Origin of the sequence: Pseudoduganella sp. UC29_106, assembly GCF_044055365.1 — a bacterium.
Classification (GTDB): Bacteria; Pseudomonadota; Gammaproteobacteria; order Burkholderiales; family Burkholderiaceae_D; genus Rugamonas.
The window spans coordinates 1-53764 of the sequence record NZ_CP171976.1; the positions used below are offsets into that span (position 1 = coordinate 1).

The following is a 53764-nucleotide window of genomic DNA, read 5'->3' on the forward strand; positions in this document are numbered from 1 at the left end:
GCGGGGTGTCGATCCGGACGGCGCCGCCTTGGGCGACGTCCGCTAGCTTCCTGATTTATCGCTATCAGAAGCAGATTCGTTTAATTTTGCCCTTTCGCCAGCAGCGACAAGCGCTTTGCCACCTCAAGGAAACGATCCTTTCCAATTTCGGACAGTTGCGCCCAGCCTGTCGCAAGCATGTGTGCGAACTCTGGATCAGTTTTCACAAGTTCAGCAAACCCGCTATCGTTCATATCGAAAGTGTCTGTCGAAGGGGCCGGATCGTAACACTCTGGTGCAATTGAAAATAAAATTGTCGCCAGATCAACGTGATTCAAATACCCTTCAGCTACGTCAACCATAATGTCTTCAAGTTCCGGTGAGCGTTCGATATCCACGCCCTGGGTCGCCAGGTACGTTAAAGCAGTTACCAGAGCTGTCCGTTTATTGGCATCGTTGAACACGTGGCCGCGAGCGAGCGCGACGGCATACAAGGCAGAAATTTCATAGATGTCATCAAGGCCATCATATTCAGTAGCATTTGCTACGCGGCCCAGTGCGCCCTCCAATGGCCCTTGTCCATAGCCACCATGCAATCCTGGCTCAGTAGCCAAAATCGCATCGTGAATTGCGATGACAACTTGAGCGTCTATCATCGCTTCGCCAAAGCTTTAATCACATCTGCGTGTGTTGTCATAACCCGCTTAGCTGCTGCCATAACTATCGGCGACCGTCTTTGCCAGTTAGGTCCATCTGTACGGGGCGGACCCTTTCGCGCTGCTCTTTCAGCGACAATCCGTATGTTTTTTTCATGATCGTTTCCTCACTTACGGCCGCGCAAATCGCACCGCAATGTTTTGTATTATACGGCCGCGACGCAGCTGCTCGATGTCGCCCGCTGCAGATCCTGGGCGGCGCGATCGGCGCCGACCTGGCCAACTCCCTACCTGATTGTGAAAATGCGTTGTGGCGCCCTGTAAGCGGCGCTGGCCACCTGGCCCGGCGTCGGTCCAGTGCAGCTGCCGTCGATCGGCGGCCGTGCGCCTTGGGCGAGTCCACCAGTTTTTGCAAGGATATGACGATTTGTGTTTCCGGCTGCTGCGAGCCTGGCCGGGCTGCAGCCGCGCAGCCGTCTATTTGTTCAACGGGGGCGACGTGCCATCCTGAGTGTTGATCTGCGTAATCCATCGCCAAAATTTCGTCTTGGCTTTATGAATTAAGTCGAGCATTACAATGAGCGGATTGAAGTAGCTGATGACGGGTCCGATGAGCCGGTCCAATACCAATGCGCCGAAAATGGCAACTAGCACCTTAACGTTTACAGCGGAATTCAGATCTGCGTTGTTCAAGAGTGAGTGAATCAGTTCCATCCGTTACTGCCTTTCGTTTAATTCTGGCATCCGGCCAGTTCGGCGATTTTCCTTGGTCATCAGATAGTGTTCCTTGCACGATGAATAGCTTGTGCCGCAAAGGCCACCTGGGCCGGCGCAGAAGCGCATGGATCAACCCTCCTCTTCTTCATCGATGGGTAACCGCCGTCCCGCGTTCAACTCGGCAATCAGGTGGTTCTTTTCGCGGTTCAACAGTGTCCAGATTTGGGCGTCGCAGTCCACCAACTGCTGCTCGATGTGCTCAATGCTTTCCTCGATCTGCGCCTTGTCGGCATCGGTCAGCAAAACGGAATCGCCGTCATCATCAAACTCTGTAGTCATCATTACCTCGTCAGTTTTGCCCTACGTCAAAATACGGGAGTCAAATGCCGCCACGGCTAATTGGGGATCGGATCATTCGGCAACCACATCAAGGCGCCATCCTGCGCATTGCCAGCGATGGTTGTCCAGGTCTTCCCATCCTCATCAACGGCAATACAGCCTGGTTGCCAGTGCTCAGGATTGCGCAGTTCATTGACCCAGCTTTGTACTTCGCCATCCAACAACACGACTACACCTCCCCGCCCCTGATAGCCCCATTGTTTTCGCCAGCGCTGTGCGACGGCCAGGCTGTCGATGACTTCCGGATAAACAAAGTCTTGATCAGGCGTAAATTCATAGTGCCGCGGATCGCCTTCAAACACTATGTACCCCTCGATGTTCTTGTCTCGTAGCATTTTAACTATGCGACGCGCATTTGCGATTACAAACTCGGCAATTACCTCAGGGCTTGCCCGTTTGGCACTATTGCTGTTTGAAGCGCCATCGCTCTGAACATTAAGACCATTTCCTCCTTCGAGCCGACCTTACGCCCGTAGATTTTGTTCCTCATCGTCGTTACCTCATCGATCGAGTTCAGCGGCCATGCGGGCCGCATCGGGGAGTCATTTGCCGTATCAGTCCGGCTTGAAATTCGGATTGTTGAAGTCCGATTCGTTCATTGCAATCTGCGCCGCCTCTGACTGGGCGGCGCGGCGGGCCAAGTGGCGTTTCTGGCTTTCCGATGGGATGCGGACTACCTGCACCACATCGCGCGATGGATGAAGATCGGCGCTTACCAAAGAGCCCTTTTCCACCATCAGATCCAGAGCGACTTTCAAGGCTTTGCGAAAATCGGTCAAGCGGCCCTTGGGGGCCGATCCGCACAAGTGCTTGAGCGTTTCAACGCCGTAATCGTAAGGAGCGGCATGGGTCGAATAGAATCCGTGCAGCCAGCGTGCCAACGAGTTCTTTTGTATTTCTTGCGCTCTTCCCAGTCAATTTGCGTCCAGCCGGACTTGTAAAGCTTGAGCAATTCTTCGCTGAGGATCAGCACATAGGTTTCGGTCTTCTCGTCGTAGAAGCTTTTTCTTGATGAGAGTGTCCATCAGAACTTTGCCCTCATTCACCCAGCGGATCTCGATCGGACCTCCCATCAGGCGTGCAATCGCTTCGCGCAGCTGGTTGTGCTGCGTGCCGCCGTGCGGCAATCCAAGCTCGGTCAGTACGCTGTTGACGGTGAATCGAACATAAGTGTTCAGGGGCTGCTTGCGGGCCAGGTGCACAAGGACCTGCCACACGTCCAGGTCATCTTGGTTGAACTGCTCACCGCGCCGACGAATCTCAAGCCCGTCATTAGAAGCAATGAGGGTCAGCTTCTTGTATGTGTCTCGCTTTTTGCTGATCGAGAAAAGAGCACTACGCAAGACCACGTTTGGCACGCCGCGCACGCGATCAGGCCAGTCCTCAAGAAACAACTCCATCTGCTTCGTCGGCGGCGTCTTCGGCTTCCGGGTTTTAGGCGGCTGGTCGGTCATCGCTCTCTCCAGTTTTTGCAGGCGCCCGCAGTTTGCAGTGCGCGTCGTACAGTCGTTTGCAGTGTCGATAAACCAGCTGTTTAGACATACCGGTTTCCTCGGCAATCAGGACCTGCAATCGACCTGGCGCGACAAGATACTTGCGCGCCACGTCAACGTTCTCAGGCTTCATATTGCGCAGCTGAGCCAATGCGGCTTTGAACTCCCTCTCGGAGAGGGAGCCCATTGCGCGTTTCAGTGACAGCGCTTCAGTCACGGCGCACGATCCTTTGAATTTGCAAATCGGCGCATGGGTACGGGACCAGCATGCCGTCATCAGTGCCGCGGCCAAAGTGAACCCATGCCATCGCAGTATCGGAGTGCACCATTTCATCAGCCAGCGTTGCCGGGCCGTGCTTTTTCAGATCGCGGTCGAAGTTCGCGGCGGCTACCGAATCCGGACGGATGACCACACACACATCGTAGGCGCTGACGACAATAGGCGACTTTCCCTTTTCGGCCGGGTCAGCTGCTTCAACCTTGGCGGCCGCTGCCTCCGGCGTTTTAGGCGCACCGTTGTGCTGCGTCGGGAATGGCCACGCTACACCGGTCTTTTCGCCGGTCGTCGCATCGTTCGCCGCTGGCGGATGCGCGTCGGTAGCATCCTTCTTTGGCGCTTCCTTCGATGCCTTTGGGCCTTTGCCCTGCTTGGCCTTTTCTTCCGCGTGGGCTTCACGTACCGCATCACGTTTGACCTTGCCGGTTCGCTGCCCTTCTTCGATTATCTCCTTGGCCTTGTCCGGGTTCGTCTTTTCGACTTCGGCCAGCGTGCGTGCCGTATCCATCGTGGCCGCGCCGTTCTGTGCCAGCGCCTGCACTTCGGGCGATGCTTCCAGCACCTTGAGGTATACGCTTCACGGTTGCATCGCTCATGCCGAAGCGGCGCGCTACTGCTGCGGCATTCTCGCACTCGCCCAGGTCGATCAGTTCACGGAAGGCTTTGGCGGTGTCGTACTGCGACATATCCTGACGCTGCAGGTTTTCCGTAATCTGCATGACGCGGATTTTGCCAATGTTCGACTCTTCGGTGATGATGCAATCCAGATACTCGATTTCACCAATGCCAGCGGCCAGCCAGCGGCCTTCCCCAAATACCAGCATGTAATCATCCGGAATGTCCGGGTGCGGGCGCACTTTAATTGCCTGCTGCTGGCCTTCGCTTTTCATCGTAGCTGCCAGCGCGGCCAGCGTTTCCGGCGTGTGCTTGTCTTGACTGCGCGGCTGGTTCGGGTCCAGGTGGATTTGCGAACGGAGCAAGCGAACGATCAGAGGGGTTTCGGTCAGTGCGCGTGCATTTGCGATAGAGCGGCGCTGGATCATTTCATCACCTCGGCCAGGATGTGTTCGCAGGCTTCGCGCATGTGCGGGCTGCGCTTACCTTCGTACAACTTGTTTTCAATATCGGAGCGGAGATAAATCACCATCGGCGTAGTCTTCATGTTTGCTTGTTTGAGCTGGTCCAGCATATTGTTGTTCAAGGCGGAGCGCTTCTGCACCTTGTTGGGCAAGATGCCAATATTCTTCAGGCGCGGATTGCCATAAATCGATTTCACGTCGCGCTCAATCTCGGCCACGCTGGCAATGCCGTCCATGCCGAACGCGTCCATCGTGGTAGGCGTCACGAAACTGTCAGCGGCCACCAGTGCGGCGGTGTAGCGCAGTTCAGCGGTCGGCGGCGTGTCGATCACGATCAGGTCATAGTTCACGGCCAGCTTGCGCAGGTTGTTACGGACAATGTGATACAGCTCGCGGGCGGCGGCTTTGTCCTCGGCCTGCACATACGAATCAACCTTCTTCAGCTGCTTGTCGGCGGCGATGAGGTGGATGTTCGGGCTGATTTCGATGGGCTTTTTGTTGGCTGGGAGTTCTTCTTTGAAGAGCATGGAACCGGTAAGCGCGTTGCGTGGCACTTCGGAAGTAAGAGTGTTCGTCGTATTGCCCTGTGCGTCCAACTCAACCGCGAGAACCTTCATCTTGTGCACATCGGCAGCGAACCAAGTAGTGTTCAGCGCCGTGGTGGTTTTGCCGATGCCGCCCTTTTCGCAGAAAATTGCCAGGATGCGACTGAGAAATTTGTCGGACAGAGGTTTGACGAAAATAGGAGTTGCCATTGTTTGTTGCTCCAGTAGGATTATTTAAGGTCTGGGTTTAGCACGCTAAATACAACTCAAGACGAAAAATCGACTTGCGCCATAGTAACGGTACGTGTGTACAAAGTAAACACTTGCGCCGTATTTTTAGTGCATGTACTTTTGTTTTTTTTGCTCCATCAGTTCCGGCAGGTCCGCCAGCGTCTTGCGGATCTGCTTCGCGGCCTTGATGGTGTTGCTGTTGAGCGGGCGGACCCACTGGCCGTCACGGTTGGGGCTCCAGCGGAAGCCACTCTGCCCCAGCAGCTGGCGCACCGTCAGAATCGGCTTTTCAGGAAACTTGAACATCACGCGCTGCGCTTGGGCGTCCTCCGAATACTGGTAGCCGTTTTCTACTACGGTCGTCGTCACACGACTGGCGTTCAATTCCAGTTCTGCGATGCGTGCCTGGATGCGCTCGATGTTCTGCTCCATGTGGCGCAGTTCCTGCGACGAGTAGCCCAGCTGCTGGCCGGGGCCGCGCAGGAACAGTTCTTCCACGCCTTCTGCGGAGTAACCGAAGCGGATCAATCCGGCGCGGTCTTCGTTCGCCAGAAATTGATTCGTGCGCACCATGTTGTCGTGCAGGGAAACGAGAGAGGCCAAGCGCGCCGTCAGCTTGTCCAGCGCTTGCGGATCGGTGCCCGAAATGCGAATGCTGCCGCTGCGCTTTACCGCCTCAATCGTGGGGTCAGGTACTTCATAGCGCCCCCTGCCTTGGCCCTGCGCCTTGGCGGGTGGCGCGGTGGCTTGCTCACGTTCTGCCGCTGCCGCCTCGATAGCGGCTTCCAGTGCCTGTTTGTCAAATTCCGCCTTGCGCGACTTGTAGGTGTTACGCATGATGCCTCTCCTTAGTTAGCTTCAAAAATGTGGCCAATGACCACGGAATAATCCCGCTTACGCGAGTCCCAGCAATACGCGAGCCTTGCAAGCGGCCACGCGCTGTAACAACGAAATCCATTCGGACAGGTATTGGTCACGGCGTGCCTCGTCAGGGAAATCCCCCCAGAAAAACGGGTCGGTTCGCCCTGCCTCGTAAGCACAGACAGCAGGAAGACCGCGCTCTGATGTGTACAGCCACGCGCTTGCCCCTAAATCCGTCCAAAACTGCCATTTGCCTTGAGCCACATTGCCTCCAAATAGGTTGTTGGTTTTACAAGCCACCGGACCCCAAGATGCCCGCCTGATCGTAGGTGTTGAAGAAGTCGATCAAGAGGCTGTGAATCCGGTGTTACCGCCGTATCCCCTGAGTGCCGCGCCTGTGGTTCGAGCGACGACCGGGGAAAGGGAGCCGGGCAAGGAAAAGGGCGTATAAAAAGCGAGCGCAGCGAGCGGCTTTATGCCGCCCCTTGCCGGGCGAGCGGCCCGGTCTAAAGTCCGAACCCTAAGCGCGAGCAATCGGGGGATGGTGACAACGGGCGACAGCTGGGGAGACTTCGACACGGCGCGCAGCGCCGAAGCCCTGCGCGCCTTGGGCGCGCTCACTTCAGCAGTTGCCAAGCGGAGCGCTGGAGCGCAGCGGAACGGACAAGCCGAGCGTTAGCGAGGGAACGATTGAAGCCCGCCGGGGTTTGGGGTGGCGGGGCGAGACACGCGCACCTGGGCGGCGTGGCTCGATGCGAAGCACGAAAGCGCGGTTTTGCCCTTCGGGGCAAAATGGCCCTCACATACCCCATACAGGCGCTTGCGAATTGGAATGCGAAATGACACCTTATACGTCGAAAAATCGGTGTGACGCGTGACGAAAATGAGTTCGCTGTCGAGCTGAATTGATAAGTTAACGAGCAGTTTGACGCTATACAAACAGTTAACAAAGAGGGAAATTTGATGGTGCTGGGCGGTGCACACTGGTGCTGTTTGAGAGTGAAACGGTGCACACTGGTGCCCACGAGTGCGCTGCGGTGCGTGTTTACCGTTGCATACAACGCATTTGGCGCTATAATTGTCAACAGAAAAAAGAAGGGGCTGCACTGCGCTAACAGTACAACCCCTTGGAGCATTAGCAGAAGATGACCAAGATAGCTAGAACAACGGCTTTCTTAACATCAATGCAAAGCTCAAACTTCTTACCAAACTTCAACGTTAGCTTCATATCTAGTTTTGAACCTCCTTTCAGGGGATCTTGCTAGAACGAAACGGCCCCCGTTTAAAACTTTCCAGGGTTCATAAAACGGGAGCCGTGTTCGGTTCCGACACCCCCGGCAATATTCTAACTGTAACAACCTTGCCCACGCGATACTTTTTAGCGTCCGGCTGTCATTTTTCATTCTGTACGGAACAAATTTTTCACCTGTGCAGAACAGGGCATGGGTAACACCCATGCCCTGTGATGGTTCTGTTTGTGCACCTGCGGCGTGTACTGAATCCGGCTGCTGACCGATCTGCAAGTGATCGAGCGGCGCGGGCAACGCAGTCCCGCTCCGAAGATCACGCAGCCCTTCCCTAGCGACGCCTTGGCGGAGCCACTTGAGGCCGCCGCACTGATGCTGCGGCGGCCACCTATATCCCCCGGCGGCGCTACGCCGCCCACTGTAAGAACCGCTAAGCGAGGCCAGCAGCCGAGCGTGCGCGTCAGGATGCGCGCCGCAATAGCGGCGCCAATTCAGAGCCGCGCCGGCGCGGCCTGCTGCTGGATGCGCACCCGCTGCAGGTCCTGGGCGGCGCGATCGGCGCCGACCTGGCCAACTCCCCTACCGGTTTGTGAAATCCACTGTGGCGCCGCCAGTGCGGCGCTGGCCACCTGGCCGGCGCCAGTCTTCGGCAGCTGCCCATCGATGGGCGGCCGTGCCGCCCCTGGGCGTGCACGTCCACCAGCTGCAGCCGAATCTGCTGTTTGTCATTTCGACCGCGGCGAGCCTGGCCGGGCTCGCCGCGCAGCTGCGCCGCCGGCGGCGGCCAGCTGCTCGATGCGCCCGCCGTGCTGGTGCACGGCGACGCGATCGGCCGAAATGAGCGGAAAAAAATGCGCCCGGTGGGCGCATTTTTGATTGCGGGAAGCGTTTAGCCTCGGATAGTCAGCAAGGCGGTGCTAACCATCGTGCCGGATTCTTTGAATGTGCCAGCGGGCAGAACTTCCCAGCTGCCGCCGTTCGACAACGCCAGCGGCTTTAATTCGTCGTTCTGGCGTGGCCCGTTCGCGCAGATGGCAACCAGACGGCCGCCCGGCGCAAGCATGGTTTGCGCGTGCCGGATATGCTGAATATCCTGGGCGTTGACGAAAGGCGGATTCATAACGATCACGTCAAACGACTCATCTTTGCAATCCATGAAATCACGCTGCAGCACTTCCACGCTTTGGCCTTCGGTCAGTGTCGAAGCGGTCAAGACTGATTCCAGACTTTTGACCAAACCGGCGTTAATTTCCACGGCGCAGATTTTCATATCTACGCCAGTGCGCAGCATTGCACGGATCAGGGAGCCCGTTCCGGCGCTTGGCTCCAGCACTCGCGCGCCGTCCGCTACTTCCGCCAGTTCGGCTACGCGGTCAGCCAGGTCGTCAGGGGTTGGGAAAAGCTGCGGAGCGGAGACTACTTGTACACCGGCTTTAAGCAAATTTTTCAATTCGTCGATTTCAGCGCTGGCCGGATTCTCGGCAACCGGGGCGGGCGCGCTGCGCAATACCGGCTCAGGCTTCGGAATTGCAGCCGCTGGCGCGCTCGCCGGCGGCGGGTCTTTGCGCTTGTCGTCGGTGAGGAATACCGTGTAGTAGTTGTGTTTCTGCTTGCCGGTCATGAGTTCTTCAGGCAGGAACGTGCCCAGCGCACGGCGCACACGATGCGCGCCTTTGTCCTGGTCCGTGCTGATTTTCAAATAGCCCTTGTAATCCTTGGGCATCGCGTCCCATTGTGCCTTTGTGATGTGCATTGCACCGTCACGCGGATAATTCGTGATCGGAGCAACCGCCGTTGCTTTCTTCACAGCTGCGGCCACGTCGCCCGATGGCGCTTTGTAATCCTTGATTTCCTCGACCTGGCGCACCGGCACATATCGCGCGTTTGTGGTCACGCTGATGGCTTTGCCGTCGCGCTTAGTCACGCGGATAATGGTTGCCCATTCGCCGCGCACCAGCACTTGCCCGCCCGGCTGCAGGTCGAATTTCTCAGCGACTAAGCCGCCCTGCTCCTGCAGCATGGCCCGCTCGTAAGCAATACGGTTGTCAAAATGCGCAATCCAGCGGTCAGCGTGCGCAATGGTGCGCGGATAGCGCGATTTCGCAATTTCCACCACTTCGGCCAAAGTGCGCGGCGCGTACAGCGTCGGGTAACTGTCCGTGAGCGCGCCGTATGCGGTTTGATTGCCGTTGTGGTCTTCGCGGTCGCCTTCCTTGCGCGGCAAGTGCAGCCAGCACATATTTGCAATTTTCAAGGCGCGTTCATGCGTGAGCCCTTCCTCGCTCCACAGCTTCAGCCATTGCGCCGCCTCGTCGCGGTTGCGCTCCTGCTTGCGCTTATCAGCCTCAAGCCCTTTTATGCGACGTGCGCGCACGTCCGGGCGCTCTTTGTGTTGTGCATGGGCCAGCGCTGCCGCTGCGCGGCGCGTCCAATACTCGGAGGTTTCCCACAGATTCACGGCGCGGCGCATACCGTTCTCGATGCGCTCCGCGTCCTTACGGGCGCGGCGTTCGCTGTGGTGTCCTACAAGGATCGGCTGCCCCAGCGGGATATGGTCGGAAATGGCGCTTACAGCGCGGCGGGCCGCTTGCGCTTCGGATGCGCGGCTTTCGCTGTAGTTGTCAAATCGGTCTGCGCGTTCTTCGGCGCGATCCGCAAGGCTCTTGTCTTCGTCGCCCACTTCACCGCAGAGGGCCACCAGCAAATCATGGCGCTGAGGCGTCCACGCTGGCGCGAAAAACAATTCCTGCTTCGGCGCATACTTAAAGCCTGCTGCGGCCACGCGCTCGTAAGTCTCCTTATCGAGTCGCGTCAGGCTGTACAAGCGCAGTTTGTTATCTTCGGGCGAATAGGTTGCGGTGAGGTGTTGCATTGCTCTTTCCCTTTCTGTGGAAATTGACGTTAAAAAATCAGACCGGACCCCAAGATGACCGCCTGATCGTAGGTGTTGAAGAAGTCGATCAAGCGGCTGCGGTTTGGTGTAACCGCCGTATCCCCTGAGTGCCGCGCCTGTGGTTCGAGCGGGGACCGGGGATAAGAGAGACAGGCAAGGAAAGGGCGTATAAAAAAGCGAGTGCAGCGAGCGGCTTTATGCCGCCCCTTGCCGGGCGAGCGGCCCGGTCTACAGTCCGAACCCTAAGCGCGCAGCAATCGGGGGATGGTGACGACAAGACAGCGGCTGGGGAGACTACGACACGGCGCGCAGCGACGAATGCCCAGCGCGCCCCTGGGCGCGCTCACTTCATGGGGTTCATCGTGGGTTTGTCGAACGGGCGCGGCCGTCCGCCGCCGCCCGCTGGAGCATGGCGGCGCCGCGGTGCCATCGCCCGCGCTGCAGCGGGCACTGCACCCGGCGCGCGCCATGCCGCTGTTTTGTATATTGGGCGAGCCCGGCGCAGTGCGCGACGCGCCGCTCTCGCGCCGGGCCGCAGCTGGTTTGTGAACATGACGCGCCGGACGGCCGCAGCGTCCGGCGCGGATCTGATTACGCGGCCAACGCCAGCGAAATAACCGCCCGCTTCGTGCGCTGGTCAAGCGCGTTGTCGTCGGAGCGCAGCGCGTCCGCCATATCGACAAAACGCTGCCTGTCCGAAGGCGAGCGCAATACGCGAAAATCCGCGTCAACCGCATTGTTGACCCGCGCCCACTGGTTCCACGCAAAGCTGCGGCCCAGTCCGACAGTGGTTGTCGTGCTGGGGAACCGGTCGGCGTTATTGACCAGTTCGTCCCACGTCGCGCCAAACTCCACTTCGTCAAACCGGCTGTGTTTGCCGGTGAGCGCACGGCGCTCCAGCTGCAGCGCAGCTTCCATGAGTTCGGGATGATGGGCGGCGAGCCAATAAAGCTCCCACTGCTTCGATGCGGGGCAGAAGAAGCACGCGCTTTTGATGGGCACAAGGTCCGCGCCGAGAACCTGGGCGATGGCCGACACACAATCGCCACGCGTCCAGCCGATGATCTGTAGGGGGTACACATAGTCAAAATCGGCGTCGCCCGTCGGCAGGTCCTTGGAGCGTCGCAGATCCGCTTTCCCACAGTCGTAGCCGATTAGCTTAGTTACGCGCTTGCCTGTGCGCTGATATTCCGTCCAGATGGGGTGCGGAGCGCTGCGATTCTTCCCGCTGCGCACTCCTTTCAAATACTGATCTTGCGGAACCTGCTTCCACTTGATCGAACAGCTTTTCATGCCGAAGGCCAGGCTGGGCAAAGTCTGTTTTTCCAGCAGTTGCCGTAAAGGTCCGTATAGCCGGTCGTCGGCAGCGGAACCTTTTTGCAAATCTGGATCAGAGGCCAGCCCCAAGATGCAAGCACTTGATTCATGCGGTGGACGTGTTCAATGGTTTCCGGCTTTTCCCCGCCAGTGTCGGCAAAAGTGATGACGTCCGGACGAATGCCAGCAAGGTACAGCGCAACCAGTAGCGCGGAGGAATCGACACCAGAGCCGAAAACAGACGACAAGGGACCGGCCGCGCAAGGCGAGGCGCAGCGCGGCAATCATTGACCTGGAGAGAATGGACGGCTTACGCATAATCGGGGGCTCTTTTTCTAGTCGGAAGGCCCGCAGGCGGGCCATGACAATTAGCAGGTAGTGGTCGGATGTGGTTCCCACACGGCATTTGCGCGCTCCACCTCGGCCAGCATTGCGCGCAGTTCGGCGGCGGTGTAGAAACCGCTCACGAAGATGGCGTACTGGCCACTGTCACGGATGAAACTGCAATCCAACTCGTTGCCGAAGTTGGGATAGGCATCCTGAAAATCGCGGCTAGTCGGCGCAGCCTTGTACGGCAGGCGCTCGCGATAGACCGGCTCCATGTCCACATCCAACAATTCCGGATCGCCACCCATAGCGCGTTCAATCAGGTTGGTCAGCTCGGCTTCACTACGGCGCGGCATATCCGCGCTGGCGTTCAGCCGGTCGCACTCCTTGCGTGCGGCCTCGATGCTCAGACCATCCTTAATTTCGGTGTGCGGGCCAATCGGGTATCCAGCCGGCGACACCTTGCCGTCGATCACTGCGAACTTGGCCACGATGCCGGGACGCACGGTGTTGGTTTGGAAGATGTTGAAGCGCTTGGACATTTTGATACTCCTGTGTGATAGGTTTGAATAGCAAGGCGGATTTGTGTTTTGACGAAGCGGCGCGGCAAGGCTGGCGCGCCGCGAGGATCTGATTGCGCGCCTGGCGCGTGAAGTACCGCGCCGCATTCGGCGCGGTACTTGATCGGTCAGGCGCTCAGTGCATCAAGCACCCTCCGGATCAGGCCGGGGCGCGGGTGAGGCACCGGCAGCGCATAGTCGAATCGCAGTGCGATGAACAGGCTTACATACTCATTCGTGTCGGGGTCTGGTGCGAAGAAATGCAGAATTCGCGCCTTGATTTCCTTAATGGCTTCGCTGTCGGTCGGCACTTCCCGCGTACAGCTTTCCAGCCGTACCACTCCCCGAATGGTTCCGACACCTCGTATTGAATGCAGCCGGGATAATCCTTGACGATGCCAGCGCCGACTTGCTCCAGATCGGCCATGATCGAAGCCCAGCGGCACAGCTGCTGCGCATGTTCGATCTGGCCATCCATATCATGTAGGACGCTCACGCGGGCAAGGCCCAGCATGAAATAGGCCGCGTGCGTTTCGGAGTCGTGCGACGGCAGCGGCATTTTGCGCAGGCCGATCATTGCGCCACCTCGTGTTCCGATTTGTCGAAAACGTAGGTGTCACGGCCTTTCTGGACTTGCTCTTTCCAGCCCTTCGGCGTGCGGCCTTGAGGATCGGCGCTTACTTGGACCGTGCCATGCACTTTGCCAAGTTCGCTACCGATTGTTGCCATCTGCTCATAAACTTCATTCGGCAGGCATTCGACCGTCGCACGCTTGATGCAGCGGGTAATTTCGATCTGGACGCCGCCGCTGGCGGTGATGTGAGCGGGATATGCCGTGATATCAAAAACTGCCATGTGTTGCCCTCCTTTGGTTTGAAAATCTGACCGGACCCCAAGATGACCGCCTGATCGTAGGTGTTGAAGAAGTCGATCAAGTGGCTGCGGTTTGGTGTAACCGCCGTATCCCCTGAGTGCCGCGCCTGTGGTTCGAGCGACGACCGGGGAAAAGGGAGCCGGGCAAGGGCCGGGGCGTATAAAAAAGAGAGCGCAGCGAACGGCTTTATGCCGCCCCCTTGCCGGGTGAACGGCCCGGTCTAAAGTCCGAACCCTAAGCGCGCAGCAATCGGGGGATGGTGACGGCAAGACAGCGGCTGGGGAGACTACGACACGGCGCGCAGCGACGAACCCCAGCGCGCCACTGGGCGGCGCTCACTTCGGCAGTTGATCTTGTTCTTTATCGCGCTAAAGCGCTCAGTGCATGGGCTTTGTACGTTAAGCATCGGGCGCGGCCGTGCCGCCGCCCGCTGGAGCATGGCGGCGCCGCGGTGCGTTCGCCCGCCCTCTGCGGGCACTGCACCTGGCGCTTGCCATGCCGCCGTTTTGTGATTTAGGGCGAGCCCGGCGTAGTGCGCGAAAGCGCAGCCCTCGCGCCGGGCAACAGCTGGTTTGTGAATATGACGAGCCGGACGGCCATAGCGTCCGGTTCGGATCTGGTTGCGAGCCGGGGTTGATGATCGAGCGCCGCAGGCGCACGACTGGCGCCAGCGCTTACGGCGCTGGCCTGGCCCGGCACAACGCGCAGCAGCGCGTGTGCCGGGCCGCGTTTTGCACGCGTTACTGGGCGGCGCGATGCCGCCCCTTGTCAAACACAGCCCTTAGATCAGCCCGTGCTCAGCGAACGAGAACGTACTTACGCCAGCGACAATGATGTGATCCAACACGCGCACATCGATCAGCTCCAACGCTTGCTTCAGTTGTCGCGTAATCAACTTGTCGGCTTCGGACGGATCAGGTTTCCCAGAGGGATGGTTATGTACCAGAAGGCAACCTGCGGCATGGTTCGTTAACGCCCCCAACACTACCTCACGAGGATAAACGCTGGTATGCGACAAGGTGCCACGGAACATTTCTTCATAGGCGATGATCCGGTTTTGTGCATCCACCCAGACAACCGAAAATACTTCGTGATGCAGCTGCGCTAGCTTCACGGTGAGATAGCTTTTCATCGGCATCGGGCGAACTGGCTGCAACGTCGGCCTTACGCATCCGGCGCGCAAGAATGTCCAACGCTTCGGCTATCACTCCGTCCTCACGTTCCTTGTTCGCGTTGATGCTGGTCACGGTTGCCGTGTTTGGATTGCTACGCATAAGACTCATCCTCCTTTGGTTTTAAAAATCAGACCGGACCCCAAGATGACCGCCTGATCGTAGGTGTTGAAGAGGTCGATCAAGCGGCTGCGGTTTGGTGTAACCGCCGTATCCCCTGAGTGCCGCGCCTGTGGTTCGAGCGGGGACCGGGGATAAGAGAGACAGGCAAGGAAAGGGCGTATAAAAAGCGAGTGCAGCGAGCGGCTTTATGCCGCCCCTTGCCGGGCGAGCGGCCCCGGTCTACAGTCCGAACCCTAAGCGCGCAGCAATCGGGGGATGGTGACGACAAGACAGCGGCTGGGGAGACTACGACACGGCGCGCAGCGACGAATGCCCAGCGCGCCCCTGGGCGCGCTCACCTCAAGGGGTTCAGTGTGGGTTTGTCGATCGGGCGCGGCCGTGCCGCCGCCCGCTGGAGCATGGCGGCGCCGCGGTGCCATCGCCCGCGCTGTAGCGGGCACTGCACCTGGCGCACGCCATGCCGCAGTTTGTGTTCTTGGCGAGCCCGGCGATGTGCGCGAAGCGCCACTCTCGCGCCGGGCCGCAGCTGGTTTGTGGATACTGCGAGCCGGGCGGCCGTCAGCGCCCGGCGAGAATCTGATTGTTCCGCCCTCTCCTTCTCGACGACCTGGCGAGCCGGAACGGTGAGCAATGGTCGGATCTGATCTGTTCCGCCGCGCCGAGTCCAGCAGGACCGGCGCGGCCAAATTTGCAGAGGGGCTGGGCGGCAGCGCCGCCCAGGTGCAGCTTAGTGCATCAGCTTCACTCGCGCCGGGAGGTAGGCGAGCAATACGCGCTGCTCAACGGTCAGCGCGTCCGGGTGGACGACTGCCATTTTGTGAAGATCATGTTGCCGTACACATCGGCAAGCTGCCGGACGCGGGAGGTCAGAACATACCGGCTCGTCGGTCGCGTCCATTTCGCGGTAGTGGTTGATCGCGTTTTCAATCAGTCGGATGGTGAGGGTATCAGGCAGTCCAATCATTTGCTCTCTCCTTGTGCGATGGGGCGCGGCCCCATCGCGTCATTGGGTTTTAGGCGCAGGCTTTCATCAGGTCTGGAACCCAACGCTTGTCGGCCATGTGCTGCTCTGCCGTTTCGCAGAGAGGGATTTTTCTTGAGGTCGGACAACGGGGCGACCATTTCAGCCGATACGTGCGAGGCGACCAGCGAAATCGTGTGCTGCTTCGATACCTGTGCGAAGTAGTTGTCTTTGGTCGGCTTCCACCAGTCGGCCATGTTCAGCGATACGGCGTTTGCGACTTCGGCAAATTCCTTATCTTTGCTCTCGCTATACTGAGCCGTTCCCTGCACGGTATCGAGGCTGCAAGCCGTGCAGTACGCCAGCAGTTCCAGTACTACCGATTGCTCCTGCTGGAACAGCCAGCCCATCAGGTCACTTACGCGGGTCGGCATGAGGTCAGCCCAGTACTGGTGACGCTCGTTCATCAGTGCCAGCGCTGGCGACTCCTTCACGCAATCGCCGTGCTGCTTCAAGTGTGGCTTGGTGAGGCTGATGACTGCCGCCGACTTTGCGCGATTGCCGTACTCCCCAAACACCTGAATTGCCAGCGTGTGGGTCAGAACGACGAGCGCAATACCGGGGCGCACCATCAGTTCCGCTTGCAGCCCTGCGGTGCGGTGCGCGGTGAGTTGGTGAACCAACTTGTCCGAGTACAGAGCCTTTGCCTTTGGCTCGGACTCGTTGCCTTCGCCAGTTTTGGCGGCTCCGATGGCTTGGGCCTTTTTCAGTTCCTTCTTGTCCTCCGGACGAATCAAGCCCTCAAACACGGCCAGCTACCGTCGCGGTCAATACTGACGACCGCGCCCAGCAGAGGCTTAACCGCATCGTCATAGCCGTACTGCGTCATAGCCTCCTGCTGCGCTTCCAGCGCTTCGATTTCCTTCTCAAGCGAATCCAACTCCGCCTGTTCTTCGTCGGTGAATTCGTCGGCTTCACTGTCATACATGGCGTCCACCTTCGTCTGCAGGTCGGTCACTTTTGCATCCAGTTCGTCATAGACCTTTTGCTGCTCGTCAGTGAATGGCAACGCCGTTGCATGTGCCTCTTCAAAATCGGAGTCGTACTGGTTGTAGCTGGTCAAGTAGTCCACCCATGCGAACTTTGCTTTCAAGTCCGGGGTCTGTTTTTCCAGCTTCTTCACGGCCAAACTTTCCAGCAGGGCGGCATCATTCATAAAGCCATCGTCATTATCGGAAAACAGATCGCGGGTGACTGCGCCCCCTGCGGCCTCGTAGTCGGCCACGCCAACGAAGCGCGCAATAGGGCTGTTCTTGGTGTCGATGGCTTGCGTGGTGATGAGGCGGCGAATGTTGGCATGGGTGCGCTGGTTCCAGCCGCTGAGCGAATCCCATACCTGCTCTTGCGTTGCGTGGTCATCAGTCAGCGCCAGTGCCATCAGCTGATCCAGCGTGGCCTTGTCGTCCTCGTACAGCGCAAACAGTCGCGGTGCCACATTCGCCAGCTTTAAGCGGCGGTTGATAGTGATATCGTCCACGCCCCACGCCGTAGCGATTTCTTCCACAGAGCGACCGGCATCCTTCATCGCCTGGAACGCACGGTACTGGTCCGCTGGCGGCAGCGGTTCGCGCTCACTGTTCTCAACGAGGCTCTTTTGAATCGCTTCCTCAACGCTGCAGATCAGCACACGGATTTCAAAGGTTTCCGGGTCGATCTGGCCAGTTGCAATCAGCCATTCGATGGCGTCCGTGCGGCGGCCACCGGCGCAAATTTCTACCTTATCGATAAATTTCTTGTTCTTCTTCTGCTGGAAGCCCACCAGATTTTGCATAAGCCCTTCGGCCTTGATGAGCGGAGCCAGCGAACGAATGCCCTTCTGGTACTTCTCCGATTCCTTCTCGCGCTTACTGCGCACGTTGAACTGGTTGGAACGCACGATATTTTTGAAACGCAGCGTTACGACTTGGCCCACTGGATAAACGGTTGCTTGGCTCATTGCTCTTACTCCTATGTGTGGTTAAAAAACTGACCGGACCCCAAGATGACCGCCTGATCGTAGGTGTTGAAGAAGTCGATCAAGCGGCTGCGGTTTGGTGTAACCGCCGTATCCCCTGAGTGCCGCGCCTGTGGTTCGAGCGACGACCGGGGGAAAGGGAGCCGGGCAAGGGCCGGGGGCGTATAAAAGAGAGCGCAGCGAACGGCTTTATGCCGCCCCCTTGCCGGGTGAACGGCCCGGTCTAAAGTCCGAACCCTAAGCGCGCAGCAATCGGGGGATGGTGACGACAAGACAGCGGCTGGGGAGACTACGACACGGCGCGCAGCGACGAACCACAGCGCGCCCTGGGCGCGCTCAGACAGGACTTTGCCAAGCGGAGCGCCGGAGCGCAGCGGAGGGGACAAGCCGAGCATGAGCGAGGGAACGATCGAAGCCCGCCGGGGTTTGGGGTGGCGGGGCGAGACACGCGCACCTGGGCGACGTGGCTCGATGCGAAGCACGAAAGCGCGGTTTCGCTGTGGGCGAAATGGCCCTGCCCTACCCCATCAACACGACCACAAATCGACGCGAAATTTACCGTAAGAACAGGCTGGAATTACCGTGACGCAATACGTAAAATACGCTCATCAGGACTACGCCAAACGCCCGAATGAACAGACTGACGACAACCTAACCCTTGAACTTAACCTGGCCGGTGGCAAAGGCAAACCGGGCCGACCGCGCAACCCGAAAGGTGCCGTGTCGGCTGCTGATCGACAGAAAGCAGTGCGGCAGCGCAAAGCGCTTGCTGGACTTGTCAATTTGCGCGCCAACGTCCCGGCAGATGTGAAAGACGCACTCGCGGCGCACTGTGCCGAACATGCCGCTGATCCACATGAAATCGTGGCACAAGCACTGCGCAAATTCTTGAACGTGGGGCGAGGATCGCTTTAGCGCGCTAAAACCGGACGGGCAATAAAAACGGCTAGGGTTAGAAACCCTAGCCGTGTATTTCAGTCGAGGCATTCGGTCTTAAAGAAAACCGTACTCCTCTTGAGCAAATGCTCGCGTCCAGTCCTTGTAGCCAAGTTGGACAACCATGTCCCACATCGCCTTGTCGCCTTGCTTGGCGCGAGAGTTTAAATAAACTTCGCGTTCAGCATCTTCAGCAGACAGACCACGATTGCAGAACAGTTGAATCAACTCATCGGCGTCCAGCGGAGCTTCACGTTTCTTTTCGTCGGCGGTATACCAACGGAAATACTCAGCGCTACCCCACAGCATACGAGGATCATCCAAGTCCGGGCAGTCAAAACGGGCAATGTCCGATTCGTACAGCGCCTTACCTTGCAACACCAGATCATCGTAATCAAACACGCGCGCTACGACCGTTTCTACTTCGATTTCTTCAACGATCATGGATCGGCTGAGAGATTCGAGGCAGTACGGATCAGTACCGAAAACTGCGAGTTCATCTACCATCGTTCCAATTGCGTGCATGTTAGTTCTCCTTTAGAAAAAGAGACCTCGTGCGTCGCCCCAGAGGGACAACGCATGGCGAAGTCCCAATGGGTATTGAAAAGATGGATGCAGAGTAACATGACTTTTGGCAACAGGCAACGACATACCATAGCGCGGCCTTTTACCCCCCATTGGCGGCGCGTAAGCCGCCGCCCTATTCTGCGCTCGATGCACCGCGAAAAATCGCCTGTAGGGCGTTTGGAGCGGGCGTACGGCTTTTCCTGCTCTACCTCACAAACCGCGCACAGCGGTTTGTCACTTCAGCCGCGGCGAGCCTGGCCGGGCTCCGCCGCGCAGCTGCGCCGCCGGCGGCGGCCAGCTGCTCGATGCGCACCCGCTGCAGGTCCTTGGCGGCGCGATCGGCGCCGACCTGGCCAACTCCCCTACCCGGTTTGTAAAAGCTGTTGCGCCACCAGCGCCGCGCTGGCCACCTGGCCGGCGCCGGCCGCGGCTGCTGCGCATCGATGGGCGGCGCCGCCGCCCTGGTCGAGTGCAACGCTTCATCATGCGCCAACTTCTATTCCTCGGAGCGCGCGCCCGTCGGCGCTTGCTCGCCAGCAGAATTTGCTGCGCAAATCCAGCTGGTTCATGTGCCGGAAATAGAAACGCCCAAGTCAGAGACTTGGGCGCCGGTACTACTCGCGCTACAGAGCGCTTACTTCGGAGTCTTCACAATAGTTTGTGAATTCACCAACTGCTTCAAGGTATCTCGTGGCAGCGGCGTAATCATCGAAACCAGATTGGCTTCGTAAGTACGCCAGGTGCCGTGAACGGCCGTTACGTCCTTCAGCTTCAATTCCGTGTCAGGGAGGAAGAATTCGCCCTCCTTGGCCGACATTGCTGCGGTCACTTCTTCCAACTTCAGCAATGTCATCGGAACCAGGAACCGTTTAGAGAAGATGCCTTGACCCATCCTCAATACGGCGCGTTGATCCTTCACGGTCGTTCCGTCGGCTTCAAAGATTGTACGAATCCCATCCACCGAAATGTTGCCTTTGATTTTCGCTACTGCAGTACGCTTACTCATCTGTACTCCTTTAAAAAGGTTTTCAAAAGAGATAGCAGCTACCGCACCCTGGCTGGGTAGCGGCAGAACCACTATCCCAGCCATGCGACCATCGCAAAGCTGCCTTGAGTATATCTGGAAGGCAAGAAAAAAGCTCGCATGAGCGAGCTTTTGATTTAGGGTGCCGCGAACGTTAATGCAACGTGGTCGGGGCTGCGCCGACCGGGCGGTAGATTGTGACGTTACCCAAGCTTTCTTGCAGAGCAGTGATGAGCGCCTGCATATCCAGGGAAGCCACAACATCTCCTTCGTTCAGGATGGGGCCGTGCCCGACCGGTTCTTCTTGGCCGGGTTCGGTGAAAAACACGAATGGCACGAAAAAGCCCTGCATTTTATTAATCCGAATGTGAAGTTCGCCGGGCGTGGATTGCAGCTCTTTCAGCTTCTCGAACGTGGTAGCTTGGGCGTATTTAGAATTCATGGTCTGGGTCCGTGACAGAGTTAGGAATGCGGAAAGCATATTCAATCGTGGCCGGGTGCAACATATCAATCTTACTGCTGGTGTCCATCACGCGCAGGTATTCCGCTGCAGCGGCAGTCTCGATTTCGGTTGGTGCCAAGGTGCGATAGCGGTCAAAGGCTGAGGCGGGCGTGGCCTTAGGGTCGAGAACAGTGATGATGCTCTGGCTGCCGCGAATGCGCGACCGCGCATCCAAAAGACGTACATCGCGTTTGCGCACGATGTAGGTAGCGTTGATATCGAATTCGTCAAGTTTCATGTGCAAAAGGATTTAGCGCGCTAAAGGGTTACTGGTTGCCGATAAATTCAAAGGTAATCATGCGGTTCTCGCGGTCGATGACAAGCACCGTGTCATCGCCTCCAACGATCAGCAGGGCGTCTTCGATGGTTTGCAGCGAACCGTCTTTGTCCTGGCCCAGTAGCGGGCGAGTCAGGATGCGGCGCGTATCGTTCGGGTTTGCCGGGCTCAGCACCAGTTTGTATTGGGCAGTCTCCAACAGATATTGCGCGGCTTGCTGTACGGTTGTGACATTTGGCGGGAACTGCATCACCACGCGCAGGCGCAATGGGTCCAGCGGCTGCCGGGCCGCGATGCGGACTTTCGGGATGGAACGGGCTTCCTCGCCGTTTGCGTGAGCTACAGGGAAGGCGATGAGCGCCGCCACTAGCACGCAGATATTTTTCAAAACAATCATCATGGTTTTGTCAGAATTCGATATAACTCAGCGATGCCGCTAGGGCGATTGCCGCAGTAATTGAAAAGGTGACGGCCAGTGGAAAGCGCCGTGCGGTACGTTCATGCTTCCATCGAAATGCCGGTGCACAAGCGATCAGCAACATCAGGCAATACGGTCCGACGATCCCGTTTAACATCTGGGCATTCCCTTGCGCCGACAGCACAATCACCCACGCGCTGACGAAACTGCAAAGAGGGAAAGTAACTGCAAGCCGTGCTTCGTTCTTGCTCATCTGAAAAACAACTTCATCGGACTGCTTAGCCTGGCTGTACAGCAAATACGCCGACAGGAGAACCGCAACAGGCATGACGTAATAGGCGGCGAGAAGGCTCCCGATCAGCATAGGCAGACTAATGACCAGATGGGGGAGTGCGCCATAACGAACAACCTTGGGCAGCTGCTGGTAGCGGTCAAGCACTTTGTTACTGACGGCGCGTATAGTGGCTTTCATCGATCTTTTCCCAGGGGGTTACGTAAATGTCTTCCTCAACGAAGATTTTGACCGGCGTGCCAGCGCGGATTCGTACCGTGGGCACAATGTTCAAAAACTTCTCCGCAAAGCTGCGGCCGGCGTCACGGCTACGCGATGTAAATTCACGTGCGAAAGCGTCACGAGAGGAATTCGGTTCCGCACCGTAGTTGCTAAACGATGGGCCAAGACCGATGATTGCGTAGGCCGCCACGCCCATAAATTGAGCCAAGAAATGTCGGTCCACTTGATCTTTCAGCGCCGCCACACCAGCAGCATCCATGCCAGCCGTGCGTTTAAAGTCAATGCGCTTACCGTCTGGGCGAATGGCCCACAAGGGGACTGATCCCATGCGATTTTGGATGTTCTCATTCGCGCCAGTTGCACGCATCGATTTGCCAACAATCTTGGTGCCAGCAGGGAATAGCACGAAGGTCATCGAAGGATCGTAGACAGGGCGTTGCAGTAAGGCCCACCAGTTGCCCGCGTAGTCGCTCACCATATCCATATCCAGCACGGCCGAAAATAATCGAGCCCGTAGGCAAGACTTCTTCGCCTGGGCGCGGGCCTGCGCCGCTTGGGTCACGTTGTTCTCGGTTGGAGGCAACTTCACCGAATGAACCGTTCGCATCTTGATCGCCGTTATCTCGCACAACCGCAGACGATCCAGACGTGATCGGTACAGCACCAGTTGCCTTGAATTTCGCCAGATCGATTCCGGCAGCGGCAGCGCGTTCATACAGTTCACGTTTCCGGGCTTCGAGTGCAGCTGGCGCCGTAGTGAGCTTGGCGATCCGCTTGTCCACTTCGGCCAGTTCTCCAGCGTTTGTAAGTTCCTTTGCGCCCTGTTCCTGTTCTGGCTTCGCGCCAGATCGGCCCAGGTGGCCCGCTCCAGCCATCAGCACGCGCTTACGCTCAGCGATTCGGAAATCTTGTTCTGCGGCCTGTACGGCATCTGGGGCTACGCCATCAGTAGCGGCGCCAGGTGCGCCACTTTCAGCCATTACGTCAGCCAGCAATCCTTTGCGTTTTTTCTGGGCTCGCTCCGCCTCAGCGTCCGCCGCGTTGTTGGATGCTGATTGTTCTTGCGCCTTTGCGAAATCGGACAGGCTAGATTCTGGGCGCGCTTCAGCTGCAGCGGCTTCCACCTTGGCCTGTTCGGCTTCGCGTTTCGCTTGGCGAGAGGTGCGTCCACTGGCGCTGATGTACGCTTGCAAGATCAAACCGACGACAACCACGCCGACAAGGACAAGGGCTACAATTTGCGCCTTCTTCTTGTGCGTCGTTTGGCTGCTGCCGGAATCTTCTTGTGCGTCCTTTTGCAGTTCGTCAGCCATCTTACTTGCTCCGGCGAGTTACAGTGATTTCAGAGTCGCCCGCGCGCAGTTTGAACTTGGGATACACACCAGCGATGCGGTATTCGCGCTTAGCTGCGTCATACACCTTTTCCAGCACCTCCGTGGTGCCATCGATTTCGGCCTGCACGGAGAGAATGCCCCGATTGTCGGATTTCAGGCGAATATAGGTAAAACGGCCATCATCCTGAACAGAATCAATGCCGCTGGTCGCAAACCAGCCAGAACCCTCATCCCAGTCATAGGCGGAATAGATCGTTGATCGGTAGGACTTAACTGCCATTTGCGTTTGTCGCTGTGCCTCGGCCAGAGCTTGCTGCTTTTCCTGTTGTGCATTGACCAGCTGCTGCTGGAGCGCGTTCACTTGGACCGTTGCTGCCGCGTCTTTGGCCTCCCATGCCGCCCGGTTGCCAAGCGAGTTGTTGGCCTTGACCTGAGAACAGTGGCTGGCCAGCTTCGCTACCCGAACCACCCTGAATTCATAAGTGTTGCCGCTTGCACCAACCACGGTAAGTGTGGTTTCCGCGCCCTCCGGTTCCTTGGTTTTTGGTTTGATGAACACATGGTTTTTGATGAGATTCTGTTCCCAGAGGTCTTCACTTCCCCACACCATGTCCAGCCCTTCTTCCGGCAGGATGATGTGGCTCTGCTTATACATCTGTGCTTCGATAACCAGAATCTCGCCAGGCGTCCAGTGGAACACGTTGCAGCGCGTTTGCGCCAAGATGCCCGATGACTCGGTGGGTGCAGCTTTGGCAGCTGCTGCCTGGGCGGTCGAAGTCAACAGCGCCGAAAGGGCAAAAACGATGGCAGTTTTATGAGCGATTGGCATGTTTGTCATTTATCAGAATTTAATGTTCTTGCAGTCAGCATCGGAAACAGGGGTCGGGTCGTCGCGTTTCGATTCACGAATGACGCCAATACCCATCGGGTTGTAGCGGAGTTCGTCATTGCGTTTGACGACTTCTTTCATCGGGCGGAAGGTCCACAGCAGCGTGATAATCTTGTTGGAGCAACCCATAATCTTGTTTTGAGAATCGCGGGTTTGTTCCGTGGCAAACACAAGCGTCGAATACTGCTGCTCCTTACGCGTATGGGGAGAGGGTCTTTATCGACCATTTGCTGCTCTCGGTAGTGCATGATGATTCGTTTGCAGTCTTTGCAATCGATGAGGGCGGTTGCAACGTCTGCTGCCCGCTCCCTTTCCATAAAGTCCTGCTGCAGATCCGGCTGCATCATCAGGCGTGCGAATCCGTAGTCGGTGAGGATGGATTCCTTACGCTTCGAGTATCGGCGTTCGACATACTCAGCCAGGCGGGCTTCAAGATTGGCTTCAAAGAAGTTGACGGGCTTTTCGTCGTCCGCAATCTCAACCGCAGTAGTCCCATTTGGGCTCAACTTCACATAGGCGACGCGGACGTTTTCAGCAAAGCGCTTGTCGGCAACATGCCAGCCATTCGCACAGAACGCGGCCATTGCAATTGCCGCAACCGCAACAATGAACCAGCGGTTGCGGTCAGCGCGGATCTCGCTAATTGTCGAAGACATGCGCCCCTTGAGGCGCTCTTGTTCCATAGTGGAACCGATGAGGCCACCTGGTTCGATGGCGCGTTTTTTGAAAATTTTCTTGAACATACGAGACAGCTTTAGTGAATTAGATGATGGCAGAAGTAATTTTCGCGGCAGCGCGGGAGGCGGCAAGGATCGAAGAGCCCATACCACCACCACCTGCGCCGGCTACGATGCTTGCCGCAAATTTGCCGGAGCTAAACAACGCGAGGATGCCGATGAACATAAAGGTAATCAGGCCCATCATTTCGAAAATGCTGCTGAACTGCGGTAGCTCGATGGTCTGCTGAGCCCCGGCCGTGAAAGGAATGCCGATGCCGAGGTAAAGAGCAATCGCGCAAGCGACCATAACCACATTGATCCTCGCGATTACGTAGTAAACGATCCAGCCCAAAAAGAACCGGAGCCATCCGTCAAACATGAAGGAAATGGGCTTGAGCAACAACGTCGGGACAAACATCAATCCGATGAGCTTTGCAAGCGTGAAGCCCCAGAAGCCCCACATGATGCTCACGTAAGAAATAACGCTGAGTAGTAACATGGCCAATGAGAGAGTCCAGACGGTCAGCGCCTGGATTGTTGCTTTCACCGGATTGAGAATATCAAGCACTGAGAAGGACATTGCGCGCACCACATTGCCAATAAACTTCGGTGCGAAAAACGCGTCCTTGGTGCCGATCATGCCCTGCTGAAGTCCGCTGGCCATTTGCTCAGCATATTCCCAAAGTGCATCGGTTAGCGGGTCATAGGAAGCACGCATGACCTGTACCATCAATACCAATAGCACGGCCGTGTGAATGTCGAGCACGTTGGCGCCGCCCATCGCGTACTTGGCCAGCACGAGTATCAACAACGAGAATGCCAAAAGATAAAAAACCAAATCAACGCCCAACGCAAAATCGGGGTTTGGATTCCGGCAGTGGTGAGTGCGTGGATCTTGGCGACAAAGTCGTTAAACCCGGTTAATACCGGACCGGTCTTCGACGGATCAGGAGGGGCCGCGACGGCGTACTGTGGCAACACCGCGAACATAGCTGCCAGCAGAAAAGTACGCATATTTCCGAAAGTTTTCATCGACGCAAAAAAAATAGTTACCCCACAGAATTATAGTATTTTTTATCGACTTTATTCAATAAAAATTTCAATAAACTATGGGGCGTAGTTTTAGCGCGCTAAAGTCAGCGCGTCATCTTTACAATTGGAGCCTCGGACTCTGCTTTAACTTTTGCCAACCGGTCTAGCTCCCGCTTCCGGTCCTCTTCTCTCGGTTAGCAGACGGGTACGCTGCTCTTCCATGTTTTGCAAAAGGGTCGTCTGCGTTTTGATCGAGTCTTCGCCCTGGGCGTAAGCAATGCTGTTTTGCGCAGCTAGTACATGAAGTGCGCCCACCGTGTTGTTCTCTTTCAGCTGGGACATTTCCTTGGTGACGGCGTTGGCCTGCTCGGCGCGTCGCTCAGCGTTGGCGCGGGTGAGGGCCACCTGGCGCATGTTGTCCTGAACACGGTCATACTGCATCCGATCCCTGCTTGCCTCCAGCGTCATTGCTGAGTCTTGGCTTAAGCCTACGCGCAGAGCATTGCTTTTCGTTTCAGCTGCTGATCGCGGCACGCCACCAATCGACGTGCTTACAATGTCGTCGGAGAGGCGGTAATAGCTTCCTGCATTCGGGTCAGCAGTTACTGACTTGCTCATCAGGGAACGGCCGTAGTCTCGGACGTTGCTCAGCAGCTGCTGCTGCAGGCGCTGCTTCACTTCATCCCGTACTTGACCTTTCAGCTGCTGCAGGTTTTGTAGCTGCAGCCGGTAGTCTTTCAGCTGCTGCAGGGTTTGCATGTTCAGTTGGCCCAGCTGCTCGATCTGGTTCAGTTCCTGCAAAATAGCCTCTGCCAAATTGGCATAGTCGAACACAGGCAAACCTGCATTAGCCGATCCGACCGCGAACGCCAACGAAATGCTGAGTGCCGTCATCTTCAAGCGTTTATTCATTTGCCTCTCTCCTAATTAGTCAAAGTTAGTCGTGAAAGAATGTCGTCCTCTGGCTCGCGAGAGAGGACAGGGGTTAATTGCTCAATGGCAAGCTGCAAACCTTTGTCAAAGCCGTGCTCTTTCACAAGTCGATCACGCAATGCGGCTTCTTGTGGGTGCGAGGTATTGGCCACGCGCTGCGCCGGCTCCACGTCAATAACGACTACCTTACTTGTCCCGATTTCAGGCTGAATGAGATACGCCTCCTTCTGCGGAACCAGATCACGGATTGCTTGTAGCTGGCCATCGCTGAGGAATGGGAAGGCTTTTTTGTAAAGCTTCTCGTCCAGCTCCGGATCGGAGAAGAAGAAGAAGGTAGTAGCTGCACTGCGCAAGACGGCCCAGTCGCTCAGCGCACACAACTCAGACACCGATTGCGTCCATAGCTGAACCGTACCGAACCACTTGCCCCAGGTCCGGACCCAAGTTACGACTTTCTCTGGCATACCTGGCAGAGACAACGGCAAATGCGCCTCATCTATGTCCAGAGTTTTGGGCAAATGACGGATGGCGGGATCTTCGAAATGCCTGCGTAATCCGATAGAGGATATCGGCCTGGATTGGACGCAACAGGCGCAGCTGGTCTTTGACGTTCTGCAGATTGAACACGCCCACGCGCTTTGTCAGATGGCCGATCGCGTCATTCTGATTGTCAAATACATGCGCGAACCAACCGGCGCCGCTGCCACGGTTTTTTGGACTCTCACGTATCCAGCGGGCAAACTTCGTCTGCAGCGTCGGCGGCATATGCGCAACCAGCGCCGACATGGTTTGCAGTTCTTTAGGCAGCGCTAAAGTGGCGTCGATTGCCTCGTCCAACCCTTTCTGTTCATGGTCGTCTATCTGGCGCTGCGATTCCGTGTCATTCGCTTCCAGCATCAGCTTCAGCACTTCGATCAAGTGAATCTTGAACGACACATCATCCTGGCCGCGGGCGCTAAAAAATAGATTCGCACCCGACTGGTCATCCTTTGCAGCACGCATGATGCCGCCATCCTCTCCGAACAGGCCAGCAATAGGTTCACTTCCAGGGTCGATATCAAGCGCTCGGTAGAGGCCGCCATATTTCAGCGTATGCGTTGCCAGCGTGTTTTTTGTAAAAGTCTTACCTTTACGAATTGGCCCAACTCCGATGACCATAGCCCGACCGTTAATGAAAGGGCTGTAGTGGAACGGCGTGCCGTCCTTCGATTGGAAGATATATGCTGCTTCCTCATCCGCATATCGGGGACCACAACCTGGCCTTCCGATGATTGGTAAATCAGAGAGCCCGCCGCAAACTGGCTGGAGGTAAGGTGTAATGTACGGAAAGGCTTATGGCCGTTACCTGGCTGCATAGAAGCGAAGGCATCAGGCGCCTGTAGGCTTTCCCAAGTAACGTTAATGTGCGCGTTTCCTAACGCGGCTTTGAGCGCAGTTGCGGTATCTTGAATAGCCTTCGGATCACGCCCAAATACACACACCAGACTTGATCCAATGCCCCAGACGTCGGACACGCTTTCCGCAATTCCGAGTTCGGAAATCTTCTTTCTGATGCTTTCTTTGAGATTGGCGTTTTTTACTTCCTCGGACTGCTGTTTGCCAGTAATCACCGAGAAAAGATCAACCCTCGCGCGGTCCAGTTCGCGATTCTTCGCGCCGAAGAACAACTCTGTTGATGCTTCGGTTCGCGGCTTCCACCGGGTCATAATCAAATAATTGCCTGGGAGTCGTACCGGCGCTTTGCTTTGCGCCGCCCAAAGTCCCGGCTGCATAAGGCCGCGTTTTCGTGAAAATCGCCGCACTGAGGCGAGCTTTGCATAAACGTTTGTGACTCCGGAAATCTTCAGTAGATCTATTTGGCCAATGGTGACGGGCACGACGTCCCCTGGGGACAGCGCGGCATCCATATCCTCTTCAGGCACAGCCTCCGTCAAGCCTTCTTCGTGCGATTGTGGATCGAGGCTCGCGATGAACTTCATATGAGCCCATTGCTCCTGCGTGGTGAGCTGCTTGACCTTGAACAGCCCACCCCACTTCGCCAACACCTCGGAAATGCCGTCCTGCAACAGCTTCGCCTGGCGGGCCAACTCCGAACGGTCCAGAAGGAAATTCTTTTCCCAGCTGAGCGCGTTTTGCAAAATGGTGCGGCTGCGCTGGGAGAACATCGCCATGCCGCCATGCCGCAGCAAGCCCAGCATATCCAAATCATTCAAATTCTCTGACGGATCGATTTCAAAGTAGTGAACAATTCGCGACCGATTCAGGTTTTTGGAATTCAGGTAGGATTCGCGTTGCTGGGAGAGGGCGTCAGAACGCGGATCATCCCGGCGGCGCACTTGAACCGAGCTACCGTCGGAATGTTCAAAATATTCAGTAATGGTGACTGACCGTGGCAGAGCACCGATGATTGATTGCGAAATCGCGCACAAACCTGCGTGATCGGCAGCCGTAAGCCCATCCGGGTCGCGGCCAGATAATTCAATCGCCCCGATCAGAGTTGAATATTTTGTAAGAATCAGAAAATTATTGTAGGGCTCGATCGCCGCAAAATTGGCCGAGGTAGGTCCTGCATTCTTCAAGGGAAACTCCAACTGGAACAGGGGAGGGGGGTGAGCAGGCTTTAGCGCGCTAAAGCCGCCTTATCAGTGGTTAGCCAACCAACGTCGAGCAGAACGTGCCAATGTTCAGGATTGCAAAGCCAGCGACAACGATACGGGCCAAATTGGCCATGATGCCTTCCTTCGGCATGAAGGCCCACGCAATCCAGATGAGCAAGGCGCTGATGACAACTGCGGCCGTTGCAAAAGGCCCAGTCATAAAGTCGAGGTAGTTCTGCCCCCAAGTAGTGAGCTTCTGGAAGAGGGTGCCGCCCCCCGTAGGAAGGATCGGCCCCGCTGCAGCACTCAGCATCACGCTTCCACCTGCGATAACGCCGGCCACCGACCTTACTAAACCACCAATATGAAATTTCATCTTTCTTCCTTATCAATAAAAACAACTTGCCGAACAACATGCTCCCCGCCAATCCAACGGTCCTTGTGCCCTGGCATCAAGAGCCTCAGCCACCCATCTAATGCCTTCGGATCATCCTCGTGAATACTGTGCATAGTGAGGAAATAGACGAGTGCGAACAGAATCCCGATGTACCAAAGAACAGCTACGCCGAGAATGAGGGACATAGCTGCCCCTCCGTAGAACCATTTAGAGGGGATGCCTAGTTTCAGATCCTCGTCGTTAATGGTCGAAACGTGCCGAAGTGCATCTTTATCCAGGCGCTCGTTGCTCTCTTCGATCTCGTTGTCCAAAATAAAATCCTCTTTCAAAAACGGTCACATTTTTCAGCAGAGCAATAGTGTATCCCAGAAGCACTATTTCTTACATGGATTCTATCAGAATCAAACTTTTTTGCATAATTTCTTAGTGAAATAACTATCGAGATAAGTTAGACTTTGCGGACTTCAACCTGTATAAAAGCAAGTTCATGCCCAAACGCCGAAAAGTTGTAATCGATGAAACAGAGAACATGAGCAGGAACAACACGAAAATCGTCCGTTCCTGGTCCACTACACAATTCCATTCCGAAGAGCTAGAACGCATAGGACGGAAGATCAAGACCGCTAGTGGCGCACACTGCGACAAGTCGAAGATCCTAAATGCCTTTATCGAACTGCTAATTGAAAGCGAAAGTAATCTGAGAGTTGCCGAAATATTTGATAACACGACACTAAAAAACGAACTGATTCATGCAATAAAAAAGGCGTCCCAAGGACGCCTTTAGCACGCTAAAGATGTACGGCCTTACCCAACGGAGAGGCCGTATTTTTTTGCGATGTTGAACAATCGCGGTGGCCGCTGACTGGCGATGTACGCCTGCTTATGCTCGCCCTTGATGTAGTCCCAAGTGAACAAGGGATTCAGCTGTCCGTCTTGAAATTCATGCACGGATACGATGCGTTTCCCATGCTTGGGTGTGTGTTCGCACTGGATAACCATGTCGAAATTGTCATCAATCTCATGCTTGATCGCGTCGTAAGGAATGCGAGTGTCGTTGGACAAAAGCATGTTGATTAGCCTGGTGCGAGCATGGTCGGCGCTATTCGCGTGCAACGAGGAAATGACCCCCTTGTGACCCGTATTCAAGGCCAGCATCAACGCTGTAGACGCCTTGGGCTCCCGCACCTCACCAACAATCACAGTTGCCAATTCCTGACGCAGCGTATTCACCAGCAGGTCTTCCATCGTGATAGGCCGCTCGCCGGGCTTCAAGGCCCGCCGCGGCGCCTCCATACCGACAAGATTTGGCTTGTCGATTTTCAACTCAGCAGTATCCTCGATGACGCCGATACGATGCTCATCAGGAATCAGATTAGCAATGGCATTCAGGATCGTCGTCTTGCCGCTGCCAGTTGCACCACTGACAAGAATGTTATATTGACAAGCCGCCGCCAATTCAAAGAAACGGAGCATTTCTCCGTTTAAGGCTCCCTTATCCAACAAATCGCGCACGGTATACCGCACCTTGGGGAAGATACGGATTGTCATATTGGAGCCGCGATGAGCTGTCGGGGCCAGAACAGCATTTACCCGCGAGCCATCAGCCAGCCTGGCGTCAGCGATTGGCGCGGTCTCCGCATCGATATGCTGCCCTAAGTTGCCGATTACTTGCGTAATTGCTCGGACGAGCGTTTTTTCATCTGCAAACTTGGCCTCGGTCACTTCCCACATACCGTTTTTTCGGATCATTACATGATCGAATCGGTTAATCGCAATCGATGTAACAGCCGGGTCTTGAAAAAAATGCGCAATAGGCCGCAAGTAATACTGAGCCAACGACTCAGCTGTATCCACCATTGCCGGCGCCACCACGGACGGATTTTGTAAATCTGCGCTCATCAAACCTCCGCATTCGATTGTCTGTTATCCGCTTGCTGCGTAGCCGACAGCTTAGGATTGGACCGCATACGCGGTCTTTCCGAAGTCTGAGAACCGGCCGCCTCGGCGCTCAGCCCGGCCAGATCCGCTCTGGGCGTAGACGTCGCGGCGGAATGAACGGAATCGGTCTTAGCGTCCGAATCCGCTTCCTTCTCTCGCTTCTCCCATGAGCAAACAGACTGGTCCACGGTAAGCCAGCTCGAAAACATTACTTTCGGCAGTGCTTTAGGCTGGAATAAAACGCCAACCCTCTGCTGCAGCTGGAGGAATACATTGGCGCTCAAGAATGGCACTTCAACCCGATCAATTGCCCTTGTGTCGTCCCATGTTTCACCCCCCAGTCGATTTACCTTTACCTTCTCATTTCGTGCCTGAGTAATCCACTTTGTACCTGTCATTTTTTCGGCCCACTCGGCTGTGTACTCGTCTGCGGCACGATAAATGAGTTTGACCTGGCAGTTCACCTTGACGCTGTTTTCAAGTGCCTGGGCATTAATAGTCTGGTCTTCGATATTGAGGAAGTCGGTCAACGCTTGCGTAGCCAAAATCATGTTGGTCCGCATTTCACGACTTGTTGCCAGCCCGTCGGCAATTTCCTTAGAAATAAGAAAACGAGTCTCATCAACCATCAAGGTAATTTGCGACGTTCGCTGATTCACCAAGCGCTTAGCTTCTTGAAGTATTTCAGAAATATATGTGCGCGTGGCCCTTTGCACTACACCATCAGTCAGAGAACCTTTCACATAAATGACAGCGTTATTCATAATCGATTGCTCAATGGAATGCCCTTTCACCTTCTTGGGATTGGCCGTGAATGTGGAAATCTGCGCCCATTCCTTCAGGCCGTCGCGCAACGAAGAAAGGTCAGCATCACCCAGGATCGCTTGCACACCTTCCAGCATGGCCTTAATCGTCCCATCCGTGCGCTCCAAGACCTGATCAATGATAGAGCGCTCTTTCGCCTTGTACACATCAGCATTAGTACCTGATGCTTCCAGCTTATAGGCCGAAATCATCCGCGCGCGGCGATCACGAATTGAGCCACCGCGGAATGGGTCCCAATTCCCCTTGCCATCAGGATTCAAATCAAGATAAACGAAAGGAACACCGGCACGCTTGGCCTCGTTTTGCAGAATATAGGGAATGCGCTTATCTTCCTTGGGATCAACATACGCCGTGCAGTTACCAAATCGAATGGACTGAGTGAGTATCACGCCAGCCTCAACACCTTTACCGAAGCCAGTAGGCCCGATAAAGGCCATATGCGTTTCCTCAAACGCGTTACGCTCTACATAGATCGGCTGATTCTGTTCATCCAGGCCAATGAAGTAAAAGCCATCCTTAAAATACTTTTCTGGATCGAATTCCTTGGGCTCATATTTGCTATGTTCTTCGCGAACGTCAGAGGCTTGATCGACGTGCTGATTAACCCGAAACCTTCTTTTGAGATTGGACAAATATGGCTCACCGTAGCGATGCCAACAGAAATTTACTGTGACGCCAGCGATGATCGCCGCAACGGGCAGCGTCCAATATATCTTGAAGGCATCCCACGCCCATTCTTTGAAAAGATTGGAAACCCGCAAACGGTCATCGCCAGCAATCGCGCCGAAAAACAAATACACCGATATTGGAGCGACAACACCACCAAGCCCAAGCAATAACAGTGACGCGAAACGCAATTTCACCAATAGTCGATCGGTGAGTTTGTGATTATCTTTCTCGTCCAACTCCAAAGGGTAAAAGTGAATCACGCAAAGCAAAAATAAAACGCATGAAAGAATGATCCACCAAGTAGGATCTGACCACTCAAGAACGTGCTGCAGGAATCGGTACGCTTTTGCCTTAAAGTTTTCTGTCACAATCAGGTTCCTTTAGAAGAATTCTTCTGCTTTATGCTCTCCAGTTGTTTAAGCGAGCTGGTCACGTCCCGCTCCAGCGCCCGCGCAACAACTCCGGAAGGGTCATAAACCACACCCAACTTTTTAGCCGCCTCACGAACCTCATCAATCTTATCGTGCAGGTCGCGGGGGATTTTTACGCTAAATGATAGCTGACTTTGCTTTTCACGAATTGCCAATTTCGGCCTCCTTAATCAACATACTTAATTTCTTTCCCTTATCCGGTAGCCGGCGCACAAAGCCTAGACCCTTCGGTATCTCAGGCATATCGCCAACACCGCTTCTGGTCCACTCGGCCTTGATAAGCTGAGCAAATTTTTTTATTTGCTCACGAACGCCTGCAAAGGCCGGGCTGCGCCAAAGCGAGTCAATCAAATTTCGCAACTCATCAGCCCTGTGGCGCCGAATGGCCATGACGACCATATTTCGCAATTCGTCATATCTGGCGCCGGTATATCGCCAGGTCCAAGAGGGTTTCGCATTACCGCTGCGAATATGGCGAACCAACTCATAGCCAGAAATTGTAATTCGGTCCTCGATCGGGTCAAGCCATTTCTCGTTACCGGCGTAAGGAGATTGCCATTTCCCTTCTGTTACTAGCAAAACCCAAGTTAGATGCGTGGTGTTCTCCTGGGATAGAAATAGCAAACGAGAGGAAGCATTACCGCGTTGGCGCTCTCTATGCGCCGTCACCTTATTCGCAAAGCACGAGTAGTTCAGGTCCATCTTCGCAGCAAAGTAGGGCGCCTTGTCTATGGAGATCGTGCCCAGGATGTAGCGGCTATGGTTCGAGCGAACGAGGTCCGAAAGTCTCTGCATGAACACGGTTTTTTTCGTAAAAACAAAGGGGTCAACGAGGTTTTTTCGCATGAGCAGTGAAACCAAATATATAAGAATAAGGACTTTGTGAACCGGAATTTATTAAGATTCCAATGTATTTTACAACTTGTATTACAATGCGGCAACGCCAGGGGGCTTTGTCACCCTCACTTATGTGTAACGTAACTGGGGGCGCCAACCCCCGACCGTTATGCGCACAGGCAGCGGATGCTGCCGTAACTCAGGTCGCCAACCTGAGCTACACCGATGAAGCGTGGTGCTTTTAACGAAGCTCGCCATGCTACGACGAGCGCTGGGAGGTGTAATCCCTCCCTTCGACTCAATCCGGATTATTGGATTTGAATATTGGGCGACACGGAAACGGACACCCTGGTAACAGGTGTGATCCTGCCGTAAGCGAAGTGGTGAAAATCCACCATTGGGGATGCTCGGAAGGGTATAACCAATGCCGAACGTGTGGGCTGCTGAGGGCACAGTAATGTGTCAGGGATTTGAGGGGAAACCTGGAAAATCCGGCACCATTCGGCGCAAGCTAAATGGGTCGCTGTATAGCTCAAGCATGTAGTTGTAACCCCGTCGATAGGCGAGGGTGCATTTCGGTAAGTAACACGAGGGATTGCCGCGGCTTCAGTCCGTTGGTAAATCAGAAGGTGGAAGTTTGGCAGACGAGTAAGGGAGCGTTTTTGGAATCTTTAGCCCCTGAAATCGAATCTCGTAAGAGATAGAAAGCCGAAAGGCTAGTTTGTGAAATGAGCCTGATCTCGTTGTGTTTCGACGTTTGCGGCTAACGTGGGAATCTCCGACTGTCTAGCTGGGTGGCACCAGCTGTAGTAGATAAGGGAGAGGGAGACTAGCTGAGTAGTGTTTGAAAGTATTGGCTGACTGATTTCAGGTCAATATGAGTAACGAAAGGCTGGATCGGTGGTATTTGTGCGCTTAACCGGGCTTGGCGGCCCGGGACGCGTTGTTTGGCGTAGTGCCTCACCGTGACTGGTGATGAGTGGGGGCTTGGCGGCCCCCACACTAAACAAAAAGGGTAGCGAGTAATCGAAACCCTAGCCCACCAAGTAGCATTAGGTGGATTTGCAATAAAGAGGCTGCTTGTAGCGAGTATGCCGCAGTAGGAAGGAGGTCTATGTGCGAGATCGCCGTGGCCCAACCTACTCGGTTGTGGCCACATTAAATACTCATCACCCTACCCAACCGGGTAGTTAAGTTGGGACTTATATTCCGACTGACTGTGAGAAATCACAGGTAGTACCGTGGCCGGTAGCCTGGCAACCAACGCCAGATCCCTTTCGGGTCGAATGTGGGTGATGCTACTTTTTTGAAATTTTATTTTTAACTTAACTTTGAATGGAAATTACATGAACTCAGATGACTTTAAAGATGAGCTGAAAGAAGGAAAGTTGTATAAATTTGATGGCGTCAATCTCGTTGAACTTGAGAAAGATGATTCTGTCATCAAGCTCCCGATAACGAAGGAGGCTGATCAGGCAGTTAAGAAAGTTAGGAACGACGTAGCAAAGGTTCTTAACATTCGGTCTGAGCTTTCTATCGTTGCTTCGGCTCTGCTGATTGAGGGAGCAAAGAGCGATAAGGTTGTGGAAATTGTCCGCAGTTATGGGGCGAAAATCTATCAATCTTAAAACTCGTCGCACCGCTGTAACCCGTTCATGGTGGGTCATAGTCCCTCTGGGGCTATGACTGGAGTAAAGCCATGAATGGGGCTTCAAAAACTGGCTGCAGTTTTTACCGCAGTTAGAGTATCACTGACCGCCTCTCAAGCATTTGCTTGAGAGGCCGGTCTTTCACGTTAATATAGATTCCTGCAAATAGTCCAAATCTAGAATGGATTATTTACAGGGTTTTAGCACGCTAAAATCGTATCGCAGTGAGTCGCAGAAAGATTACAAAGTTGTTGACTGATGGCAATGAAGTGTGTTCTAGTATCGCCGTGGTCTATCGATAACCTTGCTACTGGCGGGGGTCGAAAGACCACCCCGGTAGCTCCTTAATTTAATGGAGTGAATCATGATTAACGCAACTACCACCGCAAACTTCGCGCTGTTCAACCGCAAGGCGAAAGACACGGACGAGGAAGGTAAGGAATACCCGCTCATGACTGGTGCAATTAGCACTGACGATTGGGAAGTAAGCGTGTTTGCTTACAAACGCGTTTCCAAGCAGGGCCGCACCTTCCTCAGCCTGACAATTCGCAATGATGGCGATGAGCAAACCTTCACCGGTATGCTTTTCAAGGACGAGAAAAAAACTGATGCGTACTATGGCTTCATCGAAGAGCAATTCTTAGATGTAGTGGACGGCGCAATGTTTATACGAAGAGCGACTGGCAGCTGTCCGTTCGTGCGAAAGTCACTGAGTCGCAAAATCCAAACTCTGAAGTGAAGTTCTATATTTCGGGCAGCGTTTATCCTAGTAATTCTCGCGCATCGGCTAATTCGGCTGCACGCGGAACTTCTGAGGAAAAAGTCGCGTTCTGATTTTTTCAAATCCGGGGCCTATGTAGGCAAAGCCTCACAAAAGCCGGAGTCCTTATGGACTTCGGCTTTTTCATATTTGCAACCGCTCGATGCGCACCTGCTGCGGAGCCTCGGCGGGCGCGATCGGCGCCGACCTGGCCAACTCCCCTACCTGTTTGTGAAAATGCCCTGTGGTGCCGCCTGCGCGGCGCTGGCCACCTGGCCCGCGCCGGCATGTGGCCGTCGATCAGCACGCCGCCTTGGGCGGCGTCCACCAGCTGCAGGGCGAGGACAGTTTGGGATTACGGCCGCGGCGCCAATCGGCTCCGGATCTTCCAGCAGCGCCGCCGGCGGCGGCCAGCTGCTCGATGCGCGCTCGCTGCAGGTCCTGGGCGGCGCGATCGGCGCCGACCTGGCGAACTCCCCCGCCTGTTTGTGAAAATGCCTTGTGGCGGCGCCTGCGCGGCGCTGGCCACCCGGCCCGCGCCGGCATGTGGCCGTCGATCAGCACGCCGCCCTGGGCGGCGTCCACCAGCTGCAGGGCGAGGACAGTTTGGGATTACGGCCGCGGCGCCAACCGGCTCCGGATCTTCCAGCAGCGCCGCCGGCGGCGGCCAGCTGCTCGATGCGCGCTCGCTGCAGGTCCTGGGCGGCGCGATCGGCGCCGACCTGGCGAACTCCCCCGCCTGTTTGTGAAAATGCCTTGTGGCGGCGCCTGCGCGGCGCTGGCCACCTGGCCAGCGCCGGCATATGGCCGTCGATCAGCACGCCGCCCTGGGCGGCGTCCACCAGCTGCAGGGCGAGGACGGTTTAACCGGGCTCCGCTGTGCTCTACAATTCAACCAATCAACTTCGGAGCGCTTTATGAAATTTCCTTTCTCGGCCCTTATGCTTGCAGCCAATCTTGCGTTCACTTATACGGCAATCGCGGCGCCCGATCCTGACGCCAACTGGCATGTAACGGGGACTGGGCAACTCACGTGCGGACAGTGGACTCTCGCGCGGGAGCGCAAGCAAGAAGCGCAGACTAATCTTTTTGTGCAGTGGGTAGTAGGCTGGACCGTTGCATATAACTATTACGAGACGGAGAACGGGAAGCGCAGATATGTGAGGCAACCAGATTTTGATACGGTTACTGCCTTCCTCGACACATATTGTCGTGCTCATCCGTTGACCATTGTAGCGATGTCAGCCGCAGAGATAGTTGAGCAACTTGGCGGAGCTTCCGCTCTCCATAACACTCGGAAACCCGGCCAACATTAGCCACGGATGGGAGGTAGGCCAGAAACTTGCGCGTGCGCCTGCGCACCGACCGAATACAGGGCGCTCGTGCATGCTCTGTAGCGATGCTCACAATTGACACCCTACGCCCCCAGTTATTAGATCAGCGCCGCCAACCGCCTGAGGATCAGTCACGCTACGTCGCGGAAGTGAAATATGACGGCTGGCGAGTTACTGCTGGTTTTGGTGAGGGTCGCAGCCAATTGCGAACGAAGGAAGGAAACGATTGTACGCGCCGATTTCAGGAGGTCAGCGACGCTCTTGCCGCATTGCGTTGGGGGGCAACCATTACGGACGGCGAAATGGTCGTCCTCGATGAAATGGGCGCAGTAACTTTGATGCGTTGCAGGCCCGAGCGCAGCACGGGCGACGCAAGACCGGCGACCCGACCGTGATCTATTGCATTTTCGACTTGCTAGTAGAGCGGGGCAAGGATATCACTGGCCTACCTCTGACAGATCGAAAGGCACGGCTAGCGCGATTGTTGGCGGCGCAAACCGTGCCGTTCACCCTATATGTCGAGCATGTCAGTACGAGTGATGTTGCACGACCGATTTCATGGCTCTACGACTGGGCGCTGAAGATTGGATTAGAAGGCGTAGTAGGGAAACTGGCTGACTCGCCGTACTTGCCTGGCGAACGCAGTCCGAACTGGTTTAAGCTGAAGCGACCTGGCGCCGTGCCTGCAAACCGCTTCAAGAGGACGCGATGACTTCTTACCGGATCTGAATACGAGCGCACCCGCTGCAGATCTGGGCGCCGCGGTGGTCCCCTACCTGGCAGAACCCTCGACCGGTTTGTAAATACGCTCAGCCCTTCCCTTCGCCGCTCTGCTAGAATAACTGTACATACATACAGTATTCGATTATGCACGTCCAGCTAACCAGACTATTCCAGAACGGCACACCACTGGCAAACGGAACGCGGGGGATTCCGGCGATTGACGGCGATCTCAACTTGTCGGAACAAGCGTGCCCGATCTGGCAACGCTTCGGCAAGCAAGCAAGTCTCAGCAGGGACGGATTAAGGGGGCATCTTGTGCCGCAGCTATTCGATGCCGAAGTTGTTGAACTGGTCGAAAATCATTTGCTGCTTTCCGGATTTGAAATTGATCCCAGCAACAACACATCAACCGCTCAACTCTGGTCATTGGTCTTACCGCCTGGCCCGATTATCTGCTTGCGGCTCTTCGATGATGAGGGTCGACCACTGCCAAGGCATCGCCTCGCCATGCTGCAACCTGACGTCGAAGGCGAACTGCGAATGACTCGAAAAATATGATCGTCTGCTGCAGCGAACAGTGATGATGGCGGACATACGGCCGATAAATGCCGGTCAAGAGCCGCCTCTACCTCTACGCGACGCAAGGCTTTTATGGCTCAGCGATAAAGCCCTTACGGTTACGGGCATGGTGGTGGCTGAAATGGGGCGCAGAACGGCCGCTCAAACGTGGTATATCGAGTTTGTAAATGCGCAGCGCTGTCCTCCAGTGCGCGCCGATGCCGATGTACAAGGCGCAGGCTTGGCCGGCGTCATTGACACCGATCTGACCAACTCCCCTGCCCGTTTGTAAGAATGCCTTGATGCTCCGGATGCGCAGCGCTGGCCAGCTGGCCGGCGCCGATCCCCTCTGTTGGCTATCCCTACGATTATGCCGCCTCGGCCTCGGCGCGGCCTGGTCGCTGGTAGTGGATAGATTCAACGATCTTTTTGGCTACTGGATGCCAGAGCGGGCGACGATCACTCGCGCGAGCGATTATGCCCTGGAGTCCGGTGGCCAACAGCTCACCCGGCCGATGGGAACTAGCGTCTTTATGCGTTACCACCAGCCGGAGGCCGAAACCGGCGCATCCATCAATGGCACGCTCAACGAATACTGGGATCGTGTCGCACTGAATCTCGATCCAAGTATTCATGCTTTGGTCGAATCGCGTTGCCGACATAAGCGCTTCGGCCAGCACATTTGCCGCGTCCTCGCCGTAGTCGTGGCGCTTGATGGGGAACCACGTAAGCATTTCGTCGTCTTCATCGGTGTCCAAACCAATGCTTCCAAATAGAGCCGCAGCGCGGTTAAGATTGAAAGCGTCATCTTGATTAAAAGCCATCTGTTCTTCCTTATCTGGCATGCGGCCAGCAACTTGGTTTAACGTTCAAATAGTATATTTCAAGAACATGCACTAACAGAGATGAATTCCACTTTTAAAAATTCAAGTAAGCCGTTAGAGTACCGATTCTCGACTATATGGAGAATACCATGACAGACCTGTCCAAAATGTCCCTCAAAGAACTGCGTGAGCTGAAATCGAATACAGAAAATGAAATTGCTGCGCGTATGAAATCGGAAGTCGAGAACGCACGTTCTCAAATTCATCAAATCGCCGCCAACCTGGGCGTAAGTGTGCAGGATCTGATCGGGGGCAGCCTGAAGGTGAAACCAGCTGGGAAGTCCGTTCCGGCCAAGTACCGCAACCCCAGCAATTCGACGCAAGTATGGACAGGCCGTGGCCGTCAACCTCAGTGGGTTAAGGACGCCTTGGAGAGCGGTAAGGCTCTTCAGGACTTGGAAATCAAGAGCTAAGCGCCTCAGTCGTCCCCTGGGCGCCGCGCCTCTTGTGCAGTGCCCAGACCCTCTTTACCGTTGCTAATGCGCAGTTTAATTCCTTCGCCGTTTTTGTTATCGATTTCCCCAATAGCCTCTTCTCGATAATTCTTTCATGCAGTTCAAGGTTTGGCGCCCTACCCTTATACCTTTCCTCCTTCAAGGCTTCAATGATTCCCTGTCGCTGTCTTTCCCGGCGACTGAGATAATCATCGCGAGCAACTTGTAACGCCACTTTCAACAACATTTCTTGCACCGATTCCAATACGATTTTTGGAATACCCTCATGTTCAGCCGCCAACTCCGACAAATCGACAATCCCCGGAATTGATAAGCGAGCACCTTTATCGCGAATTGTAAAAATAAGCTGCTCAGCTTCGGCCAGCGGCAATCGGCTGATGCGGTCGATGCTCTCAGCAATAAGCACCTCGCCTGGTTGCAGATCATTAATCATCCGAAGCAATTCCGGACGGTTTGCGTGCGCGCCCGATGCCTTCTCTCGATATACAGCTGCCACATAAAAGCCCGCAGCCTTGGCCTCGGCAATCAGCACTTCTTGTCTTGTCAAATCCTGCTCTGCCGTGCTGACTCGCAAATAGATTCGTGCAACTCGCATGGGAATGTTTTCGTGACGCGGTACGTTAATGGAAATATCAATTGTTGCCGCATAGAAACAAAAAGACGGCTCAGATAAGTATACCCAAAAGAGCCCGAGCAAAACCGGGGAGGCTCGATAAAAAAGGCGACTCAAACGAGCCGCCTTTTGTGAGCCTACCTAAATGAGCCAATTACCTAATTGCAACTATTTCACGTTGCAATGAGGCAATGTTTGTCCGATGCCGTTGAGTAGCGTCCGCATTGTTTTCGCGCTCGGCTTTCGTGAGGGCTTGCTGTTCAGCAACCAGCTCGTCCTTCAATATCTGAAGCCTATCCGCGTCCCTTCGTTTTTGCTCGACCGGGTCTACTTTCGGAAAATTCCTCGGCGCCACTGTCGCCCCTGGAGCCTTCGCAACGTCGCGACGGACTTTAGGAAGCGGCTCCCCTGGATCAGTCGCAGGGGAAACTTTAGGAGTAGACGGGAAATTGGTAAACGTGACTTGTCCCGTAACTGGATCAACGCGCCGGTAGACCTCCGCGACTGCCATCGAACTTACTGTCAGCAGTGCCACAGTGACCAGCTGATATTTAGAAAAACAACTCATCGTGAAATCGACGTAACCGCTCTTTTCGCTTACCAGTCGCGCGGGCATCGCGCTTGATCATTCGCACAAAAAGATAAACCAGCAAAATTAAGGATGCGGTAGCAAACATAGAACACCTCCACTTTTAGCGCGCTAAAGCCCTCCACCGCATCCGCTCGCGATCACTTGGCGCGAGTGGTAAAGGACCAGTTTTTCGTCACAGTCTTGCCATTTACCGCGCCGGAGAATTGAACGTTGTAAGTGGTCGAGGGCTTGAAGGCCGCATTGCCGACCAAGAACGCGGTATTCGCGGCGAGGTATTTATTCGGGTCGTTATCCTTCGTAAGCAGGCGTGCCGGTACTGCCGTGCCGCCAGCTTCGGTAATGGTAAACGAAGTCACTGACATGGTGCTGCCTTCAACCGACACGATGCTTACCGGATAACCAGTCTTGGTCGCGAAGTCTGCGAATGCAACATCAGGAACCGGGTTAGGAACTTCCAGCGACATATTCAAGCCTACGCCCTGCTGCTTGTCCGACGGGTAAACACCTATGAAGTCTCCAGCGTTGGCTTGGCCGGTCGTCTTAAAGCCGAATTCCATAACGATCGTCTGATTAGCATCCGTGCCAACGGCGACGCCAATATCGCGCGGATATTGGAACATCAGACCACTACGGTGATACACGCTACCGATCAGGTCTTGCAGCCCCACCAGTGCACCATTACCGAGGCCGAACGCGGCGCTTTCGCCTACGTACTGACCGGCGTAACCAGCAAAGCGTGCGCGATCTGCTTCCTGTACGCCAGTAAAGCCGGGGCGCAATGCATCCTCGATGTGGAACATTGGACGGCCGGACTTCGGATCGATGGCGTACACATCCACATCCTTGTTCAGCCCCTGATACTTCAAATGGTTCTGTGCTGCCGTGTCCAGGTTCGTACTTTGCGCCAGCAGGCCCAAGCCCACCGCTGCACGGAAGTTATTGTAGGACGTGACGAACGAAGCTTCTTGCGAGCCTGCGGCATACGTCATTGCTGGAACCGACGTCTGCAGATCGGACGATTGCACAGGCGGCGGGGTCACTACTGGAGGCGGCGTTACGGGAGTCGTCGCCGTCGATCCGCCACCGCCTCCACCGCAAGCAGCCAGAACGGACGAAACCAGCACAGCTACCAAAGTCTTCGATTGCATAAATCACCCTTCAAATGTTGAAAATTGGAAACCCATAAATTCAGTGTACACCTATTTTGTGGAGTGCGTCCACTTAATTGTGAGTTTCTGTAACTTGCTTCAAAACAACGTCTAACGCCTCGTGCTTCAGCAGTACATCAAGCACTTCGCCTGCGGTTTGAACCTTCAAACTGGCCACCAGATCAGTCAAAAATTGCCGCGTTTCTGGCTTCACCCAGGTGCGAAGTTCCACCTTTCCCTGCTCCTGCTTCTTGGCCCTATTCTTTACTTGGGAACGACGCTCTTGCTCTGCTCGCGGAACGCCGGAGCTTGGCCGGCCAGCTTTCCGTCCGCCTTCTTCATCGATTGGCATGATTGCCTCCTAGTAAAGTAGATAATTATATTGCATTGAAGAAATTTCAGATTGGCGCGAGAAACTTCCTAACATACCCATTTTTGAAACCGTCGATATAGTTCCCAGTCGCGTAGCAGGAGGCCGCCCGCTTGAGGCGCATTTGCATAGGTAACGCCCCCTGCCCCGGATCGGCATCGAAACAGTCCATGAAGATCGTTTGCGCATATGTCATGTTTGCGCATGTATCAAACAGCTTATCGAACGTCACGCCCTTACTTTTAAAATGTTGGGAATGCACCTGTAATACGCCGCCCGCGAACCGATAGCCCCTCTTTTCCAATTCTTTTGCCGTCGCTATGGCCTCTTCCTTGGTCTTTGGCTGTCGCTGCAACTTGTCCCTACTGCTCAGGGCAATTGCATACGGATTAAAGCTTGACTCATTACGCGCCAAGCGCGCCAGGGTCACGTAATGGACTTCTGGCGCGCATCGCTGAGCTAATTCGATAAATTCAGCGGAAATCATGTTCGTGTTTCTTATTCGCAATTGCCGACTGGTGGATCAACCGAATCGGTATAGTACTTACCAACAACTACTGTACTGGCGTTGCACGAGGGGGGCGAATAAGTGGTCTGCCAGACAGTCCATATATACACACTCGATTGCGTATAGCCACAGGTAACACGCGGTTCAGGGCAACTAGCCGTAGGCGGAGGAACCGTGGGAGCTTTACATCCCAAAGAATTCTTAGGTCCATCCTCGTACGCTGGCGCCCCTGTCGGGCCGGATGGGCAAGTCTGGTGCGTTATCCAGTCAATAGTGCCGGTTTGCGGCGCCGGGCAAGCTTCCGAGTTTGCGGTGTACTTGTCCGTGCACGTTACTACCGGCGGCGGCGGAGTCACCGGCGGAGTCGGTGGTGGCGTAGCCGGCGGCGTACAGGTTGGGTAGTCAGTTGCTCCGTTGGCGCAACCTGGCGGTGGCGGAACAACCGGCGGCGGTGGTGGTGGTGGTGGTGGTGGTGGTGGTGGCGGCGGCGGTGGCGGCGGTGGTGGCGGAGCCTCGCAATCGTTGCTAATCAACGACCAGCTGGTATAGGTGACGTTGCCCCATTTGTCGGTAATCTTCGAGCGTTCATATTCTTTGCTCCCTGACCAGCCAGCCGGGCAAGAGCCGCTTTTGTATTCGTAGCTTACTGGCGGAGTAGTTGCGCTGGCCGCAGTGCTACCGACCCAATAGGCCGCCACGACAACCGCGGGCGTGCTGCCCAGCGGATTCGGCATGGTCACACCGTCGTTTTTCTGCAGAATGCTCGGATTGTCAGGCGTGTTGGACCAGCCGCTGCCGCTCTTGATCGAGTCGGCAATGCGCCTGGCCATGCCCACGTCCGGCTGGCCATTCGCCGTGCGGATCTGAGGCGGGAACACACGAATACCGATTACGCACTTCGGCGCAGTACAGCCAGCAGGCTGATTGGAAAGCTGAATTTGAATGGTGCCGCCATACAGGTTGCCATCTCGAGAAGCCAGCAGGCAGATAGCCTCCTGTCACCAGCTGGGCTACTGTCGGTGCCATCGGCGTGGTAAAGCCGCTAATCGCAGTGCCGGCCACCAGCTGCTGCTGATTGAGCTTCGCGTATTGAATAGCTCCCTTCAGCGTATTGTCGATCGGCGCTGCGCGAGAGCGCGCGTCCTGGGTTTGGTCATAGTCCTTTTTGATGTAGACCGCTCCGGCGCCGACTGCTAAAAGAGCGCCGATTGTAAGCATGGCGTTGAGAGTTATGAGGCCGCGTTGTTTTTGTAATTTCATTTACGATCCTATTTTGGAACAAAAATCAAAGCGCCAACCCGCGCGGGTTGCGCTGGATTGACAACAAACTGAGTCGCATTATTTCCAATACTGGCCGGATTGGCTATCGATGAGCATAAACCCGCATCGCCAATTTCATTAGCAATGGCGCACGCCCTTTTGCTATCCGGATTACCTTTCGCATCCTTGAGACTCGACGTTGTAAAGACATAGCCGGTAACTGATCCGTCAGGCGAAGGGTATACAATTTTAGTTGTCAGCCCTGTTCCGTAGGCTGAAACTGCGTTAATACCTGACGTGCTCAAGAATCCTAAATTTACCAATTCATTTAAGCTCGGTGCGTACTGATCGTTCACATACATAATCTCCTTATTCGACACAAGAGAACTTTTATTAGCCTTCGCATATTGCGCCAACGCACCAGCCACAACCCGCAGCGGATAACTATCGTTATTCATGCGCTGCTCATTGCGTACTTGATTCATAAATTTGAGCGCTATCGCTGCCGCTCCAAATGCGAGAGCAACGCCGAGAATAGCAATACCAATGAAGCCGCCCTGCCTGTGAGGTTTTTTAAAATTTCTCATGTCTGTTTAGGAAGGTAGGCCCAAGAGCAAACAATTGCTGCACCTGGCACTGGACTCTGCATGGTTTGAAAACCACGGCCATTCAATTGATTAGGGTCGGCCTGGCTCGTCCTCAGACCGCTACCCTGCATCGCGTCAACTACCGCTGCAGCGACCGCATACGAGGGCACGCCGGATACTGTGACGTTGGAGTTGCCACATGCCAGCCCGATCAGGTCCCCTGCCGTATTCTTGCGAACGAAGTAAACCAGCTGGCCGCCCATTGGCAACGTGCTAGAAACAAACTGCCCCAAGTAGCCCTTGCTCTTGAGCGTGGCTTCTGCGACCTGGCCTGACGCAGTGATAGAACTCGCTTCACCATTAAGATAGCTCTGCATAGCTTCGCTACCTACAAGCAGCTTCTCAGCCTGCTTGAAAGCTAAATTCTTGGTACGGATACCTTTTGATACCTCCACAACCAGAATGAGAAGCATCAGGGAAAGCGCAACCCCGACTACCAGATCAATCGTGCCAAAGCCTTGCTGTCTATTATTCATATGCTTGAAATGGTCGAAGGGCCGCAATGCGGCCCTTCTGCTCGATATCAGAATCAGCTATTTTTGAATTTCTCAACCAACAAAGTGACGAAAGCAGCGGATTTGCATTGATCGTTCAGGCTATTCGCATCGATCACGCCGCCAGCAGCCTTAACCATAGTGCCGGCCACAGTGATGCGATCAGCGTCACTAGCCAGCTGATTCGCAACATGCGGGCACGAAGAGGTAGGAATCAGAGTATCCGTGTAAGTCATCGTGTCGCCGGTTACGTTCGTCTGCGTTACGCCAAAAGTGGCCGTGCCGCCGAACTGGTTATTGATGACGTTACCGCCTGGCAAATACTTAGGATCGATAATGTTGCTGTTGGGGTTCGTTACAGTTGCATTGTTCAATCCCGTAAAGCTCGGTGCACCGCTATAGATTGCTGCAGCTGCCTTCATATGGGACGAAATTGCGGAAGCCTCCTGCCAGCCCTTAATGAACGGCAGTGCTACGCGATTGAGGAAGAAGATAAACGCCATTGCGCCCAATACCACACCACCCCAGATGATGATATCGGTAATCATCACTGCACCAGCTTGGTACTTCTTGTTTTTGCCGTAGTAATGCGATTTGATTTGATTCACAGTTTTCATGTTTGTCCTTACCTTATTCAATGAGTAAAACCAGCGAGAGAGAAAATCTGAATAATTGCTACGCCGCCGCTTGCGAATAATAACATTAAGCAGACACCAAGGGCCAGTTGCAACATACTTTCAATCTTTGGCCCTAGGTTAACAATATCTTTTGTGACAGTGCGAAGTGCAATATCTGCAATTTCACGTATTTGCGTATGCCAATCGCCCCAACGCGTATAGTCGGCCATTAAATCGCCCAATTCGTCATTGAAAAGCCCAGTCGAAATAATGGCTCGTCCAACGTCGCCACCATCCTCCGATAGCAGAGCCAGCATATTCTTTATGTGATTGCGAATATAAGGATTGCTATGTTCCTGAATCCTCAGTAACGATGCACGCGGGGGGGTATTTGCCAGCATCAGAAATGAAAGATTCACAAGGAAAATGGCGCACTGAAAGTCCCGGTATTTAGAGTACAAAACAGTCCGGTCGGCAATTTTTCGGCCAGCACCAGTCCAGCGCGAAAGGCTCAAATACCACGCAGAAACTAAGCCGGAGCCAAAAACGAAAATCGCCACCAGAAGTGCTGAAAGCTGGCTCGCCGTACCGGCAGCAATTCGGGTGATTGTCGGCCACTTGTCCCTAGGCAAAGTATCGGCAATGGTCGGGAAAAAGAAGTTGTCGCAAAAGACCAAAAGCCCTGCGAACATCACTGCTGGAAGCCAGATTTTGGAAATGGCGGACCAAACAGCCTCAGTCATTTCATTGATCTTGATTACCGAGTCAGACAGGAAGCGAAGGCCCAGCGATAGCCGGTGCGTTTCCTCAGCTGATGCCAAGAGCGCATATTCAGTGGTCGGCACAGTTCCCCGCATCGCCTTGGAGATACTGCCAGCTGCGCTATCCGTCAGTTGGTCGTGCCAGTGTTTGTAAATCGTCGCCAAAGGGCTATTACGGCGCTTGTGCGTGCGATATACAGCCTTGAACTCTTCCAGAGGGGGCGAACCATGATCGAGCGCGAAGGCCAGCGCAGCATAAATTCCGGCGCGGCGACGGTGAAAGACCAGCCGAGCCCAGAAAAACGAAAGCGAAAATGCCATATCTATGCCGCCTTCAGTTTTTGCGCAGTGGTCCGGAATCGGAACGTGCGGAGATAGCCCAGCTGCTTTTCTACGTCGCGCACGTCCAGCACACCCAGGGCGACGTGGTAGAGCGCGTTTGCCAGAATCGGCTTGCCCGTTACGTCATCTTCCGTAATCAAGGAATTGCACAGACCCAGCCAATAGTCTTTCGCTTCCAGATCCAGGTTGTTGCGCATCAGGCGCATGTACTCTTCATCAGGCTCAACGATTTCGAGAACGGCTTGACCGCCCTTCCTGCCACGGATGCAATATGGCGAAGCGTCTTCATTGGTGCAGCCAGCCGGATTGCGCAAGCGCATATTGGCGAGCGGCACACCCAGCCTATCCAGATCGCGAATAAGGTCAGCGCCCAAATCCGCGGCCGTGGCCGGACGGCTGCATTTATCGCACAGCTTAGGTAGCAGTCGCTGGTAGGCGAATCCCGCCACCATGTCAGGGTCACACATGGTTTGACGCGGAATCCGGATTTCAGTACCACACAGACGGTCGATACACTTATTGGCGCCGTTGACGTGCAGCGAGGTAAAGACCTTCGGCCCGGTCTGGCTAAGCACGCTCACCATGCCGCCCATTGTGTAATCGCGGATCTCACCGATGAGGACGCGGTGCGCGCCCATACGCAGTGTGCGCTTCACCGCGTTTTCATAGCCGATCAGGCCGACAGGAACACGCGTGACGCCATACTGACGATACTCAACAGGATCTTCAAAGGTGAGCACGTACTGCTTGCGCTCCTCCTTCGGCACGTACATCAGAGAGTAAAGTGTCGTCGTCTTGCCCTGCCCCATTGGGCCAGTGATGTACACACCGCCCTTCGGGTTATCCGCAACGCGGCGCAGCGCTGCAGCAGACGAAGGCGTAAAGCCGAGGTCTTCAAGCGAAGGAACAGTACCCGCCTGGCCTTGCGGCTGAATACGCATAGTCACATCGTAGCCCCCATCGTTTTCTGGCAGGCTTTGATATCGAAGGCGGTAATGCCGGCCTGCTATCTCGATATCAATAATGCAGCTCTGGTCCAGCTGGCGGCTAAAGGTGTTTTTGTCCGGCTCGAACGAGGTCTTATCAGCTAGGTTTGTGAAAGCGTTAGAACACAGATCATTGCCCAGAGAGGCGGAAATCGACGCGTAGTGGTAAACCTCGTTGTCGATCAGGTGAACGATGCCGCAATTCTCCGTCCGAACGTGAAAACGAATCTCGGTCGCACGGTTATTGATCGCAGCGGCCAACAAACTTTGAAAATAGGCAGTGGTCGAAGACTTCTTTTGATCCAGTTCGTAGGAGGTGGATGCGCTGGTCTTGCCGACGTACTTGTTCCGGATGAACGCTCCGGTTTGTAGCGTAATGGTCAGTCGATAACCCAGCCCCTCCAGTCGGCCTTTTAGCGCGCTAAACTCCGCCGTCCCCTCAAACTCTTCGTTACAACCACGTGCGCTGCGCCTGCCTCTTCGGCTGCGGCACTTTCAAACTCCGCGACAACGTGCGCCTGGTGTTGACTGCGAATAGGGATCATGGCGCCGTTGTCGCCAGTCAGCAAATACGGATAGCTCCGCGTAACCTTGCGCTTTGGTGCGGCCTGCCGTAGCCGTTCGACCAGTTGGCTAATGATCTTTTTTCATTCTTGGCTCTGCAGTTCAAATTTGAGGGGCTTGCTGCATTTCTTCGATTTGCTGTCTGCTTTCGGATTCGATTTCTTGTCCTTCGGTTCGAGGCAAACAGTGTCCTTGCCGATTTCGGTCACAACCTTGTCCAGCACTTCAGCGCCCACGTCCACGATGCGAGGAACGCCGTTCACCGACAGAACAGCTTTGCGCTTGCCGTCGCGCTCAGAAAAACGCACCAGTTCCAGTTCCTTTGGTTGACGCACCTTTGTCTTGCTGGCGGCACGCAATGCGGCGGTGTCAAGTGGCATACCCGTCGCATCAACTACCGGAATTGGCTTCGCTTCGGTCTGAGCCGCCCCGCACGCGGCGCGTATGCACCATTTGCGGAATTAGGTTGACCCGGCTGCGTTGGTTGGCCCGGTTGGGAACCCGCTGCCGCAGGCTGCCCGTTAGTCTGCTTGGTAGCATCGGAAACGGTCAGCATTTCATCGGCAGCGGGCTTCGGAGGAGCCGTATAGCCGCGCTGAGCGTCGAGGATGGATGGACCGGCAGGCGCCGCCTGATTTTGTGCCTGCGCCATTTGCAACAACGAACCGGCTACAACAAAGGCAATAAATTTAAATCGCATAGAATTTCCCAGTGAATTCAACCTTGACGTCGCCACGCTCTTTATAGGTCAAAGTAATTTTCTGAATGGTCATCAGATCGGGCAATTTCTTTACCTGATCCAAAGCCGCATATGGCACGGTGAACGAATAAGAACCGACCATTAATTTGTCTTTAGGATTGGCATTGGGCGGCGCTCCAGGGACAAGTGGCTGCTGCTCGTTGATGGTGGGCTGCAGCTTTTCGTCCGACAGTTGCTGAAACCAGCTCACAATGGCTTGGCCAAATTGGTTACGCGTACCAAGAACTAGCTTCTTCTCGTCGGCTTTTTTTGTGAAAGAGACAGCGCGGGAAATCGTGTCAATCGAATTGAACGATATGCTTGTGTCGTTCTCGGGAACCTTGAAGGCTTCAAAGAAACCGCGAGTGGTAGCGCCCTGGTTGCGCTTCCAAGTCGCAATGCAGTCGGTGCCGTTCACACGATGGTTTGCAGCTTCCAGCCTGCAATCTCGGCTGGCATCTTCTCCACGAACGGTAAGAAGCCATCCGTCACGATCGAAGGGAACTCACGCGCCTGAACAATTGTGTTCATGGCGGCAATGACCTGATCGTGATAGATCGCGGCTTGGTCGGGAGGCGGTGCTTTCTTCTGCGGTTGAAATACATCCAACAGATCACCGGAATAGTAAGTACCGATGACAAGTACGGCGAGCCCTACGGCAACGGCGATTTTGTTCTTAGGCGATTGCAGGCGCTTGAGCGCGTGAATCTCGTCTGCCGCACTGGTGATGCGGTCCAGTGGGAACCGCTGAACAGTCGAAAAATGTTCGACCATGCCGCCATAAATCTTCTGCTGGATTTCCTCTTTAGGACGACTATCAAGGTATTTGCGAACAGTCTCAGCCACGATGGCCGGCGAGCCCCACTACGTCATGGCCTTCAACGGGCAAGTGATCGCGAATGACAACGCAGCACGCCAGATCCGCTGAGAACTGGTGCACGAAAATTCCGTTCCCCCCTCCAGCTTTTCCGACAGGACAGCAGCCGCGGAGCGAAGTTTCTCCGTCCGCTTGAACGTGCCAAAGCCAGCACGCACGTTGCCATCCCACTTGACTTCGCAATAAGCGTTGCGGAACTCTCAGCAGCAAGGCGGCGAATCTCCTCCTTGTTGTCGCTGATGACTGTCCGCCAATCCAAGCCGAATACAATGTTCTCGACAATGTGCGCCATTTACGACCCTTCGAGAACCGGCGTCATCATAATGACCGTTTCCGTGTAGTCGGTATCCCCGACTTCGGAGCCCATCGTCTGTTTTGCAAACAGCCCTTGATCTGTAGCCTTGGACACCTTGCGCTTGAATCCCGAGAGGATCAGCGTGCCGCCGGATTGAATGACGGACTTGTTCAGGAAGTTGAGACCGCCCAGCAGAGGCTTGTCGATATCGCCTTGCTTAGTGGCTTGAATCAGGTTCTTCAGCTTAGTGTCATCGATGCCAAAGCGGACCATGACACGGCCGCCTGGAAGGACTTTGGGAATCACTTGGATCAGCTGACCGTAAGTAACGTAACCGGGGATTTGCGAAAACAGCACCTGGCCGTTGGTGCCACTGGTCGGCGTGATCGTGGTCTGCTGAACATAGGTCTGCTCGTCGGTATTTGCCAGCGTGCTTGCCTCGTTGTTGATTGCCATCAGCGCATACGGCTTGACGTCAACAATTTTGCTTGCGGTCGAAATAGCGGAGAAGATTGCCGCCGTGCCGTTCATCCGGTCAGTGCCGCCGACAGGATTGAGAATGTTCAGACCGATGAGGCCGGCGCCAGGCTGCACAAGGTTGGTCGAGTACCAAACGTGAAATTGTATTTCCGGCCTTCACCCAGATTCTTGTAGACCAGATTCCAATCCACACCGGACTGGCCCACGGAAGTAGTAGCAACCGTGATTTCCAGAACGCGGAACAGCACCTGCTGCGTGTTACTGTGGTTGGAGCTATCAATGAAATCAGCGACTTCCTTATGGCACGCTTTCGAGCATGTAACGTAGAAGCCCAGTCCCTTGTTCTCGACTACGTTCTTGTCGCCCGCAATAGACTTGAGAGTGTTCAGCGCATCCTTCCAGGAATCGTCGTCATTCGCAATAGTTACATCCAACTTGCTGTTGAAGCTGCCGGAACTACCGTGTTTTGCCCGCCTTGTGCGCCGACAGTCGATTGCGAGGTCTTACCCAGCTCCATCGCACCCTTAGTGGTGCTAGCCGTGTTATAGAACGGATACAGGCGGCGGAATACGGAATCGATATGTAGCACGCCGCCTTCCATGTCGTAGTCCAAACCGAATTGCGCCATTGCTGTCTCAATCAATTCCGCCCCAGGTCATCGGTGGAATAGAAGACAGGCTAATCGTCTTGACCGCGCCCAGCTTCCCAACCCGCACGCCAACACCGGTTTCCTCGGTGATCAGGTTCGCGAACTGCTCAGGACCATAGGCAAAGGGCGTATCGAAGTGAACCAGCGTCTTGCTGCGCAGCGGCAAAGGAAGTTCATCTTTCAAGGCGACCTTCGCCACAGACGTTTTGCCAAAATACGGAGTTGGCGACACCGGCAGCACAATTGGCTCAGGCATCGCCAGCTTGGCGCGCGCCTGGGCCATTGCTTGATCTGCGCTGGAATAGTCCTTCTTTACTTCCTGCTTAACTTCGGTACTTGCACAACCAGACAGCACAGCAGCTGCGGCAACGGCTACGATTTTTAATTTCATTTGGACTGTTCTTGTGGGGTTTTGGAAGACTTCTTCATGGGCAGGATCACGATCTGCTGAAATGCGGTCGGCTGCACTTGAAATGCGGAATCGCTATCGCGGTAGGCTTCGCCAAGGACGGTCAGCGCCTCCCAGATATCACCACTGGACAGCACCTTTTCGCGCGGCACAGAAATAGGGAAATCGCGGGTTTCCCAGATGACGTCCAACTTGCCATCAGGATTCCCGCGCCCGCCTGCTTCCGTCGCCCAGTCCTCGATCACTTCACGAAGCGAACGATGATCGGGCTTCACCGCCCAGCGCCCGACGACCTTAGCTGCCGCCGCCGGTTTACAACAACCGGCGACGCGGCGACCGGCGCAGAAACCGGGACGCCAGGCTCAACTACTTCCGCACCGCTTAAATCGACCTTGCCCGGCGCAAGCGTTCGGGACGCAATACGCGAACTGGCCGGGCTGCTGCTCTGTTCTGGTTTCAGTCCGCGCTCAACAATGCGAGGATTCT

At 55.2% G+C, this 53764-nt stretch carries 74 protein-coding genes (1 of these 74 cut by a window edge); 10 read left to right on the forward strand and 64 right to left on the reverse strand.

The annotated features are described in order from the left end of the window. Positions 1 to 80: 80 nt before the first annotated feature. The 11 genes from ACHMW6_RS00005 to ACHMW6_RS00055 all read right to left on the reverse strand — a co-directional run bounded on the left by ACHMW6_RS00005 (position 81) and on the right by ACHMW6_RS00055 (position 10356). A complete protein-coding gene (locus ACHMW6_RS00005; RefSeq protein ID WP_395398654.1) occupies positions 81 to 635 on the reverse strand; it encodes a type II toxin-antitoxin system death-on-curing family toxin in 555 nt (184 codons plus the stop codon). Positions 636 to 1481: 846 nt separating this feature from the next. Next, a complete protein-coding gene (locus tag ACHMW6_RS00010; protein ID WP_395398656.1) occupies positions 1482 to 1694 on the reverse strand; it encodes a hypothetical protein in 213 nt (70 codons plus the stop codon). A 53-nt stretch (positions 1695 to 1747) separates the two neighbouring features. Next, positions 1748 to 2053, reverse strand: coding sequence for a hypothetical protein (locus ACHMW6_RS00015; RefSeq protein WP_395398658.1), 306 nt, complete (start codon positions 2051 to 2053; stop codon positions 1748 to 1750). A 252-nt stretch (positions 2054 to 2305) separates the two neighbouring features. Beyond that, positions 2306 to 2632 (reverse strand): hypothetical protein, encoded by a 327-nt coding sequence (locus ACHMW6_RS00020; RefSeq protein ID WP_395398660.1) that lies wholly within the window; start codon positions 2630 to 2632, stop codon positions 2306 to 2308. A 33-nt stretch (positions 2633 to 2665) separates the two neighbouring features. Further along, a complete protein-coding gene (trfA, locus tag ACHMW6_RS00025; RefSeq protein ID WP_395398662.1) occupies positions 2666 to 3205 on the reverse strand; it encodes a plasmid replication initiator TrfA in 540 nt (179 codons plus the stop codon). Beyond that, positions 3186 to 3461: a TrfB-related DNA-binding protein gene (locus tag ACHMW6_RS00030; protein WP_395398664.1), complete on the reverse strand. Its 276-nt coding sequence runs from the start codon at positions 3459 to 3461 to the stop codon at positions 3186 to 3188. The genes trfA and ACHMW6_RS00030 overlap by 20 nt, the downstream gene beginning before the upstream one ends. Continuing rightward, positions 3454 to 4029 (reverse strand): hypothetical protein, encoded by a 576-nt coding sequence (locus ACHMW6_RS00035; RefSeq protein ID WP_395398666.1) that lies wholly within the window; start codon positions 4027 to 4029, stop codon positions 3454 to 3456. The genes ACHMW6_RS00030 and ACHMW6_RS00035 overlap by 8 nt, the downstream gene beginning before the upstream one ends. Beyond that, on the reverse strand, positions 3929 to 4564 hold the full coding sequence (locus tag ACHMW6_RS00040; protein WP_395398668.1) for a ParB/RepB/Spo0J family partition protein: 636 nt from the start codon (positions 4562 to 4564) through the stop codon (positions 3929 to 3931). Before ACHMW6_RS00040 ends, ACHMW6_RS00035 begins: the two co-directional genes overlap by 101 nt. Beyond that, positions 4561 to 5355, reverse strand: a complete 795-nt coding sequence (locus ACHMW6_RS00045) for a ParA family protein (protein ID WP_395398670.1) — start codon at positions 5353 to 5355, stop codon at positions 4561 to 4563. The genes ACHMW6_RS00040 and ACHMW6_RS00045 overlap by 4 nt, the downstream gene beginning before the upstream one ends. Before the next feature lie 126 nt (positions 5356 to 5481). Then, positions 5482 to 6213, reverse strand: coding sequence for a hypothetical protein (locus ACHMW6_RS00050; protein ID WP_395398672.1), 732 nt, complete (start codon positions 6211 to 6213; stop codon positions 5482 to 5484). A gap of 2160 nt (positions 6214 to 8373) precedes the next feature. Then, positions 8374 to 10356 carry a DUF3560 domain-containing protein gene (locus tag ACHMW6_RS00055; RefSeq protein WP_395398674.1) on the reverse strand — a complete coding sequence of 661 codons (1983 nt, stop codon included), beginning with the start codon at positions 10354 to 10356 and terminating at the stop codon, positions 8374 to 8376. Between the two features lie 339 nt (positions 10357 to 10695). On the opposite strand from ACHMW6_RS00055, the gene ACHMW6_RS00060 reads away from it, so the two are divergent. Next, a complete protein-coding gene (locus ACHMW6_RS00060; RefSeq protein WP_395398676.1) occupies positions 10696 to 10926 on the forward strand; it encodes a hypothetical protein in 231 nt (76 codons plus the stop codon). Between the two features lie 42 nt (positions 10927 to 10968). Here the strand turns inward: ACHMW6_RS00060 and ACHMW6_RS00065 are convergent, their stop codons facing one another. The 8 genes from ACHMW6_RS00065 to ACHMW6_RS00100 all read right to left on the reverse strand — a co-directional run bounded on the left by ACHMW6_RS00065 (position 10969) and on the right by ACHMW6_RS00100 (position 17707). After that, positions 10969 to 11760, reverse strand: coding sequence for a hypothetical protein (locus ACHMW6_RS00065; protein WP_395398678.1), 792 nt, complete (start codon positions 11758 to 11760; stop codon positions 10969 to 10971). Positions 11761 to 12062: 302 nt separating this feature from the next. After that, positions 12063 to 12563, reverse strand: a complete 501-nt coding sequence (locus ACHMW6_RS00070) for a hypothetical protein (RefSeq protein WP_395398680.1) — start codon at positions 12561 to 12563, stop codon at positions 12063 to 12065. 241 nt (positions 12564 to 12804) lie between these two features. Next, entirely contained in the window at positions 12805 to 13158 is a 354-nt protein-coding gene (locus tag ACHMW6_RS00075) for a hypothetical protein (protein ID WP_395398682.1), read from the reverse strand. Continuing rightward, positions 13155 to 13436, reverse strand: coding sequence for a hypothetical protein (locus ACHMW6_RS00080; protein WP_395398684.1), 282 nt, complete (start codon positions 13434 to 13436; stop codon positions 13155 to 13157). The genes ACHMW6_RS00075 and ACHMW6_RS00080 overlap by 4 nt, the downstream gene beginning before the upstream one ends. 800 nt (positions 13437 to 14236) lie before the next feature. Next, a complete protein-coding gene (locus ACHMW6_RS00085) occupies positions 14237 to 14587 on the reverse strand; it encodes a RadC family protein (RefSeq protein ID WP_395398686.1) in 351 nt (116 codons plus the stop codon). A gap of 890 nt (positions 14588 to 15477) precedes the next feature. After that, positions 15478 to 15714, reverse strand: a complete 237-nt coding sequence (locus ACHMW6_RS00090; RefSeq protein WP_395398688.1) for a hypothetical protein — start codon at positions 15712 to 15714, stop codon at positions 15478 to 15480. Continuing rightward, on the reverse strand, positions 15711 to 16520 hold the full coding sequence (locus tag ACHMW6_RS00095) for a hypothetical protein (protein ID WP_395398690.1): 810 nt from the start codon (positions 16518 to 16520) through the stop codon (positions 15711 to 15713). The genes ACHMW6_RS00090 and ACHMW6_RS00095 overlap by 4 nt, the downstream gene beginning before the upstream one ends. Next, the gene (locus tag ACHMW6_RS00100; RefSeq protein WP_395398692.1) at positions 16505 to 17707 is read right to left on the reverse strand and encodes a ParB N-terminal domain-containing protein; all 1203 of its coding nucleotides are present in this window, start codon (positions 17705 to 17707) and stop codon (positions 16505 to 16507) included. The genes ACHMW6_RS00095 and ACHMW6_RS00100 overlap by 16 nt, the downstream gene beginning before the upstream one ends. Positions 17708 to 18307: 600 nt before the next feature. On the opposite strand from ACHMW6_RS00100, the gene ACHMW6_RS00105 reads away from it, so the two are divergent. Beyond that, a complete protein-coding gene (locus tag ACHMW6_RS00105; RefSeq protein ID WP_395398694.1) occupies positions 18308 to 18640 on the forward strand; it encodes a hypothetical protein in 333 nt (110 codons plus the stop codon). Between the two features lie 78 nt (positions 18641 to 18718). Here ACHMW6_RS00105 and ACHMW6_RS00110 read toward each other — a convergent pair whose 3' ends face one another. The 23 genes from ACHMW6_RS00110 to ACHMW6_RS00220 form a co-directional block, all read right to left on the reverse strand. Then, positions 18719 to 19186: a hypothetical protein gene (locus ACHMW6_RS00110; protein ID WP_395398696.1), complete on the reverse strand. Its 468-nt coding sequence runs from the start codon at positions 19184 to 19186 to the stop codon at positions 18719 to 18721. Between the two features lie 247 nt (positions 19187 to 19433). Continuing rightward, the gene (locus ACHMW6_RS00115; protein ID WP_395398698.1) at positions 19434 to 19721 is read right to left on the reverse strand and encodes a hypothetical protein; all 288 of its coding nucleotides are present in this window, start codon (positions 19719 to 19721) and stop codon (positions 19434 to 19436) included. Positions 19722 to 19862: 141 nt separating this feature from the next. Further along, the gene (locus tag ACHMW6_RS00120; protein WP_395398700.1) at positions 19863 to 20234 is read right to left on the reverse strand and encodes a hypothetical protein; all 372 of its coding nucleotides are present in this window, start codon (positions 20232 to 20234) and stop codon (positions 19863 to 19865) included. Positions 20235 to 20406: 172 nt separating this feature from the next. After that, entirely contained in the window at positions 20407 to 20694 is a 288-nt protein-coding gene (locus tag ACHMW6_RS00125) for a hypothetical protein (protein WP_395398702.1), read from the reverse strand. Continuing rightward, a complete protein-coding gene (locus ACHMW6_RS00130) occupies positions 20684 to 20992 on the reverse strand; it encodes a hypothetical protein (RefSeq protein ID WP_395398704.1) in 309 nt (102 codons plus the stop codon). Before ACHMW6_RS00130 ends, ACHMW6_RS00125 begins: the two co-directional genes overlap by 11 nt. A gap of 28 nt (positions 20993 to 21020) precedes the next feature. Further along, positions 21021 to 21431, reverse strand: coding sequence for a hypothetical protein (locus tag ACHMW6_RS00135; protein ID WP_395398706.1), 411 nt, complete (start codon positions 21429 to 21431; stop codon positions 21021 to 21023). Between the two features lie 7 nt (positions 21432 to 21438). Continuing rightward, positions 21439 to 21921, reverse strand: coding sequence for a hypothetical protein (locus ACHMW6_RS00140; protein ID WP_395398708.1), 483 nt, complete (start codon positions 21919 to 21921; stop codon positions 21439 to 21441). Continuing rightward, a complete protein-coding gene (locus ACHMW6_RS00145; RefSeq protein WP_395398710.1) occupies positions 21893 to 22678 on the reverse strand; it encodes a TrbI/VirB10 family protein in 786 nt (261 codons plus the stop codon). Before ACHMW6_RS00145 ends, ACHMW6_RS00140 begins: the two co-directional genes overlap by 29 nt. A 599-nt stretch (positions 22679 to 23277) precedes the next feature. Next, entirely contained in the window at positions 23278 to 24126 is an 849-nt protein-coding gene (locus tag ACHMW6_RS00150) for a TrbG/VirB9 family P-type conjugative transfer protein (RefSeq protein WP_395398712.1), read from the reverse strand. Between the two features lie 12 nt (positions 24127 to 24138). Continuing rightward, positions 24139 to 24267, reverse strand: a complete 129-nt coding sequence (locus tag ACHMW6_RS00155; RefSeq protein WP_395398714.1) for a hypothetical protein — start codon at positions 24265 to 24267, stop codon at positions 24139 to 24141. After that, positions 24264 to 24929: a VirB8/TrbF family protein gene (locus ACHMW6_RS00160; protein ID WP_395398716.1), complete on the reverse strand. Its 666-nt coding sequence runs from the start codon at positions 24927 to 24929 to the stop codon at positions 24264 to 24266. The genes ACHMW6_RS00155 and ACHMW6_RS00160 overlap by 4 nt, the downstream gene beginning before the upstream one ends. A gap of 19 nt (positions 24930 to 24948) precedes the next feature. Further along, positions 24949 to 25704, reverse strand: coding sequence for a hypothetical protein (locus ACHMW6_RS00165; RefSeq protein WP_395398718.1), 756 nt, complete (start codon positions 25702 to 25704; stop codon positions 24949 to 24951). A gap of 5 nt (positions 25705 to 25709) precedes the next feature. Then, complete coding sequence (locus ACHMW6_RS00170; protein ID WP_395398720.1) at positions 25710 to 25919, reverse strand: hypothetical protein; 210 nt, start codon at positions 25917 to 25919, stop codon at positions 25710 to 25712. Positions 25920 to 26081: 162 nt separating this feature from the next. Beyond that, complete coding sequence (locus ACHMW6_RS00175; protein WP_395398722.1) at positions 26082 to 26849, reverse strand: hypothetical protein; 768 nt, start codon at positions 26847 to 26849, stop codon at positions 26082 to 26084. Between the two features lie 11 nt (positions 26850 to 26860). Further along, positions 26861 to 27355, reverse strand: a complete 495-nt coding sequence (locus tag ACHMW6_RS00180; RefSeq protein ID WP_395398724.1) for a hypothetical protein — start codon at positions 27353 to 27355, stop codon at positions 26861 to 26863. 7 nt (positions 27356 to 27362) lie between these two features. Next, a complete protein-coding gene (locus ACHMW6_RS00185) occupies positions 27363 to 28028 on the reverse strand; it encodes a hypothetical protein (RefSeq protein WP_395398726.1) in 666 nt (221 codons plus the stop codon). Beyond that, positions 27956 to 29449, reverse strand: coding sequence for a hypothetical protein (locus tag ACHMW6_RS00190; protein WP_395398728.1), 1494 nt, complete (start codon positions 29447 to 29449; stop codon positions 27956 to 27958). The genes ACHMW6_RS00185 and ACHMW6_RS00190 overlap by 73 nt, the downstream gene beginning before the upstream one ends. Before the next feature lie 70 nt (positions 29450 to 29519). Continuing rightward, a complete protein-coding gene (locus tag ACHMW6_RS00195; RefSeq protein ID WP_395398582.1) occupies positions 29520 to 29843 on the reverse strand; it encodes a hypothetical protein in 324 nt (107 codons plus the stop codon). Then, complete coding sequence (locus ACHMW6_RS00200) at positions 29840 to 30175, reverse strand: hypothetical protein (RefSeq protein ID WP_395398584.1); 336 nt, start codon at positions 30173 to 30175, stop codon at positions 29840 to 29842. Before ACHMW6_RS00200 ends, ACHMW6_RS00195 begins: the two co-directional genes overlap by 4 nt. Positions 30176 to 30668: 493 nt before the next feature. Continuing rightward, entirely contained in the window at positions 30669 to 31763 is a 1095-nt protein-coding gene (locus ACHMW6_RS00205; protein ID WP_395398586.1) for a CpaF family protein, read from the reverse strand. Beyond that, positions 31763 to 33664, reverse strand: a complete 1902-nt coding sequence (locus ACHMW6_RS00210) for a type IV secretion system DNA-binding domain-containing protein (RefSeq protein WP_395398588.1) — start codon at positions 33662 to 33664, stop codon at positions 31763 to 31765. The genes ACHMW6_RS00205 and ACHMW6_RS00210 overlap by 1 nt, the downstream gene beginning before the upstream one ends. Positions 33665 to 33666: 2 nt before the next feature. Then, entirely contained in the window at positions 33667 to 33882 is a 216-nt protein-coding gene (locus tag ACHMW6_RS00215) for a hypothetical protein (protein ID WP_395398590.1), read from the reverse strand. Continuing rightward, a complete protein-coding gene (locus tag ACHMW6_RS00220) occupies positions 33869 to 34573 on the reverse strand; it encodes a hypothetical protein (RefSeq protein WP_395398592.1) in 705 nt (234 codons plus the stop codon). The genes ACHMW6_RS00215 and ACHMW6_RS00220 overlap by 14 nt, the downstream gene beginning before the upstream one ends. Before the next feature lie 1337 nt (positions 34574 to 35910). Between ACHMW6_RS00220 and ACHMW6_RS00225 the strand changes: the two genes are divergently transcribed. Next, the gene (locus tag ACHMW6_RS00225) at positions 35911 to 36192 is read left to right on the forward strand and encodes a hypothetical protein (RefSeq protein ID WP_395398594.1); all 282 of its coding nucleotides are present in this window, start codon (positions 35911 to 35913) and stop codon (positions 36190 to 36192) included. A gap of 385 nt (positions 36193 to 36577) precedes the next feature. Continuing rightward, complete coding sequence (locus ACHMW6_RS00230; protein WP_395398596.1) at positions 36578 to 36952, forward strand: hypothetical protein; 375 nt, start codon at positions 36578 to 36580, stop codon at positions 36950 to 36952. Positions 36953 to 37273: 321 nt separating this feature from the next. Here ACHMW6_RS00230 and ACHMW6_RS00235 read toward each other — a convergent pair whose 3' ends face one another. Beyond that, complete coding sequence (locus tag ACHMW6_RS00235; protein WP_395398598.1) at positions 37274 to 37558, reverse strand: hypothetical protein; 285 nt, start codon at positions 37556 to 37558, stop codon at positions 37274 to 37276. After that, a complete protein-coding gene (locus ACHMW6_RS00240; protein ID WP_395398600.1) occupies positions 37531 to 37815 on the reverse strand; it encodes a hypothetical protein in 285 nt (94 codons plus the stop codon). Before ACHMW6_RS00240 ends, ACHMW6_RS00235 begins: the two co-directional genes overlap by 28 nt. A gap of 557 nt (positions 37816 to 38372) precedes the next feature. Here ACHMW6_RS00240 and ACHMW6_RS00245 point away from each other — a divergent pair. The 3 genes from ACHMW6_RS00245 (at position 38373) to ACHMW6_RS00255 (ending at position 39588) form a co-directional block, all read left to right on the forward strand. Then, positions 38373 to 38702 carry a hypothetical protein gene (locus ACHMW6_RS00245; protein ID WP_395398602.1) on the forward strand — a complete coding sequence of 110 codons (330 nt, stop codon included), beginning with the start codon at positions 38373 to 38375 and terminating at the stop codon, positions 38700 to 38702. Next, on the forward strand, positions 38651 to 39019 hold the full coding sequence (locus ACHMW6_RS00250) for a hypothetical protein (RefSeq protein WP_395398604.1): 369 nt from the start codon (positions 38651 to 38653) through the stop codon (positions 39017 to 39019). The genes ACHMW6_RS00245 and ACHMW6_RS00250 overlap by 52 nt, the downstream gene beginning before the upstream one ends. 155 nt (positions 39020 to 39174) lie before the next feature. Then, a complete protein-coding gene (locus ACHMW6_RS00255) occupies positions 39175 to 39588 on the forward strand; it encodes a hypothetical protein (protein ID WP_395398606.1) in 414 nt (137 codons plus the stop codon). A 368-nt stretch (positions 39589 to 39956) separates the two neighbouring features. Here ACHMW6_RS00255 and ACHMW6_RS00260 read toward each other — a convergent pair whose 3' ends face one another. After that, entirely contained in the window at positions 39957 to 40433 is a 477-nt protein-coding gene (locus ACHMW6_RS00260) for a hypothetical protein (RefSeq protein WP_395398608.1), read from the reverse strand. Positions 40434 to 40561: 128 nt separating this feature from the next. On the opposite strand from ACHMW6_RS00260, the gene ACHMW6_RS00265 reads away from it, so the two are divergent. After that, positions 40562 to 40885, forward strand: a complete 324-nt coding sequence (locus tag ACHMW6_RS00265; RefSeq protein ID WP_395398610.1) for an H-NS family nucleoid-associated regulatory protein — start codon at positions 40562 to 40564, stop codon at positions 40883 to 40885. On the opposite strand, the gene ACHMW6_RS00270 is transcribed toward ACHMW6_RS00265, so the two are convergent. The 5 genes from ACHMW6_RS00270 to ACHMW6_RS00290 form a co-directional block, all read right to left on the reverse strand. Further along, a complete protein-coding gene (locus ACHMW6_RS00270) occupies positions 40875 to 41522 on the reverse strand; it encodes a recombinase family protein (protein ID WP_395398730.1) in 648 nt (215 codons plus the stop codon). The two genes, ACHMW6_RS00265 and ACHMW6_RS00270, sit on opposite strands and share 11 nt — an antisense overlap. A 172-nt stretch (positions 41523 to 41694) precedes the next feature. After that, positions 41695 to 42156, reverse strand: coding sequence for a hypothetical protein (locus ACHMW6_RS00275; protein ID WP_395398612.1), 462 nt, complete (start codon positions 42154 to 42156; stop codon positions 41695 to 41697). Positions 42157 to 42269: 113 nt separating this feature from the next. After that, positions 42270 to 43280: a CAP domain-containing protein gene (locus tag ACHMW6_RS00280; protein ID WP_395398614.1), complete on the reverse strand. Its 1011-nt coding sequence runs from the start codon at positions 43278 to 43280 to the stop codon at positions 42270 to 42272. A gap of 73 nt (positions 43281 to 43353) precedes the next feature. Beyond that, positions 43354 to 43632: a hypothetical protein gene (locus ACHMW6_RS00285; protein WP_395398616.1), complete on the reverse strand. Its 279-nt coding sequence runs from the start codon at positions 43630 to 43632 to the stop codon at positions 43354 to 43356. A 46-nt stretch (positions 43633 to 43678) separates the two neighbouring features. Continuing rightward, positions 43679 to 44137: a lytic transglycosylase domain-containing protein gene (locus ACHMW6_RS00290; protein ID WP_395398618.1), complete on the reverse strand. Its 459-nt coding sequence runs from the start codon at positions 44135 to 44137 to the stop codon at positions 43679 to 43681. A 427-nt stretch (positions 44138 to 44564) separates the two neighbouring features. Here ACHMW6_RS00290 and ACHMW6_RS00295 point away from each other — a divergent pair, with 427 nt between their 5' ends. Beyond that, positions 44565 to 44687: a hypothetical protein gene (locus tag ACHMW6_RS00295; RefSeq protein ID WP_395398620.1), complete on the forward strand. Its 123-nt coding sequence runs from the start codon at positions 44565 to 44567 to the stop codon at positions 44685 to 44687. A 242-nt stretch (positions 44688 to 44929) separates the two neighbouring features. On the opposite strand, the gene ACHMW6_RS00300 is transcribed toward ACHMW6_RS00295, so the two are convergent. The 14 genes from ACHMW6_RS00300 to ACHMW6_RS00365 all read right to left on the reverse strand — a co-directional run bounded on the left by ACHMW6_RS00300 (position 44930) and on the right by ACHMW6_RS00365 (position 53553). Continuing rightward, positions 44930 to 45418: a hypothetical protein gene (locus ACHMW6_RS00300; protein ID WP_395398622.1), complete on the reverse strand. Its 489-nt coding sequence runs from the start codon at positions 45416 to 45418 to the stop codon at positions 44930 to 44932. Between the two features lie 8 nt (positions 45419 to 45426). Next, positions 45427 to 46005 carry a hypothetical protein gene (locus ACHMW6_RS00305; protein ID WP_395398624.1) on the reverse strand — a complete coding sequence of 193 codons (579 nt, stop codon included), beginning with the start codon at positions 46003 to 46005 and terminating at the stop codon, positions 45427 to 45429. Next, complete coding sequence (locus ACHMW6_RS00310) at positions 46002 to 46568, reverse strand: hypothetical protein (protein WP_395398626.1); 567 nt, start codon at positions 46566 to 46568, stop codon at positions 46002 to 46004. Before ACHMW6_RS00310 ends, ACHMW6_RS00305 begins: the two co-directional genes overlap by 4 nt. Before the next feature lie 26 nt (positions 46569 to 46594). Continuing rightward, complete coding sequence (locus ACHMW6_RS00315; protein ID WP_395398628.1) at positions 46595 to 47176, reverse strand: type 4 pilus major pilin; 582 nt, start codon at positions 47174 to 47176, stop codon at positions 46595 to 46597. Between the two features lie 17 nt (positions 47177 to 47193). Continuing rightward, complete coding sequence (locus ACHMW6_RS00320) at positions 47194 to 48258, reverse strand: hypothetical protein (RefSeq protein ID WP_395398630.1); 1065 nt, start codon at positions 48256 to 48258, stop codon at positions 47194 to 47196. Positions 48259 to 48260: 2 nt separating this feature from the next. Next, complete coding sequence (locus ACHMW6_RS00325; RefSeq protein WP_395398632.1) at positions 48261 to 49526, reverse strand: ATPase, T2SS/T4P/T4SS family; 1266 nt, start codon at positions 49524 to 49526, stop codon at positions 48261 to 48263. Between the two features lie 386 nt (positions 49527 to 49912). Further along, entirely contained in the window at positions 49913 to 50188 is a 276-nt protein-coding gene (locus ACHMW6_RS00330; protein WP_395398634.1) for a hypothetical protein, read from the reverse strand. Between the two features lie 330 nt (positions 50189 to 50518). After that, positions 50519 to 50986, reverse strand: a complete 468-nt coding sequence (locus ACHMW6_RS00335; RefSeq protein WP_395398636.1) for a hypothetical protein — start codon at positions 50984 to 50986, stop codon at positions 50519 to 50521. After that, entirely contained in the window at positions 50983 to 51414 is a 432-nt protein-coding gene (locus ACHMW6_RS00340; protein WP_395398638.1) for a hypothetical protein, read from the reverse strand. Before ACHMW6_RS00340 ends, ACHMW6_RS00335 begins: the two co-directional genes overlap by 4 nt. 323 nt (positions 51415 to 51737) lie before the next feature. Beyond that, positions 51738 to 52334 (reverse strand): hypothetical protein, encoded by a 597-nt coding sequence (locus tag ACHMW6_RS00345; protein ID WP_395398640.1) that lies wholly within the window; start codon positions 52332 to 52334, stop codon positions 51738 to 51740. Beyond that, positions 52304 to 52654, reverse strand: a complete 351-nt coding sequence (locus ACHMW6_RS00350; protein WP_395398642.1) for a hypothetical protein — start codon at positions 52652 to 52654, stop codon at positions 52304 to 52306. Before ACHMW6_RS00350 ends, ACHMW6_RS00345 begins: the two co-directional genes overlap by 31 nt. After that, the gene (locus tag ACHMW6_RS00355; RefSeq protein ID WP_395398644.1) at positions 52645 to 52848 is read right to left on the reverse strand and encodes a hypothetical protein; all 204 of its coding nucleotides are present in this window, start codon (positions 52846 to 52848) and stop codon (positions 52645 to 52647) included. The genes ACHMW6_RS00350 and ACHMW6_RS00355 overlap by 10 nt, the downstream gene beginning before the upstream one ends. Positions 52849 to 52855: 7 nt before the next feature. Next, positions 52856 to 53260, reverse strand: coding sequence for a hypothetical protein (locus ACHMW6_RS00360; RefSeq protein ID WP_395398646.1), 405 nt, complete (start codon positions 53258 to 53260; stop codon positions 52856 to 52858). Further along, the gene (locus ACHMW6_RS00365) at positions 53257 to 53553 is read right to left on the reverse strand and encodes a hypothetical protein (RefSeq protein ID WP_395398648.1); all 297 of its coding nucleotides are present in this window, start codon (positions 53551 to 53553) and stop codon (positions 53257 to 53259) included. Before ACHMW6_RS00365 ends, ACHMW6_RS00360 begins: the two co-directional genes overlap by 4 nt. Here ACHMW6_RS00365 and ACHMW6_RS00370 point away from each other — a divergent pair. Continuing rightward, positions 53539 to 53764, forward strand: partial view of a hypothetical protein gene (locus ACHMW6_RS00370; protein WP_395398650.1) — the beginning only. 287 nt of this gene lie beyond the right edge of the window; only the first 226 of its 513 coding nucleotides appear in the window; it begins with the start codon at positions 53539 to 53541; its stop codon lies beyond the right edge, outside the window. The two genes, ACHMW6_RS00365 and ACHMW6_RS00370, sit on opposite strands and share 15 nt — an antisense overlap.

Excerpts from the sequence above, each read along its gene's own strand:
- ACHMW6_RS00300 (WP_395398622.1), bottom strand. The coding sequence starts at position 45,418 with ATGAAATTACAAAAACAACGCGGCCTCATAACTCTCAACGCCATGCTT.
- ACHMW6_RS00255 (WP_395398606.1), top strand. The coding sequence starts at position 39,175 with ATGCACGTCCAGCTAACCAGACTATTCCAGAACGGCACACCACTGGCA.
- ACHMW6_RS00120 (WP_395398700.1), bottom strand. The coding sequence starts at position 20,234 with ATGAGTAAGCGTACTGCAGTAGCGAAAATCAAAGGCAACATTTCGGTG.
- ACHMW6_RS00315 (WP_395398628.1), bottom strand. The coding sequence starts at position 47,176 with ATGAAAACTGTGAATCAAATCAAATCGCATTACTACGGCAAAAACAAG.
- ACHMW6_RS00160 (WP_395398716.1), bottom strand. The coding sequence starts at position 24,929 with ATGTTCAAGAAAATTTTCAAAAAACGCGCCATCGAACCAGGTGGCCTC.
- ACHMW6_RS00170 (WP_395398720.1), bottom strand. The coding sequence starts at position 25,919 with ATGCGTACTTTTCTGCTGGCAGCTATGTTCGCGGTGTTGCCACAGTAC.
- ACHMW6_RS00045 (WP_395398670.1), bottom strand. The coding sequence starts at position 5,355 with ATGGCAACTCCTATTTTCGTCAAACCTCTGTCCGACAAATTTCTCAGT.
- ACHMW6_RS00100 (WP_395398692.1), bottom strand. The coding sequence starts at position 17,707 with ATGAGCCAAGCAACCGTTTATCCAGTGGGCCAAGTCGTAACGCTGCGT.
- ACHMW6_RS00080 (WP_395398684.1), bottom strand. The coding sequence starts at position 13,436 with ATGGCAGTTTTTGATATCACGGCATATCCCGCTCACATCACCGCCAGC.
- ACHMW6_RS00155 (WP_395398714.1), bottom strand. The coding sequence starts at position 24,267 with ATGAAAGAAGTCGTCAAACGCAATGACGAACTCCGCTACAACCCGATG.
- ACHMW6_RS00285 (WP_395398616.1), bottom strand. The coding sequence starts at position 43,632 with ATGCCAATCGATGAAGAAGGCGGACGGAAAGCTGGCCGGCCAAGCTCC.
- trfA (WP_395398662.1), bottom strand. The coding sequence starts at position 3,205 with ATGACCGACCAGCCGCCTAAAACCCGGAAGCCGAAGACGCCGCCGACG.
- ACHMW6_RS00175 (WP_395398722.1), bottom strand. The coding sequence starts at position 26,849 with ATGAATAAACGCTTGAAGATGACGGCACTCAGCATTTCGTTGGCGTTC.
- ACHMW6_RS00275 (WP_395398612.1), bottom strand. The coding sequence starts at position 42,156 with ATGCCCGCGCGACTGGTAAGCGAAAAGAGCGGTTACGTCGATTTCACG.
- ACHMW6_RS00360 (WP_395398646.1), bottom strand. The coding sequence starts at position 53,260 with ATGAAATTAAAAATCGTAGCCGTTGCCGCAGCTGCTGTGCTGTCTGGT.
- ACHMW6_RS00040 (WP_395398668.1), bottom strand. The coding sequence starts at position 4,564 with ATGATCCAGCGCCGCTCTATCGCAAATGCACGCGCACTGACCGAAACC.
- ACHMW6_RS00355 (WP_395398644.1), bottom strand. The coding sequence starts at position 52,848 with ATGGCGCAATTCGGTTTGGACTACGACATGGAAGGCGGCGTGCTACAT.
- ACHMW6_RS00035 (WP_395398666.1), bottom strand. The coding sequence starts at position 4,029 with ATGGATACGGCACGCACGCTGGCCGAAGTCGAAAAGACGAACCCGGAC.
- ACHMW6_RS00070 (WP_395398680.1), bottom strand. The coding sequence starts at position 12,563 with ATGTCCAAGCGCTTCAACATCTTCCAAACCAACACCGTGCGTCCCGGC.
- ACHMW6_RS00245 (WP_395398602.1), top strand. The coding sequence starts at position 38,373 with ATGCTCACAATTGACACCCTACGCCCCCAGTTATTAGATCAGCGCCGC.
- ACHMW6_RS00130 (WP_395398704.1), bottom strand. The coding sequence starts at position 20,992 with ATGAAACTTGACGAATTCGATATCAACGCTACCTACATCGTGCGCAAA.
- ACHMW6_RS00280 (WP_395398614.1), bottom strand. The coding sequence starts at position 43,280 with ATGCAATCGAAGACTTTGGTAGCTGTGCTGGTTTCGTCCGTTCTGGCT.
- ACHMW6_RS00205 (WP_395398586.1), bottom strand. The coding sequence starts at position 31,763 with ATGAGCGCAGATTTACAAAATCCGTCCGTGGTGGCGCCGGCAATGGTG.
- ACHMW6_RS00135 (WP_395398706.1), bottom strand. The coding sequence starts at position 21,431 with ATGATGATTGTTTTGAAAAATATCTGCGTGCTAGTGGCGGCGCTCATC.
- ACHMW6_RS00075 (WP_395398682.1), bottom strand. The coding sequence starts at position 13,158 with ATGATCGGCCTGCGCAAAATGCCGCTGCCGTCGCACGACTCCGAAACG.
- ACHMW6_RS00090 (WP_395398688.1), bottom strand. The coding sequence starts at position 15,714 with ATGATTGGACTGCCTGATACCCTCACCATCCGACTGATTGAAAACGCG.
- ACHMW6_RS00225 (WP_395398594.1), top strand. The coding sequence starts at position 35,911 with ATGAACTCAGATGACTTTAAAGATGAGCTGAAAGAAGGAAAGTTGTAT.
- ACHMW6_RS00050 (WP_395398672.1), bottom strand. The coding sequence starts at position 6,213 with ATGCGTAACACCTACAAGTCGCGCAAGGCGGAATTTGACAAACAGGCA.
- ACHMW6_RS00010 (WP_395398656.1), bottom strand. The coding sequence starts at position 1,694 with ATGATGACTACAGAGTTTGATGATGACGGCGATTCCGTTTTGCTGACC.
- ACHMW6_RS00270 (WP_395398730.1), bottom strand. The coding sequence starts at position 41,522 with ATGCGAGTTGCACGAATCTATTTGCGAGTCAGCACGGCAGAGCAGGAT.
- ACHMW6_RS00220 (WP_395398592.1), bottom strand. The coding sequence starts at position 34,573 with ATGCGAAAAAACCTCGTTGACCCCTTTGTTTTTACGAAAAAAACCGTG.
- ACHMW6_RS00125 (WP_395398702.1), bottom strand. The coding sequence starts at position 20,694 with ATGAATTCTAAATACGCCCAAGCTACCACGTTCGAGAAGCTGAAAGAG.
- ACHMW6_RS00195 (WP_395398582.1), bottom strand. The coding sequence starts at position 29,843 with ATGAAATTTCATATTGGTGGTTTAGTAAGGTCGGTGGCCGGCGTTATC.
- ACHMW6_RS00085 (WP_395398686.1), bottom strand. The coding sequence starts at position 14,587 with ATGAAAAGCTATCTCACCGTGAAGCTAGCGCAGCTGCATCACGAAGTA.
- ACHMW6_RS00230 (WP_395398596.1), top strand. The coding sequence starts at position 36,578 with ATGATTAACGCAACTACCACCGCAAACTTCGCGCTGTTCAACCGCAAG.
- ACHMW6_RS00005 (WP_395398654.1), bottom strand. The coding sequence starts at position 635 with ATGATAGACGCTCAAGTTGTCATCGCAATTCACGATGCGATTTTGGCT.
- ACHMW6_RS00145 (WP_395398710.1), bottom strand. The coding sequence starts at position 22,678 with ATGAACGCGCTGCCGCTGCCGGAATCGATCTGGCGAAATTCAAGGCAA.
- ACHMW6_RS00060 (WP_395398676.1), top strand. The coding sequence starts at position 10,696 with ATGCCCAGCGCGCCCCTGGGCGCGCTCACTTCATGGGGTTCATCGTGG.
- ACHMW6_RS00260 (WP_395398608.1), bottom strand. The coding sequence starts at position 40,433 with ATGCCAGATAAGGAAGAACAGATGGCTTTTAATCAAGATGACGCTTTC.
- ACHMW6_RS00055 (WP_395398674.1), bottom strand. The coding sequence starts at position 10,356 with ATGCAACACCTCACCGCAACCTATTCGCCCGAAGATAACAAACTGCGC.
- ACHMW6_RS00185 (WP_395398726.1), bottom strand. The coding sequence starts at position 28,028 with ATGGTCATCGGAGTTGGGCCAATTCGTAAAGGTAAGACTTTTACAAAA.
- ACHMW6_RS00140 (WP_395398708.1), bottom strand. The coding sequence starts at position 21,921 with ATGAAAGCCACTATACGCGCCGTCAGTAACAAAGTGCTTGACCGCTAC.
- ACHMW6_RS00110 (WP_395398696.1), bottom strand. The coding sequence starts at position 19,186 with ATGCACGCAATTGGAACGATGGTAGATGAACTCGCAGTTTTCGGTACT.
- ACHMW6_RS00320 (WP_395398630.1), bottom strand. The coding sequence starts at position 48,258 with ATGGCATTTTCGCTTTCGTTTTTCTGGGCTCGGCTGGTCTTTCACCGT.
- ACHMW6_RS00265 (WP_395398610.1), top strand. The coding sequence starts at position 40,562 with ATGACAGACCTGTCCAAAATGTCCCTCAAAGAACTGCGTGAGCTGAAA.
- ACHMW6_RS00150 (WP_395398712.1), bottom strand. The coding sequence starts at position 24,126 with ATGCCAATCGCTCATAAAACTGCCATCGTTTTTGCCCTTTCGGCGCTG.
- ACHMW6_RS00290 (WP_395398618.1), bottom strand. The coding sequence starts at position 44,137 with ATGATTTCCGCTGAATTTATCGAATTAGCTCAGCGATGCGCGCCAGAA.
- ACHMW6_RS00305 (WP_395398624.1), bottom strand. The coding sequence starts at position 46,005 with ATGAGAAATTTTAAAAAACCTCACAGGCAGGGCGGCTTCATTGGTATT.